The 57,503-nt window shown below is 66.1% G+C and carries 48 protein-coding genes and 1 pseudogene (2 of these 49 cut by a window edge); 20 read left to right on the top strand and 29 right to left on the bottom strand.

Going from position 1 to position 57,503, the window contains the following annotated elements; genetic code table 11:
• Nucleotides 1-867 carry the 3' portion of a LysR family transcriptional regulator gene (locus tag U5782_RS32015; protein WP_322047884.1) on the top strand. It extends 51 nt beyond the left edge of the window, so 867 of the gene's 918 nt are visible here — the last part of the coding sequence; its start codon lies off the left edge, out of view; its stop codon occupies nt 865-867.
• Between the two features lie 226 nt (nt 868-1,093).
• Nucleotides 1,094-1,480 carry a hypothetical protein gene (locus tag U5782_RS32010; RefSeq protein WP_322047883.1) on the top strand — a complete coding sequence of 129 codons (387 nt, stop codon included), beginning with the start codon at nt 1,094-1,096 and terminating at the stop codon, nt 1,478-1,480.
• A 115-nt stretch (nt 1,481-1,595) separates the two neighbouring features.
• Here U5782_RS32010 and U5782_RS32005 read toward each other — a convergent pair.
• Nucleotides 1,596-2,210: pseudogene (locus U5782_RS32005) on the bottom strand (ParB-like protein); the annotation flags it as partial.
• A 379-nt stretch (nt 2,211-2,589) separates the two neighbouring features.
• On the opposite strand from U5782_RS32005, the gene U5782_RS32000 reads away from it, so the two are divergent.
• On the top strand, nt 2,590-3,405 hold the full coding sequence (locus tag U5782_RS32000; RefSeq protein WP_322047882.1) for a mechanosensitive ion channel family protein: 816 nt from the start codon (nt 2,590-2,592) through the stop codon (nt 3,403-3,405).
• A 120-nt stretch (nt 3,406-3,525) separates the two neighbouring features.
• Here the strand turns inward: U5782_RS32000 and U5782_RS31995 are convergent, their stop codons facing one another.
• On the bottom strand, nt 3,526-4,212 hold the full coding sequence (locus tag U5782_RS31995) for a DedA family protein (RefSeq protein ID WP_322047881.1): 687 nt from the start codon (nt 4,210-4,212) through the stop codon (nt 3,526-3,528).
• A gap of 233 nt (nt 4,213-4,445) precedes the next feature.
• Here U5782_RS31995 and mutL point away from each other — a divergent pair, with 233 nt between their 5' ends.
• The 6 genes from mutL to U5782_RS31965 all read left to right on the top strand — a co-directional run bounded on the left by mutL (nt 4,446) and on the right by U5782_RS31965 (nt 12,294).
• Nucleotides 4,446-6,653, top strand: coding sequence for a DNA mismatch repair endonuclease MutL (gene mutL / locus U5782_RS31990; protein ID WP_322047880.1), 2,208 nt, complete (start codon nt 4,446-4,448; stop codon nt 6,651-6,653).
• 2 nt (nt 6,654-6,655) lie between these two features.
• A complete protein-coding gene (gene miaA, locus U5782_RS31985) occupies nt 6,656-7,624 on the top strand; it encodes a tRNA (adenosine(37)-N6)-dimethylallyltransferase MiaA (RefSeq protein WP_415914439.1) in 969 nt (322 codons plus the stop codon).
• Nucleotides 7,625-7,682: 58 nt separating this feature from the next.
• Entirely contained in the window at nt 7,683-7,949 is a 267-nt protein-coding gene (locus tag U5782_RS31980) for a YlcI/YnfO family protein (RefSeq protein WP_322047878.1), read from the top strand.
• A gap of 316 nt (nt 7,950-8,265) precedes the next feature.
• Complete coding sequence (dalD, locus tag U5782_RS31975; protein ID WP_322047877.1) at nt 8,266-9,672, top strand: D-arabinitol 4-dehydrogenase; 1,407 nt, start codon at nt 8,266-8,268, stop codon at nt 9,670-9,672.
• 119 nt (nt 9,673-9,791) lie between these two features.
• On the top strand, nt 9,792-11,273 hold the full coding sequence (xylB, locus tag U5782_RS31970; RefSeq protein WP_322047876.1) for a xylulokinase: 1,482 nt from the start codon (nt 9,792-9,794) through the stop codon (nt 11,271-11,273).
• Nucleotides 11,274-11,346: 73 nt separating this feature from the next.
• Nucleotides 11,347-12,294 carry a sugar-binding transcriptional regulator gene (locus U5782_RS31965; RefSeq protein WP_322047875.1) on the top strand — a complete coding sequence of 316 codons (948 nt, stop codon included), beginning with the start codon at nt 11,347-11,349 and terminating at the stop codon, nt 12,292-12,294.
• Nucleotides 12,295-12,465: 171 nt separating this feature from the next.
• Here U5782_RS31965 and U5782_RS31960 read toward each other — a convergent pair whose 3' ends face one another.
• The 6 genes from U5782_RS31960 to U5782_RS31935 all read right to left on the bottom strand — a co-directional run bounded on the left by U5782_RS31960 (nt 12,466) and on the right by U5782_RS31935 (nt 18,496).
• Complete coding sequence (locus U5782_RS31960) at nt 12,466-13,575, bottom strand: sn-glycerol-3-phosphate ABC transporter ATP-binding protein UgpC (RefSeq protein ID WP_322047874.1); 1,110 nt, start codon at nt 13,573-13,575, stop codon at nt 12,466-12,468.
• A 100-nt stretch (nt 13,576-13,675) separates the two neighbouring features.
• Nucleotides 13,676-14,371 carry an HAD family phosphatase gene (locus tag U5782_RS31955; protein WP_322047899.1) on the bottom strand — a complete coding sequence of 232 codons (696 nt, stop codon included), beginning with the start codon at nt 14,369-14,371 and terminating at the stop codon, nt 13,676-13,678.
• Nucleotides 14,371-15,243, bottom strand: a complete 873-nt coding sequence (locus tag U5782_RS31950) for a carbohydrate ABC transporter permease (RefSeq protein ID WP_322047873.1) — start codon at nt 15,241-15,243, stop codon at nt 14,371-14,373. The genes U5782_RS31955 and U5782_RS31950 overlap by 1 nt, the downstream gene beginning before the upstream one ends.
• Entirely contained in the window at nt 15,240-16,187 is a 948-nt protein-coding gene (locus U5782_RS31945; RefSeq protein WP_322047872.1) for a sugar ABC transporter permease, read from the bottom strand. Before U5782_RS31945 ends, U5782_RS31950 begins: the two co-directional genes overlap by 4 nt.
• A 111-nt stretch (nt 16,188-16,298) precedes the next feature.
• On the bottom strand, nt 16,299-17,621 hold the full coding sequence (locus tag U5782_RS31940) for a sugar ABC transporter substrate-binding protein (protein ID WP_322047871.1): 1,323 nt from the start codon (nt 17,619-17,621) through the stop codon (nt 16,299-16,301).
• Between the two features lie 71 nt (nt 17,622-17,692).
• Nucleotides 17,693-18,496, bottom strand: coding sequence for an L-iditol 2-dehydrogenase (locus U5782_RS31935; RefSeq protein WP_322047870.1), 804 nt, complete (start codon nt 18,494-18,496; stop codon nt 17,693-17,695).
• 333 nt (nt 18,497-18,829) lie between these two features.
• Here U5782_RS31935 and U5782_RS31930 point away from each other — a divergent pair, with 333 nt between their 5' ends.
• Genes U5782_RS31930 through U5782_RS31920 form a run of 3 tightly spaced genes read left to right on the top strand, consistent with a single transcriptional unit; the run spans nt 18,830 to nt 21,597 of the window.
• Complete coding sequence (locus U5782_RS31930; RefSeq protein ID WP_322047869.1) at nt 18,830-19,831, top strand: metal ABC transporter solute-binding protein; 1,002 nt, start codon at nt 18,830-18,832, stop codon at nt 19,829-19,831.
• A 37-nt stretch (nt 19,832-19,868) separates the two neighbouring features.
• On the top strand, nt 19,869-20,822 hold the full coding sequence (locus U5782_RS31925) for an ABC transporter ATP-binding protein (protein WP_322047868.1): 954 nt from the start codon (nt 19,869-19,871) through the stop codon (nt 20,820-20,822).
• Nucleotides 20,815-21,597 (top strand): metal ABC transporter permease, encoded by a 783-nt coding sequence (locus U5782_RS31920; RefSeq protein ID WP_322047867.1) that lies wholly within the window; start codon nt 20,815-20,817, stop codon nt 21,595-21,597. The genes U5782_RS31925 and U5782_RS31920 overlap by 8 nt, the downstream gene beginning before the upstream one ends.
• An 88-nt stretch (nt 21,598-21,685) precedes the next feature.
• Here U5782_RS31920 and U5782_RS31915 read toward each other — a convergent pair whose 3' ends face one another.
• From U5782_RS31915 to U5782_RS31895, 5 genes are all read right to left on the bottom strand, one after another.
• Complete coding sequence (locus tag U5782_RS31915; RefSeq protein ID WP_322047866.1) at nt 21,686-22,669, bottom strand: patatin-like phospholipase family protein; 984 nt, start codon at nt 22,667-22,669, stop codon at nt 21,686-21,688.
• Nucleotides 22,670-22,673: 4 nt separating this feature from the next.
• Nucleotides 22,674-23,117: a hypothetical protein gene (locus tag U5782_RS31910; RefSeq protein WP_322047865.1), complete on the bottom strand. Its 444-nt coding sequence runs from the start codon at nt 23,115-23,117 to the stop codon at nt 22,674-22,676.
• A gap of 35 nt (nt 23,118-23,152) precedes the next feature.
• Entirely contained in the window at nt 23,153-23,536 is a 384-nt protein-coding gene (locus tag U5782_RS31905; protein ID WP_322047864.1) for a hypothetical protein, read from the bottom strand.
• Between the two features lie 109 nt (nt 23,537-23,645).
• On the bottom strand, nt 23,646-24,491 hold the full coding sequence (gene fghA, locus U5782_RS31900; protein ID WP_322047863.1) for an S-formylglutathione hydrolase: 846 nt from the start codon (nt 24,489-24,491) through the stop codon (nt 23,646-23,648).
• Between the two features lie 51 nt (nt 24,492-24,542).
• The gene (locus U5782_RS31895) at nt 24,543-26,048 is read right to left on the bottom strand and encodes a xylulokinase (protein ID WP_322047862.1); all 1,506 of its coding nucleotides are present in this window, start codon (nt 26,046-26,048) and stop codon (nt 24,543-24,545) included.
• Between the two features lie 588 nt (nt 26,049-26,636).
• Here U5782_RS31895 and U5782_RS31890 point away from each other — a divergent pair.
• The 3 genes from U5782_RS31890 (at nt 26,637) to U5782_RS31880 (ending at nt 29,701) form a co-directional block, all read left to right on the top strand.
• Nucleotides 26,637-28,094, top strand: a complete 1,458-nt coding sequence (locus tag U5782_RS31890) for a nucleobase:cation symporter-2 family protein (protein ID WP_322047861.1) — start codon at nt 26,637-26,639, stop codon at nt 28,092-28,094.
• Nucleotides 28,095-28,385: 291 nt separating this feature from the next.
• Nucleotides 28,386-28,844, top strand: coding sequence for an inner membrane protein YiaA (gene yiaA / locus U5782_RS31885; protein ID WP_322047860.1), 459 nt, complete (start codon nt 28,386-28,388; stop codon nt 28,842-28,844).
• A 35-nt stretch (nt 28,845-28,879) separates the two neighbouring features.
• Entirely contained in the window at nt 28,880-29,701 is an 822-nt protein-coding gene (locus U5782_RS31880; RefSeq protein ID WP_322047859.1) for a prohibitin family protein, read from the top strand.
• Nucleotides 29,702-29,782: 81 nt separating this feature from the next.
• Here U5782_RS31880 and U5782_RS31875 read toward each other — a convergent pair whose 3' ends face one another.
• The 3 genes from U5782_RS31875 to U5782_RS31865 are packed head-to-tail and all read right to left on the bottom strand — an operon-like array spanning nt 29,783 to nt 35,828.
• Nucleotides 29,783-31,315, bottom strand: coding sequence for an efflux transporter outer membrane subunit (locus U5782_RS31875; protein ID WP_322047858.1), 1,533 nt, complete (start codon nt 31,313-31,315; stop codon nt 29,783-29,785).
• Between the two features lies 1 nt (nt 31,316).
• Nucleotides 31,317-34,544: an efflux RND transporter permease subunit gene (locus U5782_RS31870; protein WP_322047857.1), complete on the bottom strand. Its 3,228-nt coding sequence runs from the start codon at nt 34,542-34,544 to the stop codon at nt 31,317-31,319.
• 15 nt (nt 34,545-34,559) lie between these two features.
• Nucleotides 34,560-35,828, bottom strand: coding sequence for an efflux RND transporter periplasmic adaptor subunit (locus tag U5782_RS31865; protein ID WP_322047856.1), 1,269 nt, complete (start codon nt 35,826-35,828; stop codon nt 34,560-34,562).
• Nucleotides 35,829-36,262: 434 nt separating this feature from the next.
• On the opposite strand from U5782_RS31865, the gene U5782_RS31860 reads away from it, so the two are divergent.
• On the top strand, nt 36,263-36,913 hold the full coding sequence (locus U5782_RS31860) for a TetR family transcriptional regulator (RefSeq protein WP_322047855.1): 651 nt from the start codon (nt 36,263-36,265) through the stop codon (nt 36,911-36,913).
• A gap of 48 nt (nt 36,914-36,961) precedes the next feature.
• On the opposite strand, the gene U5782_RS31855 is transcribed toward U5782_RS31860, so the two are convergent.
• The 6 genes from U5782_RS31855 to U5782_RS31830 all read right to left on the bottom strand — a co-directional run bounded on the left by U5782_RS31855 (nt 36,962) and on the right by U5782_RS31830 (nt 43,044).
• Nucleotides 36,962-37,705 (bottom strand): CoxG family protein, encoded by a 744-nt coding sequence (locus U5782_RS31855; RefSeq protein ID WP_322047854.1) that lies wholly within the window; start codon nt 37,703-37,705, stop codon nt 36,962-36,964.
• A gap of 74 nt (nt 37,706-37,779) precedes the next feature.
• Complete coding sequence (locus U5782_RS31850; RefSeq protein ID WP_322047853.1) at nt 37,780-38,145, bottom strand: DUF427 domain-containing protein; 366 nt, start codon at nt 38,143-38,145, stop codon at nt 37,780-37,782.
• A 379-nt stretch (nt 38,146-38,524) separates the two neighbouring features.
• Nucleotides 38,525-39,067, bottom strand: coding sequence for a carboxypeptidase regulatory-like domain-containing protein (locus U5782_RS31845; protein ID WP_322047852.1), 543 nt, complete (start codon nt 39,065-39,067; stop codon nt 38,525-38,527).
• A 237-nt stretch (nt 39,068-39,304) separates the two neighbouring features.
• Complete coding sequence (locus tag U5782_RS31840; RefSeq protein ID WP_322047851.1) at nt 39,305-40,825, bottom strand: DegQ family serine endoprotease; 1,521 nt, start codon at nt 40,823-40,825, stop codon at nt 39,305-39,307.
• Nucleotides 40,826-41,063: 238 nt separating this feature from the next.
• A complete protein-coding gene (locus U5782_RS31835) occupies nt 41,064-42,365 on the bottom strand; it encodes an ATP-binding protein (protein ID WP_322047850.1) in 1,302 nt (433 codons plus the stop codon).
• A gap of 16 nt (nt 42,366-42,381) precedes the next feature.
• Nucleotides 42,382-43,044, bottom strand: a complete 663-nt coding sequence (locus tag U5782_RS31830; RefSeq protein WP_322047849.1) for a response regulator — start codon at nt 43,042-43,044, stop codon at nt 42,382-42,384.
• Between the two features lie 455 nt (nt 43,045-43,499).
• On the opposite strand from U5782_RS31830, the gene dacB reads away from it, so the two are divergent.
• From dacB to U5782_RS31815, 3 genes are all read left to right on the top strand, one after another.
• The gene (gene dacB / locus U5782_RS31825) at nt 43,500-45,206 is read left to right on the top strand and encodes a D-alanyl-D-alanine carboxypeptidase/D-alanyl-D-alanine-endopeptidase (RefSeq protein ID WP_322047848.1); all 1,707 of its coding nucleotides are present in this window, start codon (nt 43,500-43,502) and stop codon (nt 45,204-45,206) included.
• Between the two features lie 364 nt (nt 45,207-45,570).
• Nucleotides 45,571-46,494, top strand: a complete 924-nt coding sequence (locus U5782_RS31820; RefSeq protein ID WP_322047847.1) for a sterol desaturase family protein — start codon at nt 45,571-45,573, stop codon at nt 46,492-46,494.
• A 185-nt stretch (nt 46,495-46,679) separates the two neighbouring features.
• Entirely contained in the window at nt 46,680-48,062 is a 1,383-nt protein-coding gene (locus tag U5782_RS31815; RefSeq protein WP_322047846.1) for an SGNH/GDSL hydrolase family protein, read from the top strand.
• A 96-nt stretch (nt 48,063-48,158) separates the two neighbouring features.
• On the opposite strand, the gene U5782_RS31810 is transcribed toward U5782_RS31815, so the two are convergent.
• The 7 genes from U5782_RS31810 to U5782_RS31780 all read right to left on the bottom strand — a co-directional run bounded on the left by U5782_RS31810 (nt 48,159) and on the right by U5782_RS31780 (nt 56,869).
• Nucleotides 48,159-49,193, bottom strand: coding sequence for an L-threonylcarbamoyladenylate synthase (locus U5782_RS31810; protein ID WP_322047845.1), 1,035 nt, complete (start codon nt 49,191-49,193; stop codon nt 48,159-48,161).
• Between the two features lie 26 nt (nt 49,194-49,219).
• On the bottom strand, nt 49,220-50,437 hold the full coding sequence (locus U5782_RS31805) for a 5-(carboxyamino)imidazole ribonucleotide synthase (protein WP_322047844.1): 1,218 nt from the start codon (nt 50,435-50,437) through the stop codon (nt 49,220-49,222).
• A 122-nt stretch (nt 50,438-50,559) separates the two neighbouring features.
• Nucleotides 50,560-51,078 (bottom strand): 5-(carboxyamino)imidazole ribonucleotide mutase, encoded by a 519-nt coding sequence (gene purE / locus U5782_RS31800; RefSeq protein WP_028217826.1) that lies wholly within the window; start codon nt 51,076-51,078, stop codon nt 50,560-50,562.
• A 44-nt stretch (nt 51,079-51,122) separates the two neighbouring features.
• Nucleotides 51,123-52,013, bottom strand: coding sequence for a phosphoribosylaminoimidazolesuccinocarboxamide synthase (locus U5782_RS31795; protein WP_322047843.1), 891 nt, complete (start codon nt 52,011-52,013; stop codon nt 51,123-51,125).
• A 228-nt stretch (nt 52,014-52,241) separates the two neighbouring features.
• A complete protein-coding gene (gene fba / locus U5782_RS31790; RefSeq protein WP_322047842.1) occupies nt 52,242-53,306 on the bottom strand; it encodes a class II fructose-bisphosphate aldolase in 1,065 nt (354 codons plus the stop codon).
• A 443-nt stretch (nt 53,307-53,749) separates the two neighbouring features.
• The gene (gene pyk / locus U5782_RS31785) at nt 53,750-55,186 is read right to left on the bottom strand and encodes a pyruvate kinase (RefSeq protein WP_322047841.1); all 1,437 of its coding nucleotides are present in this window, start codon (nt 55,184-55,186) and stop codon (nt 53,750-53,752) included.
• Between the two features lie 483 nt (nt 55,187-55,669).
• Nucleotides 55,670-56,869 (bottom strand): phosphoglycerate kinase, encoded by a 1,200-nt coding sequence (locus tag U5782_RS31780; RefSeq protein WP_322047840.1) that lies wholly within the window; start codon nt 56,867-56,869, stop codon nt 55,670-55,672.
• 587 nt (nt 56,870-57,456) lie between these two features.
• On the opposite strand from U5782_RS31780, the gene U5782_RS31775 reads away from it, so the two are divergent.
• Nucleotides 57,457-57,503 carry the 5' portion of a branched-chain amino acid transaminase gene (locus U5782_RS31775; protein ID WP_322047839.1) on the top strand. The gene runs 874 nt beyond the window's last position, so the window shows 47 of its 921 coding nt (coding positions 1-47); it begins with the start codon at nt 57,457-57,459; its stop codon lies beyond the right edge, outside the window.

The raw sequence follows: 57,503 nt of genomic DNA, 5'->3' as shown, positions 1-57,503 counted from the left end.
GAAACCGGCAGTTTTTCGGCGGCGGCGCGCCAGCTCGACCGCGCGCAATCGGTGGTGAGCTATACGATCGCCAATCTGGAGGCGCTACTGGGCGTGGCGCTGTTCGAGCGCGGCAAGCGCAAGCCCGAACTGACCGCCGCGGGCCGCGCCATTCTCGCCGACGCGCGCCGTCTCGACCTGCTGATGGGTCAGCTTAACGCCAAGGCCGCGGGCTTGCAGCGCGGGCTGGAGGGCGAGGTCTCCGTGGCCGTCGACGTGATGTTTCCCTCGCAGCGGCTCGTAGAGGCGTTGCAGGCGTTCGCCGTGGCCTTTCCCACCGTGGCGCTCAACCTCACGATGGAAGCGCTCGGCGGCGTGCTCAAGCTGGTGCTCGACGGCGACTGCGCCATCGGCATCAGCGGGCCGAACCAGAACTGGCCGCACGTGATCGAGGCGCAGTCGATCGGCACGGTCGAACTGGTGCTGGTGGCCGCGCCCAGCCATCCGCTCGCGCAGATGCCGCAACCGGTGCGCATCTCGGACGCGCGCGAGCACACCCAGCTCGTGCTGACCGATCGCAGCCGCCTGACCGTCGGGCAGACCTTTGGCGTGTACAGCAACCGCGCATGGAAGCTTGGCGATCTGGGTGCGAAGCATCGGCTGCTGCTCGCCGGGCTCGGCTGGGGGTCGATGCCGCGTCATCTCGTCGAAGCCGATCTCGAGGCCGGACGCCTCGCGCGCATCGTGCTCGCCGATCGCGGATCGGTGAACTACAACGTCTCGCTGATCCACCGCACCGACGCCGCCACGGGCCCCGCCTGCGAGTGGCTCGGCCACTACCTCACGAGCGGCACGCCGCCCGACGCCCCGCTGCCCGACTCGCACTGACAGCGTGGCCGTGCAGTCGAGTTGTACGGATACAACCCTCGCGCCATCGCCTGACAAAGCTTCACAAAGCCGCCTCAGCCGCGCCGCGCGGCGCGCCGTCGCCCATGCAGGCGTCGACATGCGCGCAAACGCATTCAAGGGTGATTTTTCGAGATGACGAGGCGTGCCATGATCGCGCCGCTCCCCGGCCCTTCGTCCGGAAAGCTGCTCGACATCGACCCGCCTCATGTACAACTTCGTCTGCTGCCTGCTCTCGAATCTCGCCCTGCTTGCCGCCGTGCAACTGGCGAGCTGGTTCATCCGCGCGATGCGCCCAGACCTCACCGTCCACGGCACGCGCCTTTTCGTCGGCATGATCGCGATTGCGTTCGTGTTCGACGCCGCACTCACTTTCCTCGTGTTCGCCGATGCGGGCGGCGCATGGAAGGTCTATCACCCGGTCAACGCGTTTTACGCGCGCGCCGTGGCCTATGCGCTCGCGGTTGCCGTCGCGTTCGGCCTCGCGCGGCGCGCCGGGCGGGCGGCAGCCCGGCGCGATGCAGGGGCGCGCGCCAAGGACGGCGCGCTCGTGATCGAAACGTCGCCGTACAGCAAGTCCACGCTGCCGATGTGAGCGCATCGGCGCCAGCACTCAACCGTTACTTCTTCCCGGCCTTGCCCTTTGCTTTCGCCTTGTCCGTCGCGGCATCGGCGGACGCACCCTGAGCGCCGTTCGCCGCCGCCTGCGGCACCACACCCGACCATCCCGGCAGATAGCGCGCATCGACATCGTGTGCGTGCGCAAGCGCGTCGGCGAGCGCCTTGTCGAAATCCTTCTGCACACGCGTAGCGCTCACCTTCTGGCGCAGGAAGTCGGCCCAAAGGAATTCGCTGAAGGGCGTCGTGTCCTTCGCGTAGCCGCCCGCCACACGCAGTTCGCCCGCGAGGCTCCGATAAGGATCGTCGGCGAGACCGGAAAGCTGTTTGGGCAACGACTCATAACCGCAACGCTCGCCCTCCGCGTCGAACGGATGCACCCACTGGTTGTGCTCCATCATCCGCCAGAAGATCGTCGGTTCCAGCCACGACAGGTCCTTGATCACCGTGACGCGCACGCTCGGCACGCCCTCGTGCAGCCAGGCCAGACCCAGGTGATGATGATCGACCACGTAGTAGCGCCCCTTCGGGCCGAGCACGGCCGGGAACCAGTGGTTCTCGATCGCGGCGGCGCGGCCTTTCTTGTCGAGCGTCTTCCAGTGCGCGCGCTTCATCTCCACCTCACGGTAGCCGACCGTACGCTGCGTCGGCCGCAGCTCTTCGAGATTGACCGTGATGAGATGCAAATCGGAATTCGACAGGTTCATGAAGCCTCCTTGTAGGTGTCCTGATGGCCGAACGCGCTCGATACGGCGTTGAAACCGGCGTTCAAGGCAACCCGCAACGATACCGCCGAATGCGTATGCGATGCGGATGATCTGAAGGCCCGATGCCGATGCCCGGTCTTCGGATCACGGCGTCTTGCCTGGGGTCAACCCCAGCGCGCCTGGGCACGCAGGATGCACGCGATCGCCGCTTGGCCTATAAAGGCACAAGCGATGCGTTGACGGGCCCGCTACCTTGCCCGCCGGAATTCCCAGGCCTCGCCCCCACGGTTGCACAGTCGTCGTTTCAGTCGCTTCAACATGCAGTCTCCTGCAGTTCGCGCGTCTTTCCGGCTCAATCACCGAATCAAGCGAGGGCATCTTGGATCTCGAAACCATCCGCGTCTTTATCATGACCCGAGGCATCGACTTCGGGACCAAGGTCCTGGCGGCGATCGTCCTGTGGATCGTCGGGCGCTGGGCCATCAACCTGGTCGCCGGCTTCCTGCGCAAGATTCTCGCGCGTAACGAGCGCGTCGATCCCACCCTCGCCCATTACCTGAGTTCGATCCTCGCCGCGCTGCTGAACCTGATTCTGGTGCTGGCGATACTCCAGGTGTTCGGCGTGCAGACGACCTCGTTCGCGGCGCTGCTCGCGGGTCTGGGCCTCGCCATCGGCACGGCCTGGGGCGGCCTGCTCGCGCACTTCGCGGCAGGCGTGTTCATGCAGGTGCTGCGCCCCTTCAAGGTGGGCGACTTCGTGACGGCGGGCGGCGTGACGGGCACGGTGAAGGAACTGGGCATCTTCGGCACGACCATCATCTCGCCCGACAACGTCGTGAACATCATCGGCAACAACAAGATCTTTTCGGACACGATCTCGAACTACAGCGCCACGCCCGTGCGCCGGGTCGAGCTGACCGCGAAGATCGCCAATGGCGTCGATCCCGTCGATGCGGCCAACCGTCTGCGCGCGGCGCTCGCGAAGATCCCGAATGTGGCGCAGGACCCCGCGCCGGACGTCGAGATCCTCTCGTTCACGCCCGAAGGCCCGCTGCTCGCCGTGCGGCCCTACACGAACAACGATACCTACTGGCAGGTCTACTTCGACACGAACCGCACGATTGTCGAGACCTTCCGGGACGCGGGCTACCCGACACCGGAAACGCCATCGATCTTCCGCCGCGCCGCCTCATAGCGCTCGCGCGGCCGAATCCGGCCGTGCAAAGAAAAACGGCATCGCCCGCGAGGACGATGCCGTTTTTTCATGGGGGAAGCGCGTTGTCTAATCGCTTCCCTCGATTTCCTTCTGTTGCACTCAATTACCGTTAGGCCCGCGCACGGCATTGCCGCCCGCGTTCTTGCGCATCATCTTCCAGAGGCCGCCAAGGACCACCGGCACGATCGCCGCGCCGATCCCCACCAGCACGATCACGTTGAGGTACTGACGAATGAACGGGATGTTGCCGAAGAAGAAGCCGAGCAGCACGAGCAACAGCACCCAGAACAACGCGCCCGCGATATTGAAGAGCTGAAAGCGCTGCATGCTCATCTGCGAAACGCCCGCGACGAACGGCGCGAAGGTGCGCACGACCGGAATGAAACGCGCGAGCACGATGGTCTTGCCGCCGTGGCGCTCGTAGAAGTTGTGGGTCTTTTCCAGCGCGGCGCGGTCAAGGAAGCGTTCAAGCACAGGAATGCGCGAATTGAACACCTTCGGGCCGATAGCGCGGCCAATCAGATAGTTGAGCGTGTTGCCCGTGACCGCCGCCACGATCAGCAGCGTGAGCAGCAGCCCGAGATTCATTTCGTGCGTGGCCGCGAACGCGCCGCCGATGAACAGCAGCGAGTCGCCCGGCAGGAACGGCAGCACGACGAGGCCGGTCTCGCAGAACACGATCAGGAACAGGACCGCATAGACCCAGGCACCGTACTGGTGGATGAAGACTCCGAGAAACTTGTCGATGTGCAAGACAAGATTGACGAACTGCAGCAGCGTATCCAAAAGTGTCCCTTATTGGTCATGGCCCGGCAGGCCCATTGTGTTGATCGAGGCTTGCAGAACCGGTGTTGCGCGAGAAGCAAAATTGACCGCGCCATGATACCGAAAGTGCCCGTCGTCACGAAAAATTCCCACGAAAATCCGCAAAAATTCGCCAAAAGCGCCGCCAATGCGCAGCAACCGTGTCGAAACCAGGGCCGCAAGGCCGCCTGCCCCGACTCGCTATAATTGCGCGCATGTCTGCCCATCTCGATCCCGGCGTTGATCCCAGCGCCCAGCCCACCGGCGCCACCGCGCCCGACACGGCCACCGACGCCGCGCCCGCCATCGACAGGAGCGCGCACGAGTCGCGCGCCGCGCAACCCGCACGCGCGATCCAGGCGCTGCCGGACCAGCTCATCAGCCAGATCGCCGCGGGCGAAGTGGTCGAGCGTCCCGCCTCGGTGGTGAAGGAATTGCTCGAAAACGCCCTCGACGCGGGCGCGACCACGCTGCGCATCCTGCTCGACGAAGGCGGCGTAAAGCGCATCTCGATCGCCGACGACGGCTGCGGCATTCCCGAAGCCGAGCTGCCGCTCGCGCTGATGCGTCACGCCACCAGCAAGATCCGCTCGCTCGCGGAACTCGAAAGCGTCGCGACGCTCGGGTTTCGCGGCGAAGCGATCGCTTCGATCGCCTCGGTCTCCGACATGTCGATCACGAGCCGCCCCGCGAGCGCCGCGCATGCCGTGAAGATCGACGCGAACACGGGCGCGCTCTCGCCCGCCGCCGGCGGCCAGGGCACCACGATCGAAGTGCGCGAGCTGTACTTCAACACGCCCGCGCGCCGCAAGTTTCTCAAGAGCGAGCAGACGGAACTCGGCCATTGCCTCGAGATGATCCGCCGCAGCGCGCTCGCACGGCCCGACGTGGCGATCTCGGTGCTGCACAACGGCCGCGCGGTCGAGCACTGGAACGCGAGCGATCCGTCCACACGCGTTTCGAAGATTCTCGGCGAGACGTTTGCGACCGCCCACCTGCCGCTCGACGAACGCGCGGGCGCGCTCGCCGTCTACGGCTGTGCGGGGCTGCCCACGGCAAGCCGCAATCGAGCCGATCAGCAGTACTTCTTCGTCAACGGCCGCTACGTGCGCGACAAGCTGCTCACGCATGCGGTGCGCGCCGCCTATGAAGACGTGCTGCACGGCGATCGTTACCCGTCGTATGTGCTGTTCCTCGACCTGCCGCCCGAGGCGGTCGACGTGAACGTGCATCCGTCGAAGATCGAAGTGCGCTTCCGCGACTCGCGCTCGATTCACCAGTTCGTGTTCCACGCCGTGCAGCGCGCGCTTGCGCGGCACGCGGGTGCGTCGCCCGAAACCACCTCGGGTGGTCATTCGGCGATGATCGAACCGCGTGCGATTCCGGGCGCGGGCGTGCTGGGCGGATCGGTCGGCCTCAGCTCCGGCGCAACAGGCGCGACGAGCGGTGCGCCATCGGGTTTCAGCCCGGCGTCGGGCACGTTCGGCACGGCCAGCGTGGCGAGCAGCTTCGGCGGATCGGGTGGATCAGGCGGCAGCTTTCCGTCGGGCGGTTCGGGCTCGCGCGGGTCGGGCTTCAGCTTCGGCGGGGCGGGAAGTTCCGGCGGCTCGGGAGGATCGAGCGGTTCGGGCAGCGGCAACACGTGGCTGCGCCAGTCGCGCATGCAGCAAGGCAGCCTGCCCGTCGCGCAGCCGCTCGCGCTCTATGACGCGCTGTTCGGCCGCAAGGATGTCGGTGCAGGCACCGCGGACGGCTCGACCGTGCCGCAGGCCGCCGACGCCAGCGCCTCGTTCGACATGCCCACGGCACAACCCGCGCAACCCTTCGACGCCCGCGACGATCACCCGCTCGGCTTCGCGCTCGGCCAGGTGCATGGCATCTACGTGCTCGCGCAGAACACGCGCGGCCTCGTGATCGTCGATATGCACGCCGCGCACGAACGCATCCTGTACGAGCAGTTCAAGAACGCGCTGGCCGAGCGCTCGCTCGCGGTGCAACCCCTGCTCATCCCGATTTCGATGACGGCCGACCCGGTGGAAACCGGCACCGTCGAAGAGGAAAAGGCCACGCTCGAAGCGCTCGGCTTCGACCTCGCGGTGCTCTCACCCACCTCGATCGCGATCCGCGCGGTGCCCGCGCTGCTCAAGGACGCCGACCTGCAGGCGCTCGCGCGCGCGGTGCTCACCGACCTGCACGCCTACGGCGGCTCGCGCGTGCTGACCGAGCGCCAGCACGAGATGCTCGGCACCCTCGCCTGCCACCACGCGGTGCGGGCGAACCGCCGCCTCACCCTCGACGAGATGAACGCGCTCCTGCGCCAGATGGAAACCACCGAGCGCGCCGACCAGTGCAATCACGGCCGGCCGACGTGGTATCAGCTCACACTCGCCGATCTCGATCGTCTTTTCATGCGCGGTCAATGAGCATGACGGATCACGTACTACCGGTCGCGTGCCTGCTCGGCCCGACCGCTTCGGGCAAGACCGCTTCGGCGCTCGCTTTCGCCGCCCAGTCGAAGGCGCGCGGACGCGAGGTCGAGATCGTCAGCGTCGATTCGGCGCTGGTCTATCGCGGCATGGACATCGGCACGGCCAAACCCAACGCCGAAGAGCGCGCGGCGGCCGTGCATCACCTGATCGACATCGTCGACCCCGCCGACGCCTACTCCGCCGCCAACTTCCGCGCCGACGCGCTGCGCGTGACCGGCGAGATCGTCGCGCGCGGCAACGTGCCCTTGCTGGTGGGCGGCACGATGCTCTACTACAAGGCGCTCACGCAGGGCCTCAACGACCTGCCGACCGCCGACGCCGCCATGCGCGCGCAACTCGACGCGGACGCGGCCCGCGACGGCTGGCCCGCGCTGCACGCGCGTCTGGCCGAAGTCGATCCGCCCACGGCCGCGCGCCTCGCGCCCAACGACTCGCAGCGCATCCAGCGCGCGCTGGAAATCTTCATGCTGACCGGACAGCCGATGTCGACGCTGCTGGCCGCGCCGCGCCAGGCGGCGACGGACGATGAAGCGGCGCGCTACCGCTTCGTGCCGATCGCGCTCGAACCGTCGGATCGCGGCGTGCTGCACAAGCGCATCGAGCAGCGCTTCGACGCGATGCTCGCGGGCGGTCTGCTCGACGAGGTGAAGGCGCTGCGCGCGCGTGGCGATCTCGATGCGGATCTGCCATCGATGCGTTGTGTCGGGTATCGGCAGGCCTGGGAATATCTGGATGGCGAGATCGACTACGCGACCATGCGCGATAAAGGCGTTTTCGCAACGCGCCAGCTCTGCAAGCGCCAGCTCACATGGCTGCGCGCGATGCCGGAGCGTATCGTCATCGACTGCTGCGCAGCCGACCTGACGGCGCAGGCGGTGGCGGCGGTGGAGCGCGTTAGCGCTTAGTGGTAGTCGTCTTCGCGCTGACAACTACTGCAATCGCTTTGTGCTGCAAGGAGACAGGATGGAGACCGTCACGTTGCCCCAGTTGCTCGTCGATCCCGAATTGCGCCGGGCCGCCGAAGAGGTATTGCACGAGAACGAATCACTATCCGACTTCATGGTGTCCGCGCTGCGCGAGGGTATCGCGCGTCGGCGGCTACGCCGTGAGATCGATGCGAGCAAAGCCGATTCCCGCGCACGCTATGACGACGCATATATTGCCGCCGAAGACGTGCATGCCGAACTCCAGAGCATGCTGAACGCCGCTCGAAAGAACGCCTGCAGTTAGCGGTCGCGCCCGGCACGATTGCTCGTCATCTGAAAAATCCCAGCGCCTCGGCAGCTACACCGCTGTCGAGGCGAGGATCTTGTGCGCTACAACATCGCCGTCCGCCCGCACAACCAGAGCAGCACTCGCCCCTTCTCCCGCCCGCCCCCGCACCGCATCACCAAAATCCGCGCCGCTGCGTCTTGACTTTCGCTTGGTCGAATACGATCATTCGTTCATCAATCGAGCAAATGATCATTTCGAAAGCCGACGGGCACACCGAACTGCGCACGCCAAATGCGCGCAGCGCCCTGAAAGGCAAAAACAGGAGACAACAATGGACAACGCACGCAGCGACGCGAACGTGATCCTGCACATCGGCGCCGGGTCGTTCCACCGGGCGCATCAGGCGTGGTATCTGCATCGCGTGAACCTCACGCGCCAGCCCGACGAGCCGGCGTGGTCGCTGTCCGTCGGCAATATCCGCGCCGATATGAACCCCGTGATGGACGCCCTTGCCGCCCAGCACGGCGTCTACACGCTGGAAACCGTCACGCCGCAGGGCGAGCGCCACTACGAGTCGATCCACTCGATCACGCGCGTTCTACCGTGGTCGGCGGACCTCAAAAGCCTGATCGAAGCGGGCGCCGCGCCCGCCTGCAAGATCATCGCCTTCACGGTCACCGAAGGCGGCTATTACCTCGACGAGCACGACCGTCTCGACACCGCGAACCCCGATCTCGCCGCCGATCTGAACGGCGCGCGCTCCACCATCTACGGCGCGCTCGCCGCGATTCTCGAAGCGCGCATGGCGCACGGCGGCGGCCCCGTCACGCTGCAGACCTGCGATAACCTGCGCAGCAACGGCAAGCGCTTTCATGCGGGGATGCGCGAATTCCTCAGCCTGCGCGGCGCACTGGCGCTGCGTGAATGGTTCGACACGAACACGGCCTGTCCCGATTCGATGGTCGATCGCATCACGCCGCGCCCCACGCCCGACGTGCGCGAGCGCGTGAAGGCCGCGACCGGCGTCGACGACGCCTGCCCGGTGATGGGCGAAGCCTTTATCCAGTGGGTGATCGAGGATCACTTCTGCGCCGGGCGGCCCGCGTGGGAGCGCGCGGGCGCGGAGCTGGTCGAATCGGTGATGCCCTACGAGGAAGCCAAGATCCGCATCCTCAACGCCACGCATAGCTGTATCGCGTGGGCGGGCACGCTGGTGGGCCTCGACTACATCCACGAAGGGACGAACGACGCCGATATCCAGGCCTTCGCGCGCGCCTACGTCACCGAGGACGTGATCCCCTGCCTCACGCCCAGCCCGCTCGATCTGGCGAAGTACCGCGACGTGGTGCTCGAACGATTCAGCAATCCGTATATTCAGGACACCAATCAGCGCGTGGCCGCCGACGGCTTTTCGAAAATCCCCGGCTTTATCGCGCCTACCATCGCCCAACGCATTGCGGCCGGCGCGACGCCTGCGGCCACCGCCATCCTGCCTACGCTGTTCCTGCGCTTCCTGCAACGCTGGAACGCCGGCACGCTGCCATACCCGTACCAGGACGGCGTGATGGACGGCCCGGCCGTGGCGAAGCTGTTCGAGTCGCCCGACCCGCTCGCGGCTTTTTGCACCGACAAGCTGCTTTGGGGCAGCCTCGCAGGGAACGCATCGCTGACGAGTGCGCTGCGCGAAGCGCTCGCGCGCGTCGACGCCTGGCTCGCGCAACGCGGCTGCAGCGTTTGACGACGCATCGTTTCCACTCCTCGCTCGACGCGCCATGCGCCCTCGGGTCGGCGCGCATGGCGCCGCCCTGCGCGCGCGGCTAAAGTAGCGCCTCCCCCTCACGATTTCCGCGCGCGCCCATGTACCTCGGCATCGACCTCGGCACCTCCGAAGTGAAAGTTCTGCTGCTCGCGCCCGATGGCCGCGTGATCGGCACGGCGGGCTCGCCGTTCACCGTTTCGCGCCCGCATCCGCGCTGGGCGGAACAAAATCCCGCCGACTGGTGGAACGGCACGCGCCAGGCGCTTGCCGCGTTGCGCGAGAAGCACCCGGGCGAGTTCGCCCAGGTGCGCGGCATCGGCCTCTCGGGGCAGATGCACGGCGCGGTGCTGCTCGATCGTGAGGACAACGTCCTGCGTCCCGCGATCCTCTGGAACGACATGCGCGCCGTGGACGAATGCGCGGAACTGACCGCGCGCGCGCCGCAGTTGCATCGCGTGGCGGGTAATCTCGCGATGCCGGGCTTTACCGCGCCGAAGCTGCTGTGGGTCGCGCGTCACGAACCCGAATTGTTCCGCCAGACCGCCTGCGTGCTGCTGCCGAAAGACTGGCTGCGCCTGAAGCTCACGGGCGGCAAGGTCTCCGATCCTTCCGACGCGGCCGGCACGCTCTGGCTCGACGTCGCCAAACGCGACTGGTCGGACGCGCTGCTCGACGCCTGCAACATGACGCGCGCGCAGATGCCCGCGCTTGCCGAAGGCAGCGCGCCGTCCGGCACGCTGCTGCCCGCCGTCGCGCGCGAATTCGGACTGCGCGAGGACGTCGTCGTGGCAGCGGGCGGCGGCGACAACGCCACCAGTGCAATCGGCATCGGCGCGGTGCAGCCGGGCGATGGCTTCGTCTCGCTCGGCACCTCGGGCGTGCTGTGCGTGATCGGCGACCGCTTCGCGCCCAATCCCGCCTCGGCGGTGCATGCGTTCTGCCATGCGATTCCCGATCGCTGGCATCAGATGAGCGTGGTGCTCTCGGCCGCCAGTTGCCTGCGCTGGGTCTGCAAGCTCACCGGCACCGACGAGCCCACCCTGCTCGCCGAAGTCGAACGGCTCGACGCGCGCACGCTGGGCCAGGCGCCGCTGTTCCTGCCGTATCTCTCGGGCGAGCGCACGCCGCACAACGACCCCTACGCGCAAGGCGTGTTCTTCGGCATGACCCACGCGACCGACCGCGCGCTGCTCGGCTACGCCGTGCTCGAAGGCGTGACGCTTGCGCTCACCGATGGCCTCGACGCCCTGCGCGCCGCGGGCACCGCAGTCGGCCCGCTCTCGATGCTGGGCGGCGGCGCGCGCAGCGCGTACTGGGCGCAGCTCGTGGCCGACGCATTCGACACCCCCACGCGTCAGCACGGCGGCGGCGAAACGGGCGCGGCGCTCGGCGCGGCCCGGCTGGGTTGGCTCGCGGCGGGCGGCGAATTCGACGCGGTGCTCGCGAAAGCCCCCGTCACGGCCGAATACACGCCCGATGGCGCGCGCCACGCAGCGCTGCGCGAACGGCTCGAGGCCTACCGTGCGCTCTACCGGCACGTGCGGCCGCTGTTCGACCCCGCGCGCGAAAGGCTGGCGTAAGGACGACGACGGATCAAGTACACTTCGTCCCCCCCGTATCTCCTATTCAACCCAGGCCGCGCCGATCTCCACCGTGCCCAAGTCCACCGAAAAACTCGATCTCGCCACCCGCGCCGCGTGGCTCTACTACGTGGCTGGCAACACCCAGAACGAGATCGCCGAAAAGCTCCAGGTCTCGCGCCCCGTTGCGCAGCGCCTTGTCGCGTTCGCGGTCGAAAAGAACCTGATCCGCGTACGCGTCGATCATCAACTGGCGGATTGCCTCGCGCTCGCGGACCAGCTCTCGAAGCGTTACGGCCTCTCCATGTGCGAAGTGGTGCCCGTGGACGACGACAGCCAGGAAGCGATCGACCGCAAGCTCGCCGTGGCGGGCGCGCAGGTGATGGAGCGCTATCTGAACGAGGAGCGGCCGATGGTCGTCGCGGTGAGCAGCGGGCGCACGCTCAAGGCCGCCGTCGATCAGATCGCGCAGATCGAGCGGCCGCAGCATCGCCTCGTGTCGATGGTGGGCGCGATCGCCCAGGACGGCTCGTCCAACCGCTACGACGTCGCGCTGCACATCTCCGAGAAAACCGGCGGCAAGCACTTCCTGCTGCCCGCCCCGCTGATCGCCGATACCGAGGCCGAGCGCGCGCAGTGGTGCAATCACCGTCTCTATCGCATCGTCGAATCGCTTTCCAGCGAGGCCGACGTGGCCTTCGTCGGCATCGGCAATATCGGCGAGCACTGCCCGCTGCACGAGGACGGCTTCCTCACCACGGACGAGGTGCACGAGTTGATGGGGCTCGGCGCGATCGCCGAGATGCTGGGCCTGCCGATCGACGCGCGCGGCAAGCGCGTCGATTCGCCGACGGGACGGCGCGTGACCAGTCTCTATCTGGATTCGCCGCCGAAGCGCCCGACCATCGGTTTCGCGGGCGGCGCGCGCAAGCGTGAGGCGCTGATCGCGGTGCTCAAGGGCGGCTGGCTGTCGGGCCTCGTGACCGACGAGGCGTGCGCACGGGCGGCGCTGGAAGCCTGAAGCGCAGGCTAGCCGCGCGCGAAAAAAAGCCCGCTCGAAAGCGGGCGTCCCTTGATTGGGGCAAGGCAACCTCAGACAAGTACAACGACACTTCAACGACACCACCGGATCGCAGCGCGGCACCGCCTGCGCAGCACCGCGATCCCGCTCCTGCTCCTGCTCAATTCAAGCTCAAGCCGCCATTTCCTGCGCGAAGCGCCGCTCGAACGCCAGGCCTTGCGCGTCGAACAGATGGCAATGATCGGGCACGGCACCCAGCTTCATCGTCTCGCCGCGTTCGTGCTTTTCCAGCGGCGGAATGCGCGCGATCAGGCCATCGGGCGCGACCGCCGATTCAGCGTAGAGATACGCCGCGTCGCCGAGCGACTCCACCGTCATCGCTTTCGCGCTCACGCCGTATTCGCCTGCGTTCACGTGCAGATGCTCGGGACGGATGCCGACCGTCACCTTGTCGCCCTCGCGCGCGTTACGCGGTTCGACCGACACCTTCTGCGTCTCGCCGGTGGCGTAGCGCACGACGATGCCGTCGCTCGCCACCTGCTGGATCTCGCCTTCGAAGAAGTTCATCTTCGGCGAGCCGATGAAGCCCGCCACGAAACGATTCGCGGGCGCGTGATAAAGCGTGTTCGGACTCCCAACCTGTTCGACGTTACCGGCCGACAGCACGACGATCTTGTCCGCGAGCGTCATCGCCTCGACCTGGTCGTGCGTCACGTAGATCATCGTGGTCTTGAGTTCATCGTGCAGACGCGCGAATTCCAGCCGCATCTTCACGCGCAGCGCCGCATCGAGGTTCGAGAGCGGTTCGTCGAACAGGAACACCTTGGGCTTGCGCGTGATCGCGCGCCCGATCGCCACGCGCTGACGCTGGCCGCCCGAGAGTTGCTTGGGCTTGCGGTCGAGCAGATGGTCGATGTGCAGGATCTTCGCGGCGTTCTTCACAGCCGCGTCGATCTCGGGCTTCTTCGCGCCCGCGAGCTTCAAGCCGAACGCCATGTTGTCGTACAGCGTCATATGCGGATAGAGCGCGTACGACTGGAACACCATCGCGATGCCGCGCTTGGCGGGCGGCACGTCGTTCATGCGCGTGCCGTCGATCGTCAGATCGCCGCCGCTGATGTCCTCCAGCCCTGCGATCATCCGCATGAGGGTGGTCTTGCCGCAGCCGCTGGGGCCGACGAAGACGACGAACTCGCCGTCCGCGATATCGAGGTTCACGTCGCGCAGGACTTCGTTGTCGTCGTAGCGCTTGAGGACGTTTCTCAGGATCACGCTTGCCATGATGTGTGTCTCCATTCGTTGCGGTGTGTGCGCCGGTCTTTGACCGATTGCGCAAGTCACCGCGTTTTCAGCACGTTCAATCCAGTACGCCGCGCCGCGCTCACTGCGCGCGCGCCTGCGCTTTCTGTATCCAGTCCGCTACCAGCGCGGGCAGCATGCGCATGTCGTCGAAGACGGTCTGCGCCCCGACTTCGCGCAACTCCAGCGCGTGCGCGTCGCCGCCCACATGCGCGCCGCCCACGAAACCGAGCACCGTCATGCCCGCCGCGCGCGCCGCGCTCACGCCCGTCACGCTGTCCTCCACCACGACGCACGCCTGCGGCGCGACGCCAAGACCCTGCGCCGCGGCGAGATAGACGTCAGGCGCGGGCTTGGGCTTCGCGACCGTATCGGCGCAATAGATGCGTTCGCCGAAGAAGCGCGTGAGGCCGGTGCGCGCCAGCACGCGCCGCACCACGGCCGTATAGCTGTTGCTCGCGCAAGCCTTGTTGAGCGAGATGGCGTCGAGCGCCGCGCTCACGCCGGGAAAGAGCGGGGCTTCGGCGGCTTCGCGCTCGGCCACCGCGCGAATGGCCTCGACATCGGCGTCGGTGAGACGCCGACCCAGCGCTTCGCTCGTGCCGCCAAGCACGCGCTCGATACGCTGGCCAAGCAGCGGCATCAGCACGGGCGCGACCTCGGCGCCCGGCCAGCGCGCTTCGAGTTCGCGCACCAGCACGCTCGCCGCCACCGCTTCGCTGTCGATCAGCACGCCGTCGCAGTCGCAGATCAATGCGGCTCGATCCATCCCTTGCATCATTTGACCGCCCCGAACGTGAGGCCGCGCACGAGCTGCTTCTGCGACAGCCAGCCGACGATCAGCACCGGCGCGACCGCCAGCAGCGAGGCCGCCGAGAGCTTGGCCCAGAACAGGCCTTCAGGGCTCGAATACGAGGCGATGAACACCGTGAGCGGCGCCGCGTTCGAACTCGACAGGTTGATGCTCCAGAATGCTTCGTTCCACGAAAGAATGATCAAGAGAAGCGCGGTGGAAGCAAGACCCGGCACCGCCATCGGCATGAGCAGATAGATGATCTCCTGCCACGTGGCCGCGCCGTCCATGCGTCCGGCTTCCAGAATGTCGCGTGGAATCTCGTTGAAGTACGTGTAGGCCATCCACACCGCAATCGGCAGATTGATGAGCGTATAGACGATGATCAGCCCGCTCACCGTGTCGAGCAGGCCCGTGTTCTTCCACAGCAGATAGATCGGCACGAGTACGCCCACCGACGGCATCATCTTGGTGGAAAGCATCCACAGCAGGATCTTCTGCGTGCGATGGTTCGGGAAAAACGCCATCGCATAGGCGGCGGGCACGGCGAAGATCAGGCAGACGACGGTCACCCCCGCCGAGATCAGCACCGAATTCCACGCGAAGCCGAAGTAATTGCTGCGCGCAAACACCTCGCGGAAGCTGTCGAGCGTCGGCATGAAGAAGATCGTCGGCACGTAGGCCTGCTGCTCGGTCTTGAACGCCGTGATCGTCATCCAGAAGATCGGGAAGAACAGCGCAATGGCGATGATCCACGCGAGCAGCCCCGGCACCACGCGGCCGATGAACTGCAGCGGCGAGGAGCGATTGACGGCGTGCGGCGACTCGGGTACGTGCGTTGCAGTAACCTGGCTCATTTTTCGTACTCCCCTTTGAGGTTGCGCGCGAGCATGCGCACGAGGAAGAACGACACGATGTTCGCCAGCACGACAGCCAGAATGCCGCCCGCCGATGCGATACCCACGTCGAACTGTTGCAGGCCCATCGAGTAGATCAGATAAGTGAGGTTGGTGGTTGCGTTGCCGGGACCGCCGCCGGTGGTCGTATAGATCTCGGCGAAGATCGACAGCAGGAAGATGCTCTCCATCATCACGACGACGGCAATCGCGCGGCGCAGGTGCGGCAGCGTGATGTAGAAGAACAGCGCGATCGCGCCCGCGCCGTCGATCTTCGCGGCCTCCTTCTGCTCCTGGTCGAGCGACTGGATCGCCGTAAAGAGAATCAGGAACGCGAACGGCAGCCATTGCCACGCCACGATCAGGATGACCGCGAACAAGGGATAGTCGGCGAACCAGTCGATCGGCGTCATGCCGAGCCCGCGCATCGCGAGGGCCACGAGGCCGTAGACCGGATGCAGGATCATGTTCTTCCAGATCAGCGCGCTCACCGTGGGCATCACGAAGAACGGCGCGATGGCGAACAGGCGCGCGACGCCCATGCCGACGAACTTGCGATCGAACAGCACCGCCATCAGCACGCCGCCGATCACGGTGATCGCGAGCACGGCCACGATCAGCTCGATGGTGTGGACGATCGACGGCACGAACGAGGGATCGGTCGCGAGGAACTTGTAGTTATCGAGGCCCGCGAAACCCTTGAGGTCGGGGTTCAGCAGGTTGTAGCGCGTGAACGAATACCAGATCGTCATCGCGAGCGGAATCGTCATCCACAGCAGCAGGACGGCGACCGAAGGCGACACGAGCCAGCGCGAGGCCGAGCGGCGTGTTTCCACTTGCTGGACGTTCGGTTTGGGCGCTCGGGTTCGATGGAATAGAGGCATGTGGAGATGAAGATGACGCATGAGGACCACCCTTCTCTGTTGCGCGCCGCGCGGGGGCACGACGCCGCATCTTGCTTCGCGAGGCGCGCCGGGCTGGGCGCGTCTCGCGACAAGGACAAGGCTTGCTTCTGCTTATTTCTGATACCCGGCCTGCGCCACGGCGCGATCGGCGGCGGCGTTGCCCGCCGTGAGCGCCTGATCGACGCTCATCTGGCCAGCCACCGCACCCGCGATGCTCTGACCCACGACCGTGCCGAACGACTGGAATTCAGGAATCCCGACGAACTGCACACCCGTGTAGGGCACCGGCTTGGCGGTCGGATGATTCGGATCGGCGGTCTGGATCGCCTTGAGCACGAAGTCCGAGAACGGCGCGGCCTGCTTGTACTCGGGGCGCTGATAGGTCGAGATACGCGTACCCGACGGCACCGAGGCCCAGCCTTCGTCCTTCGCGACCATTTCGATGTACTGCTTCGAGGTGGCCCACTCGATGAACTTCTTCGCGGCGTCCTGCGACTTCGACGACTTCGGCACCGCCAGCGCCCATGACCACAGCCAGTGCGCGCCGTTGGGCGTTGCCTGCGTCGGCGCGGCGGCGAAGCCGATCTTGTCGGCCACTTGCGACTGCGACTTGTTGTAGAGAATGCCCGCCGCGACCGTAGCGTCGATCCACATCGCGCACTTGCCCGAGGACATGAGCGTGAGGTTTTCGTTGAAGCCGTTCGAGCTCGCTCCCGGAGGGCCGTCCTTCTTCAGCAGATCGACATAGAAGCCCACCGCCTTCTTCCACTCGGGCGTCGTAAGCTGCGCGTGCCATTTCTCGTCGAACCAGCGTCCGCCGAAGGTGTTCACCACCGTCGTCACGTAGGCCATGTTCTCGCCCCAGCCCGCCTTGCCGCGCAGACAGATGCCGTAGGTGCCCGCGGATTTATCTGTGAGCTTGTCGGCGAAGTCCTTGATCTGGTCGTAGGTCGGCTGGTCGGGCATCTTGAGGCCCTTCGCCGCGAACAGGTCCTTGCGGTAATAGGTCATCGAGCTTTCGACGTAGAACGGCAGCGCGTAGAGCGTGCCGTTGTACGAGAGACCGTCGCGCGCCGTCTTCACGACGTCGTCGAGATCGTATTCGGCGGGCAGGCCCGTCATCGGCGCGAGCCAGCCGCGCTTGCCCCACTGCGGCGCTTCATACGTGCCGATCATCATCACGTCGAACTGGCCGCTGTTGGTCGTGATGTCGGTCGTGGCGCGCTGGCGCAGCACGTTTTCTTCGAGGATCACCCAGTTCAGCCTGATGCCCGGATTGGCTTTCTCGAAGGCCGGCGAGAGCTTCTTCAGCTCGATCATGTCCGGGTTATTCAACATCGCGACCGTGACGGTCTGCGCCTGCGCGGCACCGGCCGCGGCGATCAGCGCGCCCGCGCTGAGCGTTCGCAGCACGGTCTGGAATGCGGGTTTCATGGCGTTGTCTCCTTTGTTTGTTACGTTATGTCGTGCTGCCTGGGTTGAAGTCGCCGAATGCTTCGGTGGACTCAGCTCATCCAGTTGCCGCCGTCCACGTTGAGCGTCTGTGCGGTGATGTAGTCGGCGTCGGCGGAAGCAAGAAAGAGCGCCGCGCCTGTGAGGTCGTCCGGCAAGCCCATGCGCCCGAGCGGCACCGCCTCGCCCACGAGCCGCTTCTTCTCGCCGAGCGGACGCTGTTCGTAGCGCGCGAAAAGCGCGTCCACGTGCTCCCACATCGGCGTATCCACCACGCCCGGCGCGATGCCGTTCACGTTGATCTGGTGCGGCGCGAGTGCAAGCGCCGCCGACTGCGTATAACTCAGCACCGCCGCCTTGGTTGCGCAGTAGTGCGAAACGAGTGCTTCGCCGCGCCGTCCCGCCTGCGAAGACATATTGATGATCTTGCCGCCGTGGCCCTGCTCGACCATGCGGCGCGCAACGGCCTGCATCAGGAAGAACATGCCCTTCACGTTCACCGCAAAGAGGCGGTCGTAGATCTCCCAGGATTCGTCTAGCAGCGGGCGCATGTCGAACAGCGCCGCGTTGTTGAAGAGGATGTCGATGCGGCCAAAGTGCTCGACCGCGCTGGCGACGATGCGCTCGATGTCCTCGCGGCGCGTGACGTCGGCGCTGAGTGCGAGCACGCGTTCGGGGAACGCTTCGATTAGCGCGGGCGCGATGGCGTCGGCCGGCTTCACGTCGACGAGCACGCAGCGCGCGCCCTCGTCCAGATAGCGGCGCGCGACCGCCTCGCCAATACCGCTTGCCGCGCCGGTCAGCACGGCCACCTTGTCCTGCAAACGTCCTGCCGCCGGGTACGCGGGATGTGCCACAGGGTTGTCTCCGTTGTCGTTCTTGACGATGGACCCATCAGGCTTGCCACCCGACGCCGCCCATCACATGAACATTTGCTCTCTTGGTGGTCGAATGATCGGATACGGATGCACACATGTCAAGGCGGACAAACGCCAGCGGCGCGGATTTCGATGGTGCGGCGCGCCAGGCGCCCGCCGAACGCCCGCTGAGGAGCATTTACCGCGCCTGCCCAGCGTTCCTCGCGCCGTCTCCCCTGACAGGCTAACTCGCCAAGCTTTGTGATACGTTATATCATCTCGCCTTCACGGATTTTTGCCTTCGCCGGGTGCTGTCGCGCCCAGACGCCCGGCATGCCGCCCTCGTTCTCGTGCCTCGCTCTCGTCAAGGATAGAACCATGCTCGCATTCCCCCGCGCCACGCTGCGCACGCGCGGCCGGCTGGCCAACGCCGCCGCTTCGCTAACGCCCGTCGTCCGCTCGGCTGCGCTCGCCATTGCGGCGCTCGGCGCGCTGTTCGGTCCCGTGGGCGCCGCACGTGCCGCGGACACGGCGATTCCCGTGGTGGCCGCGGAGAACTTCTACGGCGACGTGGTCAAGCAGATTGGCGGCGCCTATGTGAACGTCACGAGCATCCTGAGCAACCCCGATCAGGACCCGCATCTCTTCGAAGCCAGCCCCAAGACCGCGCGCGCGCTCCAGCACGCGCGCGTCGTGGTGTACAACGGCGCGGACTACGATCCGTGGATGACGAAGCTGCTGGGCGCGACCGCCGGCCAGAGCAGCCAGCGCGTGACCATCGTCGCGGCGGACCTCGTTGGCAAGAAGCCGGGCGACAATCCGCACCTCTGGTACGACCCGCAGACCATGCCCGCCGTGGCGCGCGCCGTGGGCGCGGCGCTCGACGCCGCAGACCCCGCGCACAAGAGCGTGTACGATGCCAACCTTGCGGCGTTTCTCGGCTCGCTCAAGCCGATCGACGCCAAGGTCGCGGCGCTGCGCGCGCAGTACAAGGGCCAGCCGGTCACGGCGACGGAACCGGTGTTCGGCTATATGTCGGATGCGATCGGCCTCGATATGCGCAACCTGCGCTTCCAGTTGGCGGCGATGAACGATACCGAGGCGAGCGCCTCCGATATCGCCGCCTTCGAGCGCGATCTGCGCGAGCGCCGCGTGCGCGTGCTGATCTACAACAGCCAGGCGACCGAGGCGCTCACGCGCCGCATGCTGGGCCTTGCGCAGCAGTCGAAGGTGCCGAGCGTCAGCGTGACCGAAACGCAGCCGGCGGGCGTGAACTTCCAGCAATGGATGCTTGCGCAACTCGATGCACTCGGCCATGCGCTGGCCACGAAGTAAGTCCAATACCTAACGCAGTCAGCACGGAAAAGAAGCAATGACAGAGGCCTCGCGAGCGGCTCAGCACTCGACCCCGCATGCCGCGCACCACGCGCACGCGCCGCAGCCGGTGCTCACGCTCGCGGGCGTGACGCTCACGCTCGGCGATCGCACGATCCTGCGCGACGCCAACTTCGCCGTGAACCAGGGTGAGTTCATCGGCGTGCTCGGGCCGAACGGCGCGGGCAAGACCACGCTGATGCGCTCGATCCTCGGCCTCGTACCCGCCTCGCGCGGCGCGATCCGCGTGCTCGGCGAGCCGGTGGCGCGCGGCAACGCGAAGATCGGCTATATGCCGCAGACGCGCACGGCGCTCGCAAGCCGCCGGGTGCGCGGGCGCGACTTCGTGGCGATGGCGGCCGACGGGCACCGCTGGGGCCTGCCGCGCGCCGACGCCGCCACGCGCGCCGACGTCTCGCGCGTGCTCGATCTGGTAGGCGCGACGAAGCTTGCGGATCGTCCGCTGTCCGAACTCTCGGGCGGCGAGCGCCAGCGCCTGCTGCTCGCGCAATGCCTGCTCGGCGACCCGAAGCTGCTGCTGCTCGACGAGCCGCTCATCAGCCTCGATCCGCATCATCAACGCGGCGTGGTCGAACTCGTGCGGCGCGTGCAGCGTGAACTCGGCATCGCGGTGCTGTTCTCGGCGCACGAACTCAATCCGCTGCTCAACTCGCTCGACCGCGTGCTGTATCTGGGCAATGGCGTGGCGGCGCTCGGCAGCGTCGACGAAGTCATCACCGCGCCGGTGCTCTCGCGCCTCTACGGCTCGCCCATCGAGGTGATGCGCATGAAGGGCCGCATCTTCGTGATGTCGGGCGACGTCGAGGTCGAAAAGCACGACCACGAACACGAGCACGATCACCAGCACGACCACGGTCATTCGCACGACCACGGCCATAGCGACACCCACGATCACAACAACAACGCCCACGGCCATTCGCACGATGCTTGATTACGATTTCATGGTGAACGCCTTCGCGGCGTCGGGCATCGTTGCGGTGCTCGCGGGCATCGTCGGCTACTTCCTGGTGATGCGCGGCCAGACCTTCGCGGGTCACGCGCTCTCGCACGTGGGCTTCACGGGCGCGACGGGCGCGGTGCTCCTCGGCATCTCGCCGATGTGGGGCATGGTGGGCTTCACGCTGGTGGCAGGCCTGTCGATGGGTGCGCTCGGCGAAAAGCTCGCGGGCCGCGACGTGGCCATCGGCGTGATCCTGTCGCTCGCGCTCGGCTTCGGGCTGCTGTTTCTGCACTTCTTCACCGCCTACGCGACCCAGGTCACGGCGCTCCTGTTCGGCAACGTGCTGGGCGTGAACCGCGACACCCTCGGCGCGCTCGCGGCGCTGGCCGTGGCGAGCCTCGTGGCGCTTGCGGCGATCATGCGGCCGCTGTTGTTCGCCTCGCTGCAACCGGAACTGGCCGAAGCCAAGGGCGTGTCGCTGCGCCTCGTCTCGGTGCTGTTCCTCGGCATCGCGGCGCTGGCTGTGGCGGCCTGCACGCAGATCGTGGGCGTGCTGCTGGTGTTCACGCTGATGGTCGGCCCCGCCGCCGCCGCGCAGAACCTCACGACGCGCCTGTCGACCGGACTCGTGCTCGCGGCGCTGCTCGCGCTCGCGCAGGCGTGGATCGGCGTCACGCTCGCCTTTTACACCGACTGGCCGACGAGCTTCTGGATCACCGCGCTCGCCGCGCTGGTGTATGGCGGGAGCCTGATCGGGCGGCGCTGAGCGGAGCCGCTTCCGCCAAGCAAAAACGGCGTTGCACCGCGAGGTGCAACGCCGTTTTTTATGCCGATGCCGTCTCGATCACACCGCGTCAGCCGTCGCCCATGATCGAGCGCAGACGGCGCGATTCGTCCGCATTCGCGAGCAGCGCCTCGAAGCGCTGATCCGCGAGATGCGTGAGCGCCGCGGTGGCGTCGGGCGTCGCGATGTCGAGGCCGCGCAGCACATCCTGATCGGCGCCCGCGTCGCTGTCCAGATGTAGATAGCGCTCGCCCAGCTCCCTTGTGCAGAGCGCCTGCGCCATGTGCTCCTGCGCCTCCATGCTCAGCGCGAGCGCGGGCCGCGCCCACGCGAGGCCGCGCAGCGGCAGGCGGCTTGGCACGCTGCGGTGGCGCACACCCGTGGTGCCGACGCCCAGCATCCTCACCGGCACGCCGCGCCGCTGCGCCTGGCTCAGCGCATGCGCGTCGGGACAGTTCGCGGCAAGACCGCCATCCACGTGCCAGTCGTCGTCGAGCAACATCGCCGGGAAATGCGCGGGTGCGGCCGAGGTGGCGCGCGCGGCTTCGAGCAGCGTGCAGGTATCGGCTTCGTCGCCCGCCAGACCGCGGCTGCGCAACAGCCGCAGTTCGCCGAGCGACCAGCTCACGGTCGTGAGCATGAGCGGCTTGTCGATCTCGGCGAGCCGCTTGCTGGCCCAGCCATCGAGACAGGCGACGATCGCACGTTCGAGCGGCTCGGCCGCATAGACCTTTTCGCTCAACAGCTTGCGCAGTGTGCGCAGCGAGAGCCGGGGGAAAATCGTCGGCCCCCACTGCGCGAGCATCGCGTAGAGTACGCGCGCGCTCACACCCGCGGCGAGGCCCGCCGCGAGAATGCCGCCCACGGAGGTGCCCGCAATCAGGTCGAAACGCGCGCCTATCGGCGTGCTGCCGAAGCGCTCGCTTTCCTCGATGCGCGCGAGCAGCCTTGCCGTGTAGAGACCGCGATAGCCGCCGCCCGAGAGACTTAGCACGCGCGTGCAGGCGGGCGCCGGAGTGAGCCGGCCGTCGGGCACCCGGAACTGGTCGTCCAACGGCCTATTCCTCGAGCAGGGACACGACTTCCACCTGGAGCTTGCGCAACTCGCGGTGGTAGGTTTCCTCGGGCTCGACCAGCGTGCAGCCGTTGGCAACCGCCGTGGCGATCACCATGCGCGTGTCCTGGCCTACCGGATGACGCGTGCCGCCCTTCTCGATGTCGAGCGGATGATGACCGCGCCACTGCTCCCACTCGGAAGCCTCGTTGCCGGCGAACGGCAGCACGACCGAGCCGTCGTCCACGAGCGCGGCGAGGCGCGCTTCGAGCGCCTTCCTGAACGCCGCGCGGCGCGGCTCGCTCATCTTGTGCTGGGCGATCACCTGGCGCGCGGCCGCCACGCTGATGACGCTCAGATTGATGTCGCGCGCCTTCACGCCGCCTTCGATCCATTTGCGCGAGGCGGTGTCTTCGATGCACATGTCGATGAGCGTATTGGTGCCCAAAAGGAATCTCGGCATGAACGGCCTATAAAGTCGTTTTATCGCGGCACGCGGTAGTGATCTTCGGCGTCGATGGAGACGTCGCGCGGTAGCTTGCCCGAGGCCGGCACCGACGGTAGCCCGGCGAATACTTCGGCAACGGTGCGATCGCTGACCGTGTTGGACATGAGCGCGACGGCCTGGTCGAGGCCGAGGATGATGAAGGGCTCCTGGCCCTGGTTGACGACTTCGACCGAGCCCGATTTGACGCGCTTGAGCACGCTCGAATAATTCGTCTTGAAGGCCGAGATAGGCGTGCCGGCGGCGTTGACGTCGGTGGCGCCCACGCGTGCGGCGATCGCCTTCACGGCCGCCTGGAAATCGACCATGCGTCGCTCGGCGGACTCCTTGCGGCCTTCGGCGTCAATCAGGGATGCGGACATGGACGTAGACTCCAGAAAAGATCAACCTGACCAGATTCTAGTACCAACCTGACCAGATATCAAAAATTCACACGGGGTCGGATTCCCTGTCCGCAAGCCCTTGCGCGCGTTACTTCAGCAGTACCCGCGCGTGATGCGCCAGATGATCCTCGATGAAGCTCTGGATGAAGAAGTAGCCGTGATCGTAGCCCTCGTGACGGCGCAGCGTGAGCGGCTGGCCCGCCGCCGCGCAGGCGGCTTCGAACACGTCCGGATTGAGCTGGTTCGCGAGGAAGTTATCGGCGAGACCCTGATCGACGAGGATGCCCTCCTCGAACTTGCGCGCCGCATGGCCAACGAGTTCGCTGGCGTCGTACTGCTTCCAGGCCTCGCGATCCTCGCCCAGATAACCCGAAAACGCTTTCTCGCCCCACGCGCAACGCGTGGGCGCGGCGATCGGCGCGAATGCCGAGACCGAGCGGTAGATCTGCGGATTGCTCAGCGCGAGCGTGAGCGCGCCGTGACCGCCCATCGAGTGACCGAAGATCCCCAGGCGAGCGCCGTCGATCGGCAGGTTGGTCGTGACCGCCTCGCGCAATTCGTCGCGCACGTAGGTCGCCATGCGCCAGTGCGTCGACCACGGCTCGCGCGTGGCGTCGAGATAGAAACCCGCGCCCACGCCGAAGTCCCAGGACTCGGCTTCGCCCGGCACGTTGGCGCCGCGCGGGCTGGTGTCGGGCGCGATCAGCGCGATGCCGTGCTGCGCGGCGAAGCGCTGCGCGCCCGCCTTGATCGGGAAGGTCTCTTCCGTGCAGGTGAGGCCCGCGAGATAGAACAGCCCCGGCACCTTGCGCGTGCGCGCCTGCGGCGGCAGATAGACCGAAAATCGCATCGGCAGGCCGATGGCTTCCGAGTCGTGCTTGTAGATGCGCTGCACGCCGTCGTAGCAAGCGTGTTCTTCAATCAGGATCAGCATGGTTGCTCCGTTTTCACCATTGTCTTTGCATTCAGTCGTGCGCTTTGGCACTCACGCTGCGGGGAACCACGTCCGCACACGACCATAGAGGTCGATGAAGCGCGCGTAGCGTTGCGCGAGCGCGGCGTCCTCACGCGGCTGCGCGACGCGTGTCGCCGCCGGTGCGAGCGCCATCAAATCATCCATTCGCCAATGTCCGCTGGCCACGCCGCCCAGCAAGGCCGCGCCGCGCGTCGCCGCGTTCGGACAATCGATGGCGTCGAGTTGCGCGCCCAGCACGTCGGCAAGCAGTTGCCGCCAGCGCGCATCGACGGAACCGCCGCCCGCTAGCTTGAGCGTCGCGATGGCTGCATCGCACGTATCGTGCGTGTCTGGCGCAGCGCCCGCATTCGCTTCGCGCAAGGCGTCGAGCCCCGCGCGCAAGGCGAACGCCACGCCTTCGAACGCCGCGCGCATCAGCATGCCGCGCGTATCGCCGAGTCCCGCGCCGAGCCAGCCGCCGCGCGCTGCCGGGTCGAGCCACGGCGAGCGCTCACCACTCAGATACGGCAGGAACGTGAGCGTGGGCGACGGCGGCGCGGCAAACGCTTCCTCATACGCGAGCGCCCAATCGTAAGCGAGCCAGCCGCGCGCCGCTTCGAGCGCGACACCCACGTTCTGCATCGCAGCCATCGCATACCAGCCGCCGCTCGCCGAACGATAGCGATGCAGACCGCGCCGCGCGGGCGGCATCGTACGCGCGGTGACGAGAATCTGGCCGCCCGTGCCGGTGGTGAGCAGCGCGTCGCCGTCCTCGCCCAGGCCACTGCCGAGCGCCGCGCATGGCGTATCGCCCGCGCCCGTCGCGAGCACGACGCCTGCGGGCAAACCGAGTGCGTGGGCGGCATCGGCGCAGAGCGTGCCACTTGCCGCGCCCGACGCCGCCAGCGGCGCAAACCAGCGCGCGGGCACACCGAGGCGCTCGATCAGCGCGAGATCCCACGCGCCATCGGGCGCGGCGAGCGCAGTCGCGCAGGCATCGGATGGGTCGGCCACAAAGGCGGCCGGCGCCCCACCCGCCAGACGTACGCGCAGCCAGTCCTTCGGTTGCAGCGCCCAGCGCGTGGCGTCGGCGGTCGTGGGTTCGTTTTGCAGCAGCCAACGCAGCAGAGGCCCGGCCATGCCGGGCGCGACTGGGTTCGACGCCGCGCCTTCGTTTGCGCCTTCATTCGCTTCCTGCCACGCATCGAGCAAAGCATGCGCGCGCGTATCGGGCCACAGCATCGCGGGACGCAACGCCTGCCCCACCGCATCGGTGAGCACGACGCCATGCATCTGCCCGGAAAAGCCGATCCCGCGCACCATCGCGCGCTCGTCTTCGGGCAATCGCGCGCAGGCCTCGACCAGCGCGCGCCACCAGCGCTCGACATCGATTTCGGCCCAACCGGGCTGCGGCGTATCGAGCGTATAGGCCACGCTCGATACGCCACGCTCGACGCCCGCCTCATCGACGAGCGCAACTTTGAGTGAGCCGGTGCCAAGATCGATGCCGAGAAAGCGCGTGAGCGATGCGTTCATGCGATGAATGGGAAAGAAGGATTGAGACCGCATCCAGACGAGGCGTAGAGGGCTGGATCGCGACGGCCAAAAGAGCCATCATAGCGGTGCGAAATCCACGTCGCGAGCGGTCCGCGCGAGGGGTTCGATTCGATGCAGATCGCACGCATTTTGAGGGCGTTCACGGGTTAACCCGGTGGCTTGCCAGGCGATGCCAAATCGCCCCTATGTGAAAAGCGAAATAGAGATCATAACCACCCGACCATGCGAAGCGCGATCCGGAACGCGCCCGCACCACTGCGACCACGCGCCAAACGTCACGTGGATGTCATCGCGACGCCGCTCTAGCGCAACACTCGCCATCCATTCGAGCACCTGAAAAACGGCCTGAACGCCGCCTGACAGCGCCTCGCGCAGTTTGTCGCGACGCGCGGCAGCCGCATCGCGAGCCCCAGCCGAAGCCCGATCGCGCCCCGATATGACGCGCCGCGCGACCCATCCGCATATCGCCCCCGGAAAGCACGGAATAGTCCCCAGTGGTCTTGTTGCTTATTTTCGTCCCGCATACCTTGGAGGCCATATTCCCAAACGAAGACGGAGAGAGACGACATGCATCCCCAGGGTATCGAAAGGGCGCAGATCCGACAGGGTCGCGACCAGGTTCACCCGTGCGACGAGCGCCTGCCGTTCGGCCAGCTCCTCACGCTCGGCATCCAGCACGTACTCGTGATGTACGCGGGTGCGGTCGCGGTGCCGCTCATCGTCGGCGGCGCCATCGGCCTGCCGAAAGACCAGGTCGCCTTCCTCATCAGCGCCGACCTGTTCGCCTGCGGCATCGCCACGCTGATCCAGACGCTCGGCCTGTGGATCTTCGGTATCCGCCTGCCCGTCATCATGGGCTGCACGTTCGCCTCCGTCGGCCCGATGATCGCCATCGGCACGAATCCGCAACTCGGCATTCTCGACATCTTCGGCTCGACCATCGCGGCGGGGGCGATCGGCATCGTCATCGCACCGATGATCGGCAAGTTACTGCGCTTTTTCCCGCCCGTCGTGGTGGGCACGGTGATCGCCGTGATCGGCCTTTCGCTGATGGAAGTGGGCATCAACTGGGCCGCGGGCGGCGTGGGCAATCCGCACTACGGCGACCCGGTTTATCTCGGCCTCTCACTGATGGTGCTGATGCTGATCCTGCTCATCAACAAGTTCGGCCGCGGCTTCGTCGCCAATATCTCGGTGCTGCTCGGCATCGTCGCGGGCTTCGCGATTGCGCTGGCGCTCGGCCGCGTGAGCCTCGACGGCGTCACGCATGCGCCGTGGGTCGGCTTCGTCCTGCCGTTCCACTTCGGCCTGCCGAAGTTCCACGTGCTGCCGATCGCCACCATGGTGATCGTGATGTTCGTGACCTTTATCGAATCGACCGGCATGTTCCTAGCCGTGGGCGATATGGTCGAACGTCCGGTGGACCAGCAGACGCTCGTGCGCGGCCTGCGTGTCGATGGTCTGGGCACCCTGATCGGCGGCATCTTCAACTCGTTCCCGCATACCTCGTTCTCGCAGAACGTCGGCCTGATCGGCGTGACCGGCGTGAAAAGCCGCTATGTCTGCGCGATGGGCGGCGTGATCCTCGTGCTGCTCGGCCTGTTCCCGAAGATGGCGCAGATGGTCGCCTCGGTGCCGCCCTTCGTGCTCGGCGGCGCGGGCCTCGTGATGTTCGGCATGGTGGCCGCCAACGGCATCAAGGTGCTCTCGAAGGTGGACTTCGTGAAGAACCAGCACAACCTGTTCATCGTCGCCGTGAGCGTGGGTTTCGGCCTCGTGCCGGTGGTCTCGCCGCACTTCTTCGCGCAACTGCCGCCCGCCCTTTCGCCGATCCTGCATAGCGGCATCCTGCTGGCCTCGGTGTCGGCGGTGATCCTCAACATCATCTTCAACGGCGTGAAGAGCGAGCGCGCCGCCGAGCGCGACATCCGCCGCGCCGGTCACGATCTCGAAGGCCGTCATGCGCACGATGCGCAGCACGAGCCGGAAGCCGGACAGGAAATGCCGCGCAGCGCGGCACACTGAGTCGACGCGAGAGGTGCTCCGGCCGCGCATCGGGCGCGAGCCGGGGCCTTTTGCTGGTTTGGCGTCACGGGAAACCGTGACGCCTTTTTTATTGGTCGGTGCTTTCCTGCCGGTGCTTGCGCGCGCAACCTCACGGTCGATCTACCAGTCATCGCGCATAAAGTTGCGCTAAATCCCCCCTACGTACGCTGTTTGCATACATCGGCGCGCTGCGCATTCGCGCGCTGCGCTATATTCGGCCTCACCATTGCTTACGGCTAGCTGGCTGCCACAAAAAACAGGGGGACTTCGATGATCGACCGCACCATTCAACAACCTTCGTTCGCCTTTATCGCCGCCTCGTGGGCCGCGCTGTTCGCGGGCTTCTGCGCCTATCTGATCGGGCTGTGGAATGCGGGCATGCAACTCAACGAAAAGGGCTACTACTTCACCGTGCTCGTGTTCGGCCTGTACGCGGCCATCTCGCTGCAAAAGAGCGTGCGCGACCGCGCCGAAGGCCTGCCCGTCACCGGCATCTACTACTTCCTGAGCTGGACCGCGCTCGTGCTGTCCATCGCGCTGCTCGCCGTAGGCCTCTTCAACGCCACGCTCGCCCCTAGCGAAAAGGGCTTCTATGCGATGTCCTTCGTGCTCGCGCTGTTCGGCGCGGTCACGGTGCAGAAGAACACGCGCGATGTGCAGGCCGCGCGCACGCAGAGCGGCGAGCCGGTCACGAGCTTCGTCGCACGAGACCCTGAGGGTTCGAATTGAACGAGCGTCGCGACACGAAACCCGGCCTGCCATCCATGTTCAAGCTCCCCTCGAACCCCAGGTCTCTTGCGATCGGCGGCGCGATTGCGGCGGTCCTGCTCCTGTTTTTCATGAGCGTGCATGTGGTGCCCGCCGGGCATCGCGGCGTCGTCAAGATTTTCGGCGACGTGCAGGACAAGCCGCTCGCCGAAGGCCTGCACATCCTCAATCCGCTTGCGCAGGTGGTCGACTTCAACGTGCGCTTCCAGAGCGCCACCGCGACCAAGGCCGAGGGCGGCACAGCCGACCTCCAGGAAGTGTATGAGGACATCACGCTCAACTACGAGTACGACCCGGAGCATGCGCCCTACGTCTACAACAACTTCGGCAACGATTCGGATATCGAAGCGAAATTCATCGTCCCGGCGCTCTATGAGTCGTTCAAGGCCGTGACCTCGCAGTACACGGCCGAGCAACTGGTGACGCGGCGCGCGCAGGTCTCGCAGGACATCGTCAAGGTACTGCAGGCCAAGCTCGCGAAGTACCGCATCATCGTGAGCGACATCAACGTGCAGAACTTCCACTTCGACGAGCAGTTCGCCGATGCCGTGCGGCAGAAGGTGGTCGCGGGCCAGAACCGGCTGACCGCCGAGCAGCAACTCGAAACGGCGAAGGTCACGGCGCAGCAGCGGATCGTAGAAGCCGAGGGTCAGGCGAAGTCCATCGCGATCCAGGCGCAGGCGATCCAGCAGCAAGGCGGTTCGGAATATGTGGCGCTGGAAGCCGTCAAGAAGTGGGACGGACACCTGCCGCAACAATGGTCGGGCGCGGCCATTCCATTCGTGAATTTTGCCTCGCCGCAGCAGGCTGCGCGCTAGCACGTCAGCAAAACGCACGCGCGTAAAAAAACGCCACGGTCACCCGTGGCGTTTTCGCTTTCAGACTAGCTGACGCGCCGATTAACCCGCCGACGCTGCCGGCGCCGAAGCCGCCGCCGGTGCGCTGGCCGCGCCGTAATCGACCGGTGCATCGGCCGGACGCGGCGTCTCGCCCGCGTGCTCGATCCAGCCGCCACCCAGCGCGCGATACAGATCGACGAGGTTGGTCAGCCGCGCGAGGCGCGCCGAAATGAGCGACTGCTGCGCCGTGTAGAGGCTCGTCTGCGCGGTCAGCACCGGCAGGTAGCTGTCCACGCCGTTCTTGTAGCGCAACTCCGACAGGTCGAGGCTGCGCTGGTTCGCGTAGGTGCTGCGCTCGAGCGCCCCGATCTGCTGATCGTAGGTGCCGCGCGCGGCGAGGCCATCGGCCACTTCGCGGAACGCCGACTGGATCGCCTTCTCGTAGTTGGCGATCTCGATACGCTTTTGCACGTTCGCGAGTTGCAGGTTCGCGATGTTCGAACCGCCCTCGAAGATCGGCAGCGTGACCTGCGGCACGAAACTCCATGCCGCCGTGCCCGCCTTGAAGAGCCCGCCGAGCGACAGGCTTTCGGTGCCGAACGCCGCCGTCAGCGAGATCTTCGGGAAGAACGCCGCACGCGCCGCGCCAATATTGGCGTTCGCCGCGAGCAGCGTTTCTTCGGCCTCCATGATGTCCGGACGCCGCGTGAGCAGGTCGGACGGCAGGCCCGCCGGAATATCGGCGACGAGGCTCTGGCCGTCGAGCGGCAGGCCTTGCGGCAGGTCCGCCGGCAGCGGCTCGCCGATCAGCAGCACGAGCGCGTTCTCGGCCTGCGCACGGGCGCGCAGTTGCGCCTGCAGGTTGGCCTGGGCGTTCTCGACCACGGTCTGCGCCTGGCGCAGATCGAGTTCGGTGCCGGTGCCCGTGTCGAACTGCGCCTTCGTGATGTTGTACGAGTCCTGCGCCGTCTTGAGCGTGTCCTGCGTGACCTTCACGAGGTCGTCGTCGGAGAGCATCGTCAGGTACTGGTCCGCGACCTGCGAGACGAGCGAGATTTCCGCCGCCTTGCGCGCCTGCGCCGTGGACAGGTACTGCGCCAACGCCTGGTCCTTCAGGCTGCGCACGCGCCCCCAGAAGTCGATTTCCCAGGACGCCTGCACGCCCACGTTGTAGACGCTGTACGGATTGTTCGCCGCCGTCTGCAAGGACTTGGGCACCCGCGTGCGGGTGTCCGTGCCCACGCCGTCGATGGTCGGGAACAGATCGGCGCGCGTGATCTGATACTGCGCGCGCGCCGCCTCGACGTTGAGCACCGAGACGCGCAGGTCGCGGTTGTTCTTCAGCGCGATCGCGACCAGTTGCTGCAGGCGCGCATCGACGAAGAAGTCGCGCCAGCCGATCTCGGTGGCGGCCGCGCCGTTGGCGCTGTGCGCGGCCTGACCATTCTCGCCCGTCGCGCCCGGCTGGGTCGCGTAGACGCCGCCTTGCGGGAAGGACTGCGAGACCGGCGCGTCGGGCCGGTGATACCACGGCGCCATCGTGCAGCCCGCGAGCAGCGCAGCGCCCGCTGCAATTACGGATAGTTTATGCATCTCAATGTCCTTCCTTGCCCGGGCCGTCGTTGCCACCCGTGCCACCCTCTCCGCCGTTGTCGGCGTCGTGGTCGTGCGCGTGGTGCTCTTCATAGTGCTGGAGCGCCGCATCCGGGTCTTCCTTCTCGCCGGCGAACTTCGCGCGGATCACCACGAAGAACATCGGGATCATGAAGATCGCGAGGAACGTCGCGGTCAGCATCCCGCCGATCACGCCAGTACCGATCGCGTGCTGCGAAGCCGAACCCGCGCCGTTACTGATGGCGAGCGGCAGCACGCCCAGAATGAACGCGAGCGAGGTCATCAGAATCGGCCGCAGACGCAGTCGGGCGGCTTCGAGCGCCGCTTCGATCGGGCCCATCGTGCCTTCCGCCTGGAGGTCGCGGGCGAATTCCACGATCAGAATCGCGTTCTTCGCCGACAGACCCACGGTGGTCAGCAGACCCACCTGGAAGAACACGTCGTTTTCCAGACCGCGCAGCGTCACCGCCAGCAGCGCGCCGAGCACGCCGAGCGGCACCACCATGATGACCGCGAACGGAATCGACCAGCTTTCGTACAGCGCCGCGAGACACAGGAACACGACGAGGATCGAGATGCCGTAGAGAATCGGCGCCTGCGAGCCCGACTGACGTTCCTGGAACGACAGGCCGGTCCACTCGTAGCCGATACCCGCGGGCAGCTTCGCCGCGATCTGCTCCATCGCCGTCATCGCCTGGCCGGTCGATTTGCCCGCGCTCGCCGCACCCTGGATTTCGACCGCCGAAATCCCGTTGTAACGCTCGAGCTTGGGCGAACCGTAGGTCCACTGGCCGCTTGCGAACGAGCTGAACGGCACCATCCCGCCCGCGCTGTTGCGCACGTACCAGATGTTCAGGTCGGTCGGCGTCATGCGGAACGGCGCGTCCGACATCACGTACACCTTCTTGATCCGGCCGTCGACGTCGAGGAAGTTGTTCACGTACGACGATGCCCAGCCGATCGAGAACGTGTTGTCGACCGACGCAGCCGTCACACCGAGCGCTTCAGCCTTCTCGCGGTCGATGTTGATCTTGTACTGCGGCGTATCGTTCAGGCCGTTCGGACGCACGAGGGCCAGCGACGGATCCTTCGCCGCCATGCCGAGCAGCATGTTGCGCGCTTCCATCAGCTTCTCGTGACCGAGGCCGCCGCGATCCTGGAGTTCGAAGTCGAAGCCCGAGGCCGTGCCGAGTTCAGGAATCGACGGCGGATTCACCGGAATCACCATCGCGTCCTTGTAGCCCGCGTAGTGACCGAACACGCGGCCCACCAGCGCCTGGACCTTCTGGTCCGCGTGCTGGCGTTCCTTGTAGTCCTTCAGGCGCACGAACACGAGACCCGAGTTCTGGCCGCGACCCGCGAAGCTGAAGCCGTTCACCGTGAACGTCGACTCGACGATCGACTTCTCGTCGTTGAGCAGATAGTTCTGGATGTTGGCCAGCGTGCGCGCCGTGGTTTCCTGGGTCGAGCCCGAAGGCGTCTGCACGATCACGAACATCGTGCCCTGGTCCTCATCGGGCAGGAACGACTTGGGCAGGCGCACGAACAGGAAGCCCACCGCGACGATCACGGCCAGATAGATGATGAGCCAGCGGCCCGAACGCTTGATGACGTGGTACACGCCGCTGTGATACTTGTCGCGGCTCTTGTCGAACGTGCGGTTGAACCAGCCGAAGAAGCCCTTCTTCTCTTCGTGATGGCCCTTCGGGATCGGCTTGAGGATGGTCGCGCACAGCGCCGGCGTCAGAATCAGCGCGACGAGCACGGACAGCACCATCGCCGCCACGATCGTCAGCGAGAACTGACGATAGATGGCGCCCACGGACCCGCCCGAGAACGCCACCGGCACGAACACCGCGGAGAGCACCAGCGCCACGCCCACGAGTGCGCCGGTGATCTGGCCCATCGCCTTGCGGGTCGCTTCCTTAGGCCCCAAGCCCTCCTCCACCATCACCCGCTCGACGTTCTCCACCACCACGATCGCATCGTCCACCAGCAGACCGATTGCGAGCACGAGGCCGAACATCGACAGCGTGTTGATCGAGAAGCCCACCGCCGCCATGATCGCGAACGTACCCAGCAGCACCACCGGCACCGCGATCGTCGGAATCAACGTCGCGCGCAGGTTCTGCAGGAACAGGTACATCACGAGGAACACCAGCACGATGCCTTCGAGCAGCGTCTTGATCACTTCCTCGATCGACAGGCGCACGAACGGCGTCGTGTCGTACGGGTACTTCACGACGAGACCGTGCGGGAAGTACTTCGAGAGGTCGTCGATCTTCTGGCGCACGAGCTTCGCGGTTTGCAGCGCGTTGGCGCCCGTCGCGAGCTGAATGCCGAGACCGGCGGTCGGCGCACCGTTGTACTTCGTGTCGAAGTTGTAGTTTTCGCCGCCCAGACCGATACGCGCCACGTCCTTCAGACGCACCTGTGAGCCGTCCTGATTCACCTTCAGCAGGATGTTGCCGAACTCTTCAGGCGTGTGCAGCAGCGTCGATTCGGTGATGGTCGCCTGGAACGACTGCCCCGCCACCGACGGCGTGCCGCCAAGCTGGCCGCCCGCGATCTGCACGTTCTGCGCGGTGATCGCGGCCGTCACGTCGCTTGGCGTGAGGCTGTAGTTGGTGAGCTTGTTCGGATCGAGCCAGACGCGCATCGCGTACTGCGAGCCGAACAGCGTGACCGTACCCACGCCGTCGATACGGCTGATCGGATCTTCGACGTTCGACGCGACGTAGTTCGCGAGGTCGTACTTCGTCATGCTGCCGTCTTCGGACACGAACGCCAGCACCAGCAGGAAGCTGCTGCTCGATTTCGTGACCTTGATGCCGAGCTGCTGCACCACCTGCGGCAGAATCGGCGTGGCGAGCTGCAGCTTGTTCTGCACCTGCACCTGCGCGATGTCCGGGTTGGTGCCCGCGGCGAAGGTCAGCGTAATCGTGGCCGTGCCCGAGTCATCGGACGTGGACGACAGATACAACAGATGGTCCAGACCGCTCATCTGCTGCTCGATCACCTGGGTGACCGTATCTTCCACCGTCTTCGCCGACGCGCCCGGGTAGGTCGCGCTGATCTGGATCGACGGCGGCGCGATGGTCGGATACTGCGCGACCGGCAGCGTGAACACCGACGCCACACCCGCCAGCATCAGAATGATGGCGATCACCCACGCAAAAATCGGGCGATCAATAAAGAACTTTGCCATGAAGCAGGCTCCCTGTTATTGCGCGGCGGAAGCAGCGGGTGCAGAAGCGGCAGCCGCGCCGGATGCGCCGGATGCGCCCGATGCAGCGCCCGCGTTGCCCGAAGCCGTCGCCTCGTCCGCCGACGGCGCGCCCGGTGCGGGCGGCGGCGGCAGATGGGCGTCGACGGCCTTGACCGAGGCGCCCGGCTTGACCTTCTCGGTGCCTTGCACGATCACGCGATCACCCGCGTTCAGGCCGCTTTCGACGATCCAGTCCTGACCCTGCGAGCCCGTCGTGACGATCGGGTGCAGTTCGACCTTGTTCTGCGGGTTGACGACGAGCACCGTCGCCTGACCCTTCTGGTCGTGCTGGACGCCCACTTGCGGCACGAGGAACGCGTGTTCGTTGGTGCCTTCGTCGATGCGCGCGCGCACGAACATGCCCGGCAGCAATACGCGGTCCGGGTTCGGGAACAGCGCGCGGATCGTGACCGACCCGGTGGTCTGGTCGACCGTGACGTCGGTGAACTGGAGCTTGCCCTGCTGCGAGTAGGTGCGGCCGTCTTCCAGCACGAGCGAGACCTTGGCCGCGTCCGGGCCGTTGGTCTTCAGGCGCCCTTCTTCGATCTCGCGGCGCAGCTTCAGGCCGTCGAGACTCGATTGCGTGAGGTCCACGTACATCGGGTCCATCTGCTGCACGGTCGACAGCAGCGTCGCCGCGCTCGCCTGCACATAGGCGCCCGGCGTGACCTGCGAGATGCCAACCTTGCCGGTGATCGGCGAGAGCACGTCGGTGTAGCCCAGGTTGATCTGGGCGGTGTCGACGGCGGCCTTGCCAGCGTCAACGTCGGCTTGCGCCTGGCCTTGTGCGGACACCGCGTTGTCGTAGTCCTGCTTGCTCACCGCGTTGGCGGAAACGAGCACCTTGTAGCGCGCGACGAGTGCGTTCTGCGTGACGAGATTCGCCTTCGCCTTCGCGAGCGTGGCCTTGGCGTTATCGAGCGTGGCGATGTACGGCGCCGGGTCGATCTTGTACAGACGCTGCCCCGCCTTCACGACCGAACCTTCGGTGAATTCGCGGCGCAGCACGATGCCATCGACCCGTGCGCGCACTTGCGCTACGAGGAAAGCATTGGTGCGGCCAGGCAGTTCGGTGACGACCGGCACGGGGCTCGGCTGGACGGTGACGATACCGACTTCGGGAGTTTGCGGCGGCGGCGCCGACTGCTTTTGCCCGCAGGCTGCGAGCACTACGGCAGCCGTCGCGAAGCTGATTAGGCGGAATGGAACCCGTTCGACGCGCATGGAGCGACCTCTGTCTATAACTGACAATTAAAAGCGTGCGGCGTCCTCTGGTTGAGAAAGAGGGCGACGACACACGCCAGCATCTGGCAATACCTGACGGATAACCCGGTACTTCAGGAAAGGCGCGATACCGGTCAGCAACATCCATCCGGGCGATTTTCTGGCGCGCCACACAAGGGCGTCGCGCATTGGGGTTTCTACGACCGCTTGGCCAGTGACGGATATTAACCGGACATCACTACTTGAGGTATCCAGGTGGTGGGGTGGTATTATAGATACATTCGCGAATGAATGTTTAAGAACGCTTCAACCCCATCTGGAAGCGCTCGGGAAGATTCCGCGCATGACATCGATATTACAAATCAAGACTTTGCGCGACTGGCCCTTTAGGGCCTGGTCATCGTATTCATCACCCGCAAGGCGCTCAATAAATCATGGCCCGACGTACGAAAGAGGAAGCGCTGGAGACGCGCAACCGGATCCTCGACGCCGCCGAACACGTCTTCTTCGAGAAGGGCGTCTCGCGCAGCTCGCTCGCCGATATCGCCCAGGCGGCAGGCGTGACGCGCGGCGCTATCTACTGGCATTTCGAGAACAAGGGCGACCTCTTCACGGCCATGTTCGACCGCGTGATCCTGCCGCTCGACGAGCTCAAGGCCGCCTCGGTCGATCCCAGCGAAGCCGACCCGCTCGGGCGTATCCGGGACCTCTGTGTACTCTGTCTGCGCGACACGGCCACGGACGCGCGACGCCGGCGCGTGTTCGAAATCCTGTTCCTGAAGTGCGAATTCGTGGAGGAGATGGGGCCCGTGATGGCGCGCCATCAGGACAACATCCGCGAAGGGCTGGTGCGGATCGAAGAAGGTCTGCGCAACGCGATGTCGAAAGGCCAGTTGCCCGCCGATCTCGACGCTGCGCGCGCCGCCCGCGTGCTGCACTCGTTCGTCACCGGCGCGCTGCACGATATGGCGATCCTGCCGGATATGTTCGACGTGGCGAAGAATGCGCAGCGTCACGTCGAGGCGATGCTCGACGCGCTGCGCCATAGCCCGGCGCTGCGCGTGGGACCGGACGAGGATCGTTGATCGCCGGTTGCAGATCGCTCTGGCCGGCAAAAACACCCCGACGCCGCTTCAGCTAGCCGTGTAGTGCCGCGCCACGTAGAACAGGATCGCGACGAAGAAGATCATGGCGGCCCAGGCCCAGCCAGGCATCGCATGCGGGGTGGGTTCGTGTTGCAGCATGCTCGCGGCGCGCCCCGAGAGCGTGCCGCCCGCGTGCTGCGGCAGCAGATGCGCGCGCCGCGCCACGGCCGCCAGATTGATCGGCCGCAGGAACACGTGCTGACGCCGCGCCTCCTTCCCGCGCGCGCGATTGGGCGCACGGCCATGCTTGGCCGCAAGCACGGCGCAGAACTCCGTGAAGAATTCATCCGCCAGTTCGTGCAGCGCGTTTTCGATCTGGCGCGGCGGCAACTCGCCGAGCGGCCCTGTGAGCGTCGCCCAGACGGAATAGTCGATCCGAGTGCTCATGCCGCGCTCTGGCGTGGGCGGCGTCGCCGCCCGCTCCTCTTCCCGCAATGCCACATCGATCTGGCCGCGTAGCGAGCCGATGCCGTCGGCGCGCGCGCGAAAGCTCAGCACGCGGCGTGGCGTGAGCGGCACTTCGGCGACGTCGTTGGCGATGTGAGCGCGCACTTCGTAACGTGCGCGCAGCGGCCCGAGCGGCACGGTGAGCGTGATCGCGTACTCGCCGGGGCCCAGCTTGCGGAACGACTCGCAATGCTCCAGGCTCGCGCGCACGAGCGCAGCGTCCTGCAACGCCTGCCAGACGGCGGACGGCTCGAGCGGAATCCTCAACGCGTCGTTCAGTTCCATGGCGGCTCCCCGGGAGCGGTTCGAGAAGGTCGGTTTATTGTCGAAGGAAATGTCTGGCTTGCGTTGCGCACGGCTCAGGAGGTCTGGTCGATGCGATCCACGCGGGCGGCGTCGAACGCCAGATAGCCGCTGATGCCGCGCACCGCCTCGTGGGGCGTCTCGTAGCTCCACGCGGCGTCCTCGATGTGGCCGCTCTCGGTGCGCAGGTGAAAGTACGCGGCCTCGCCCTTGTGCGGGCATGGCGTGGTGCGGGCGGAACGTTCGAGCCGCGCCATGTTCACGTCGGCGCGCGGGAAATAGAAGACTTCGGGGTAGCCGGTTTCGCACAGCGTGAGCGCAGCGTGCGTGTCGGCGATCGTGATGCCGCCGTGGATCACGCGCACGCGATGACGATTCACGATGATGTCGATACGATGGCCGGCATCTGGTTCGACCGCCATGGCCTGCTCCCTGATCGAGGTGCGCCGCCGTGGGCTGGCGCATCGCCGCGTGCTTGCCGGCATGCCGGCGTGTTGCCGGTCCTGGCTGATTCTTGCTGCTCCCTGACGGGCGCGTGGCCGGGCATTCTCGTGTGAGCGCATGTCACCGCGGTGAAGGCGGCGCAGGCAGCGAATGACGAAGGCACGAAAAAAGCCACGGCAGACCCGTGGCTTCATTATCGACCAAACTGCGCCAGCTTGCGCAACTTCGATGCAGGTGCGCAAGCCGCCTGGAAACGGCCAACTCCGGCCAAGCGGTGAGACGGGGCGGCAGCACGCGGCGCGCCGCCCTGTCCGCCATCAGCGAGAAGCGGGAATCACCCTGCTACTCACCCCGCCATCACCAGACGAACGACGCACGTGCGCTGCCGTTCGAGCCCACCGTTACCGCACTGGTCTTGTCGACGCCTGCGTGGCTCACGTGCACCGTGTAGCGGCCCGGGCGCACGCGCACGAGCATGTAAGGTCCGCGCGAGGTGGCGTCGAGCACATTGGCGCCGTGAGCGTCGGTGATCTGCACGCGCACGTCGGCGAGGAATTCGGACTTGGGGCCGGTGAAACGCAGCGCCAGCGGCCACGAATGTTGCGCCGCCTGCAACGCCTTCGACTCGTCCTGACCGACGCCGCCCGACACGTACGAGACATCGCCCTGCTTCTGGACCTGCGGCATGCCCTCGCCGTTGGCGTTGCCGGCGCTGGTGTCGTCCGTGCTCGAGCCGCCGACCGTGGCGTTGCCCTGGGTGCCCCGCATATCGTCGGTGCCGGCGTTGCCGCCGGGCGGCATGTTCTGCTGCGCCGCGGCACTGCCCGCAAAGCCGATTGCCAGGGCGGCCGCCAGCGCGGCAGCCGGGAGAACGGGACGCGTGTTTCGGAACATTTTCATCTTGACTGCTCCTTACAGGTTGCTCTGGTGACGTCAAAGCGCAAGCCGTATGCCCGGCGCGTTCTCCTCAGGTATAGGCAATCCGCTCACGTTGCGCCGTTGCGTCGCCCAAAACCAGGCGCACAAAAGAAAACTGCCGCTAGGGCACGAAGCCCCGGCGGCAGTGAAAAAGCGGCCCGACAATCCCGGTAAGTACAACGCAGCAGGCCGCCAGAGCGAACTGTTCCGTCAGCGCGCCTAGCCGAGATCGACCGGCACGAAGATCTGCGCGTCGTCGCGCTGGATCAGGAGTGCGATGCTATTGCCGGCCTGCGCGATCATCTGCTTGAGCTGGTCGGCGCTGGTGACGGGACGACCGTTCACCGCGAGAATCACGTCGCCCGACTGGATGCCAGCGCTTTGCGCCGCCCCGCCCGACTGTTCCACGAGCAGGCCATGATCGAGCGAGCTGTTGCTCTTCTCTTCCGGCGTGAGCGGGCGCACGGCCACACCCAGGCGCCCCTGCATCTCCGACTTCTGCGGGTCGTTCGAGGCGACCTTGCTGTCCGAGAGCGAGCCGATGGTCGCGTTGAGATCCTTGGTGCCCTTGTCGCGCCAGATCTGGATGTCGGCCTTGGTGCCCGGCTTCATGCCTGCGATCAGCGCGGGCAGATCGGACGAGTCGCCGATCTGCTCGCCGTTCACGGCCACGATCACGTCGCCCGGCTTCAGACCCGCCTTGGCGGCCGGCCCGTTGGCGTCCACCGAACTCACGAGCGCGCCATGCGGCTTGTCCATGCCGAACGAATTCGCCAGCGTCTGGTTCATCGACTGCACCGCGACGCCCAGGCGCCCACGGCTCACATGGCCGGTCTTGACGAGATCGTCCTTGACCTTGATCGCCTCGGTGATCGGGATCGCGAACGACAGGCCCTGGAAGCCGCCCGTCTGCGAGTAGATCATCGAGTTGATGCCGATCACTTCGCCCTGCAGGTTGAAGAGCGGGCCGCCCGAATTGCCGGGGTTCACCGGCACGTCGGTCTGGATGAACGGCGTGTAGTTCTCGTCGGGCAGCGAACGCGACTTCGCGCTGATGATGCCCGAGGTCACGGTGTTGTCGAAGCCATACGGCGAGCCGATCGCCACCACCCACTGGCCGACCTTGCTCTGGCGCGGATCGCCGATCTTCACGGTCGGCAGATCCTTCGCGTCGATCTTGAGTACGGCAACGTCGGACTGCTTGTCCGCGCCGACGACCTTGGCCTTGAATTCGCGCTTGTCGGTGAGCTTGACCGTCACGACGTTCGCGCCGTCCACGACGTGCGCGTTGGTGAGGATGTAGCCGTCAGCGCTGATGATGAAGCCGGAGCCGAGGCTCGCGCTCGGCGCGTCGGGCTGCATGCCGCCGCCGCTGCCATCGTCGCCGCCCGCACCGGGCATGCCGCCGTAGAAGTGCTTGAAGAACTGATAGAACGGGTCGCTCGGATCGATCGGCAATTGCTGCGGGCCGCCGTTACCGCCATTGCCGCCGCGCATGGCGGTCTGCTTCACCACGTGCTTCGCACTGATGTTGACGACCGCCGGGCCATAGGTTTCCACGAGGCCCGAGAAGTCGGGAATGCCGGTCTTGGCCGCGGCTTCGGCGGGCATCATCGCGGCCTGGGCCGGCGTGATGACCTGCGGCGGCGGCACATCGCGGCGCCCGGCCACATAGCCCGCCGACAACGCGACGGCAACAGCGATGGCCACGGCACTGCGGGTAAGGACTTTGGTATTCATAGTGGATGGACTCCTTGCGCGGGATACTGTCACGACGTAACGAAGGTTAAGCCGTGTCACTTAAAGGAGTCTTAATTCAGGAACGAATCCGCGAAAGCCCGCGTGGCGGGCGTTTGCGCGATAGAGGGATCGATGCGCGCGCATCGATCTCAAGCATTTAAACTGAAAGCAATCCGGAAGGTCGGGAGTCGCATTTAAAACGAACCGGACCCGGAATACGACCCGGTTCCCAGCATTCTCAAAACCGCACTTCGACCTGCAAGCCCCCGGAAGGCGAATCGTCGAGCGAGATCGCCGCGTTGTGTTGATCGGCAATGCGCCGCACGATCGCAAGGCCAAGACCCGTGCCCGCCACATCCGTGCGCGCGCGATTTGCACCCGAGCCCACGCGGTAAAAGCGGTCGAACACGCGGGCGCGTTCCTCCACCGGAATTCCCGGCCCGCTATCCGCGATACGCACGAGCGGATGCCCTTCCTGCACGATCAGGCTCACATCCACGCGGCCGCCCGCGGGCGTGTACTTGGTCGCGTTATCGAGCAGATTGTTGAACATCACGCGCAAGGCGTCGGCGTCGCCGTGGACCTGCGCAGCCACGCTTTCCTCGATGCCCAGATCCACGCCGCGTTGCTGCGCGAGCGGCGCGTACTTGCGCACGCAATCATCGAGCAGCGCATGCAGATCGACGCCCAACGCGCGCGCATGGCCGTCGGGTTCCGAGCGCGCGAGCGCGAGCAACTGTTCGGCGAGCCGCGTCGCGCGCGTCACGCCCGCCTGCAGATCGCCGATCGCTTCGCGGCGCGTCTCGTCATCCCTTGCGCGCGCAACGAGTTGCGCCTGGATCTGCACGGCCGCGAGCGGCGTGCGCAATTCATGCGCGGCATCGGCGACAAAGGCCTTTTGTGTATCGAGCGCCTGGGCGAGCCGTTCTAGCAGCGCATTCAGTGCATGCACGAGCGGCATCACTTCGCGCGGCAAACGCTCTTCGGGCAGCGGGTCGAGCGCTTCGGGGTGACGCGTGTCGAGCGCGCGCGCCACGCGCGAAAGCGGCTTGAGGCCGCGCCCGACCACCATCCACACGGCGAGGCCGAGAAACGGTAGCAGCACGATCAGCGGCCAGAGCGTGCGCAGCGCGACGTTGGCGGCCAGACGGTTGCGCACCGACACCGGCTGCGCGAGCTGCACGACGTTGTCGCCGACGATCGCACCATAGACACGCCAGTCGCCGCGATCGGTCTTTTCGGTCGAGAAGCCCAGTTCGGCGCGCGGCGCGAGAGGCGCACGCGGATGCGAGTAGTACATCAGCACGCCATTGCGATTCCAGATCTGCAGCACGATGCCCTCGTCGCCGGTATCGCGCGAACTGAGGATCTCGTTGAACGGCTCCGAGGGCAGCGCCTCGGCAATCTCCTGCAACTGGTAATCGAACAGCTCGTTGGCTTCCGCGAGCGCCTGGCGGTAAATCAGCCAGCCCGCGAGGCTCACGCCCGCGACCACGATCGCGAGCAGCCAGAACAGCAGTTGTCGTCGAATCGAACTCATCAGGTTGGGGGCGTCCTCATGCGTCCTTCGCGATCATGTAGCCGAGGCCGCGCACATTGCGGATCAGGTCGGCGCCGAGCTTTTTGCGCAGCGCATGGATATAGACCTCGACCGTATTGCTGCCGATCTCCTCGCCCCAGCCGTACATCTTTTCTTCGAGCTGGGTCTTGGAGAGCACCGCGCCCGGACGCGCGAGCAGCGCTTCGAGCAACGCGAATTCGCGCGCTGAGAGCGCAACCGGCGTGCCGTCCTGGGTCACCTGATGCGAGGCCGGATCGAGCGTGATCGAGCCGTGACGGATGGTGGAATCGCTGCGGCCCGACTGGCGGCGGATCAGCGCGCGCATGCGCGCGCCGAGTTCGTCGAGATCGAACGGTTTGATGAGGTAATCGTCGGCGCCCGCATCGAGACCTTTCACGCGATCCGCGATCGCGTCGCGGGCCGTGAGGATCAGCACGGGCAAAGCGATGCCCCGCGCGCGCAGCGTGCGCAGCACTTCGAGGCCGTCGCGTTTGGGCAATCCGAGATCGAGCAGCATCAGATCGTAGGTCTCGCCGCTCGCGGCCGAGAGCGCGGCTTCGCCGTCCTCGACCCAATCGACCGCAAAACCCTCGCCGCGCAGCGCCTTGCGCACGCCCTCGGCGATCATGCGGTCATCTTCGACTAGCAGTATGCGCATCGTAGTGAAATGGCAGAGCGGCGCTAAACACGCCGCACTTCGTTGATGACGATGGCTGCATTCTAGCGCCTCGCCGTGGCGTTCCTGCCCGATGCGCATCCGACGCACACCCGACGCGCCGCACGTTCAAGGGTGCGAACCTTGCAGCAACCCTGCGCTCGCGTAACGTTTTCCCACCTTTTTCCGCGCTTTTTCCACATTTCGCGCCGCAGACACGCGCGCACCGCGCGAGGTCTTTACAATGGGCGCTTTTGCGGCGCGCAACGCCGCGATGCGTACGCGCCCTTTCATTTTCATGTGGCTGCGCAGGCATCGCGAACGCAGTGCGCCCGCGAGTTTTCGTTTCCCGTTTGCGTTATCCGCGTCCGCGCGCGACGTCGCGAAGCCCCCTTCCGGGCGCTTGCGCCGTGCGCGGTCCCCCGGTCCCCTACGCCCGCCCACGCCCGACGTTTTTCATGCTGCCCGTGCCGCCCGTTTCGCTGTCCCGACTTCGTCCTCTCCGTACCCTGCGCGCCGTCCTTACCCCGCTGCGCGCGCCGCGTCCCCTCGCGCTCGCCCTGGCCTGCGCCGCGCTCGCCACGGCCTTCGCCGGCATGCCCGTCGCCCAGGCCCAGCCCGACGGCGCGCCGCGCCTGCCTTCGGTCAACGTCAGCACGAATCTGCCGCCCAGCGTCACGGCAGCGCTCGAGCGCGCGCACGTGCCGCTCTCGTCGGTGAGCGTGGTGATCGAGAAGGTGGGCGACCGCCAGCCGAGCGTCGCCGTCAACGCGGGGCAGCCGATGATGCCCGCCTCGACGATGAAGCTCGTCACCACCTGGAGCGGCCTCGCGATGCTCGGCGCCGACTACCGCTGGAAGACGACCGCCTACACCGACGGCGAAGTCGATGCGAGCGGCACGCTGCACGGCAATCTCTACATCAAGGGCACGGGCGACCCCAAGCTCGTCCCTGAAGAGCTGATCGACCTCGTGCAGAAGATCCGTCAGTCCGGCGTCACGCGTATCGAAGGCTCGCTCGTGCTCGACAAGAGCGAATTCGATCCGTCCACGCGCGACCTGCCCTCGTTCGACGGCGACGAAAGCGCGCCGTACAACGTCGGCCCCGATCCGCTCATGTACGCGTTCAAGGCCGTGTCGTTCACGTTCTCGCCGTCGCGCGAAGGCGTTTCGATCGACGTGGTGCCGCCCGTCGCGCAATGGCAGATCGACAACCAGATCCACGCGCGCGCGGGTTCATGCGGCGGCATGCTGCCGAGCCCGCAGGTCACGCCGGGCGCGAACGGTCTCGTCACGGCGAGCTTCGCGGGCAACTACGCGATGCGCTGTGGCGAGCGCACGCTCAACATGGCCGCGCCGGTCGATCACTCGACCTTCTTCGCCGACGGCTTCCTCGCGCTCTGGCAACAGGCCGGCGGCACCTTCGCGGGCACCACGCGCGAAGGCGTCGTGCCGCCGCGCGCACGCGTGCTGGGCGTGCATCAAAGCCCGCCACTCGCGGACGTCGTGCACGACATCAACAAGTTCAGCAATAACGTGATGGCGCGCAATCTGTTCCTCACGCTCGGCGCCGTCGAGAACAAGCCGCCTGCGACCACGACCAAGGCCGCCGCGGCCGTCACCACCTTCCTGCACAAGAACGGCCTGGCCATGCCCGAACTCGTGCTCGACAACGGCTGCGGCCTCTCGCGCGAGGAGCACGTGAGCGCCCTGTCGCTCGCGAACCTGCTGCAAACCGCGAACGCGAGCCCGGTCGCGCAGGTGTTCATCGATTCGCTGCCGATCGTCGGCGTCGATGGCACGATGCGCAACCGCCTCACCAACGCGGGCGTGGGCGGCAACGCGCACATCAAGACCGGCACGCTGCGCGACGTGCGCGCGATCGCGGGCTACGTGGCCGCCGAGAACGGTTCGAGCTGGATCGTCGTGAGTCTGATCAACGACCCGCGCGCCGAAGGCGCACGCGCCGCACACGACTCGCTGCTCGAATGGGTCTACAAGGGCATGCCCGAAGAAGCGCCGGTCTATGTCGATCCGCATCCGAAGCGTTCGACCAAGGCGTCGCGTGCGGGACACGCATCGAAGGCCGTTGGACACGTGGAACGCGTCGACTACAAGGCCCCGACGAAGAAGGCGGCGACAAAGAAGAAACACGCCGCGCATTGAAGGCGCGTTGAGGACATTGAATGCGGGCGGGCACGGGCTCGGCCGCATTCAGGCGCGCTCAAGCACACTGCCGCACCGGTCTTTCGCAAGCCGCTGCGCACCGGCACTCGACGCCTCTCCAGGCGCTCAAAAGCCGCGTAAAACCACCGCGAACGTTCTGCTCGCGGTCGCTCCCCTCGAAGTTTTCCTCTAGCAAAGCCCCGAGCGTCACGCGTGCGGGGCGTGTACCCTGACGGGCACAGTCCGTGCAGCGCGACTCATTACACCTACGCGCGCCGGCGTCCGCATCAGACGGACACGAGACAGAGACAACACCGCCGCACTGCCACGCCAGTGCCGCCCACGGGACAGGAGGACGACGTTCGTGCAGTTCGACGCTGAATGGCTGCTGCTCGCGCTCGCGCCCGTGTTTCTCGCCTGCATCGGCTGGGAGGCCTGGCACCTCGCCCGCACCCGCGCAGGCGCCGCGCTCTACAGTTGGCCCGACACGCTCTGCAACGCCGCGCTCGCCCTCATGCATCAAGGCGCCGACAAGCTCGCCTGGCTCGTCGCCATTCCCGTCTACGCATGGGTCTACCAGCACTGGCGTCTCGTCGACTGGCATCCGGGGCTGCTCGCGTGGCTCGCGCTCTTCCTCGCCCAGGACCTGCTCTACTACGTGTTCCACCGCGCAAGCCATCGCGTGCGCTGGCTCTGGGCCGCGCACGTCGTCCATCATTCGTCGGGACGCCTGAATCTTTCGACGGCGTTTCGCCAGAGCCTCATGTATCCCGTCGCGGGCATGTGGATCTTCTGGATTCCGCTCGCCGTGCTCGGTTTCACGCCCACGCAGATCGTGGCCATCGTGCTCGTCAATCTCGCGTTCCAGTTCTTCGTGCATACCCAGGCCATCGGCAAGCTCGGCTGGCTCGAATACGTCTTCAATACGCCCTCGATGCATCGCGTCCATCACGCGCGCAACGACCGCTATATCGACCGCAACTATGCGGGCGTGCTCGCGATCTGGGATCGCCTGTTCGGCAGCTATGTCGAGGAAGACGCGCACGAGCCGCCCGTGTACGGCATCGTCAAGCCGCTCGATACCTATAACCCGCTCAAGGCGAGCTTTCACGAATGGATCGCGATGGCGCGCGACTTTGCCCGCATGCCCGACTCGCGCACGCGGCTTGCTGCGTTGTTCGCACCACCCGACTGGTGTGCGCGCCACGACGCGAAATATGCGCAAGACACGAAATCAGCGGTGACGGAAAACAACACCGAGGGTGACTTCGGGTCGCGCAAGACCTGAGAGATTGCGTAGGCTGTTGGCCACAGCCCCGGGGATGTACGCAAACCACAACGAGCGATGCGCGGCCTGGCATCGCGAGGCAGTCGAAGCGGTGCTTTTGCGCCGCCCGAAGACTTACAGACGTATCAGAAGCTGGCATCAAGGCAATGGCAACACAGGCCACATACAGAGGAGATGAAGTGAATATGAAGCATCAAGGACCGAGACACCGTACGCTGCTGCGCGCCACCCAGATCGCCCTCGCGAGCGCGGCCTTCGCGCTCCTCGCCGCCTGTGGTGGCGGCGGTAGCGGCGACAACAACTCGTCGAGCGCCACGCCGCCCTCGGGCACGAAGTTGCAGGTGGTGGCATTCGGCACCAGCCTGTCGGACGCCGGCACCTATTCCGAGCAGATCGCGCCGGGCTTCGGCGGCGGCCGCTTCACGACCAACCCGGGCGAAGTCTGGACGCAGAAAGTCTCCGAGTATTTCGGCAACACGCTCAGCCCGGCCTTCGAAGGCGGCTTCGGCCTGCCGCTGACGGCCACGGGCGGCCTCGACTACGCACAGGGCGGCGCACTGGTCGCCACCGGCGGCGTGAGCAACACCAGCGCCGCGATTCCGCAGGCGAGCCAGCAGCCCGTCACGTGGCAGCTCCAGCAATATCTGGCGCAGCACGGCAGCTTCAACGCGAGCCAGCTCGTGCTCGTCGAAGGCGGCGCGAATGAAATCCTCGGCCTCGTGAGCAACAGCGCCGCGGGCCTGACGAGCTTCGGCACGGCGCTGGCATCGAGCAGCTACGCCTCGCTCGTGAGCAACACGACGGTTCAGCAGAACACGGCCGCAGCACTGGTCGCGAAGGGCTTCACGGCTGCACAGGCACAGGCGCTCGTGCCGGCCGCGGTGCTGCTCCAGGTGATCCAGGCGGACACCAACGCGAGCACCGACTTCGCCTCGGTCCTGCCGATCCTCACCGCCGCGGGTACGCTGGCCAACCTCGTCAACACGCAGATCGCCGGTACGCCGAAGGTCGCCGTGGTGACCGTGCCCGACATCGGCAAGACGCCGGCCGCGCTCGCCGTCGATGCGGCCGCGAAGGTCACGCCCGGCTCTTCCGGCGCACCCGACCAGGCGCTCTCGCTGATCACGGCGGCGTACAACCTCACGCTCATCGAAGGCCTGTCGAGCTCGATCGCCGCCAAGCAGGTCGTGCTCGTCGATACGTTCTCGTGGCTCGACCAGTCGATCACGAACGCCGCGAGCCTGGGCTTCACCGTGACGAACACCGCAACGGCGTGCAACCTGACGCAGATGGAAACCAACGCGACCAACTTCGCGCTGGCGCATCCGTCGGTGCTGGGCCTGCCGGCCGGCACGTCGCAGGACGTGATCAATGCCGCAGCCGCCGTGTATGGCTCGAACTTCGGCTCGTCGCTGTTCTGCTCGCCGCAAACGCTGGTCGCCGCCAACGCGCCCACGACCTATATGTTCGCGGATCTGGTGCACCCGACGACGGAACTGCACGCGCAGTTCGCCTCGTACGTCGAGACGCAACTGGCTGCGGCTGGCATCGGCAAGGCGCCGCAGTAAGCGTGAACGCGCAGGTTCGCCCTGCGCAAAACAAAACACCCCACGCGCCTTGCGGCCGTGGGGTGTTTTTTCATCCGATTCGAATGCAGCGGAACGTCAGTCCTGCTGTTGCTCGAATGCCGCCGCCGCGCGACCGAGCCGATCGTTCACGGCGATCCACTCAATGGTTTCCGGCAGCTTTTCGATCAGGATGCGCGAGACGTTCGCACGGTCGAGCGCACGCAGCAAGCTGTAAAGCTCGCGCGCGTAGACCTGCGGCTCTTCCGGCGCAGCCACGAAATGCACGTTTGCCGCTTGCGCCCACTCGCCCGCGCGCGAGACACGCGCCACCAGCGCCACGGTCTCGCCCGCGTCGCGTGCGGCGTCGAGCATCGGTGCAAGCGCGTCGAACGGCAGCAGCGCGAGCGGCGTGCGCGGCGCGTAGTGCGCCTTGAGCGTGCCGGAAGCGCGCGGCGCCGTGGCGTCCGAGCCGTCGGGCAAACGCGGCGCTTCGCCCAGCACGCGCGCGATGTCTTGCGGGCTCACGTGACCGGGTCGCAGCAAGGCCGGAAAGCCGCGCGAGAGATCGAGAATCGTCGATTCAATACCGACGTCGCACGCGCCGCCATCGAGCACATGCACCGCCGCGCCGAACTCGTCGCGCACGTGTTGCGCCGTGGTCGGGCTGACGTGGCCGAAGCGGTTCGCCGACGGCGCCGCAACGCCGCCATGACCGCCCCGCCGCTGCGAGAACGCCGCCAGCAGGCGCTGCGCCACCGGATGCGACGGGCAGCGCAGGCCTACCGAGTCCTGACCGCCGCTCACCGCATCGGGAATGCGCGCGTGGCGCTTGACGATCAGCGTGAGCGGACCGGGCCAGAAGGCCTCGACGAGCTTCTGCGCCGCTTCCGGCCATTCGGCTGCCCAGTAGGTCGGATCGCCGCCCGGCGGCAGATGCACGATCACCGGATGGTTGGCCGGACGGCCCTTGGCCGCGTAGATACGCGCGACCGCCTCGGGCGAGGCCGCATCGCCGCCGAGGCCGTAGACGGTCTCGGTGGGGAACGCGACCAGCTCACCGGCGTCGAGCAGCGCGGCGGCTTGCTCGATCTCGGCGTCGGTCGGATGCGGTGAGTTCTGCTGATCGGACATGGAGTGACTCAACTTCAGGTCCAAACTCAGCTCGTGACGATGTGCAGCAAGCGCGCGCAATCGCGTGCGGCCGTGCGTGCTTCGTCGAGCGTCGGCGCGGTGAAGTTCACGTGACCCATCTTGCGGCCCGGACGCGCTTCTTCCTTGCCGTACAGATGCACGCGCGCAGCGGGCATCGCCGCGACCTGATCCCACGGCGGCGTGACGGGCGCGGCGCCCTTTTGCGCCTTGGCCTCACCAGCGCCTGCCGGGAACCACACGTCGCCGAGGATGTTGAGCATCACAGCCGGCGAATGCTGGCGCGTGTCGCCGAGCGGCATGGCCGTCATCGCACGCACCTGCTGCTCGAACTGGCTCGTTGCGCACGCATCGGTCGTGTAGTGACCCGAGTTGTGCGGGCGCGGCGCCATTTCGTTGGCGACCATCGAACCGTCTTCGAGAATGAAGAACTCCACGCACAGCACGCCCACATAGCCGAGCTTCGCGGCGATCTGCAACGCGGCCTGCTGGGCCTGTTGCACGAGCGCTTCGCTCGCGTCCGGCGCGGGCACGATGGTGTGCGACAGCACGCCGTTGCGGTGCGTGTTCTGCGCGAGCGGATAGACCGCGGCCGCGCCGTTCGCGCCGCGCGCGATCAGCGCGCTCACTTCGAACTTGAGCGGCAGGCGCTTTTCCAGCACGCAGGGCACGCCGCCAAGCGACGCATGCGCTTCGCGCACTTCGTCGGCGTTGGTCACGCGAATCTGGCCTTTGCCGTCGTAACCCATGCGCGCGGTCTTGAGGATGCCGGGCAGCACGTCGGCGAGCGTCTGGTCGTCGATGGCGGCGAGCGCCTGCGACGATTCGATCACCACGTGCGGCGCGACCGGCACGCCCGACGATGCGATAAAGCGCTTTTCGGCGATGCGGTCCTGCGCGATGGCCACGCAGCGGCCGGCGGGACTCACGAAGGTCGATTTGGCGAGCGCGTCGAGGCTCGCGGCGGGCACGTTCTCGAATTCGGTCGAGATGGCCGCGCACAGGCGCGCGAGTTCGGTCAGCGCGGCTTCGTCGTCGTAGGCGGCGCAGATGTGGCGGTCGGCCACGGTGCCTGCGGGGCTCGTCGCGTCGGGATCGAGCACGGCGACGCGGTAGCCCATCGCCTGGGCGGCAAAGCAGAACATGCGGCCGAGTTGGCCGCCACCCACCATGCCCAGCCAGGCGCCAGGCAGGATCGGTGAAACCGGAGAATTGTCAGGAGTCATCTTCGTGGTCGGTCGCGGCTGGCCGCGGCGCGTGGGGGGTGCGTCGCGCGGACAGACCGGGGGTTTAACGTCGGCGGGGGGCACACGTCTCACGACGCGCCACCCACGCCGACGACAGGCGCTTACAGCGCCGGCAACACCATCGCATGCGCCGCTTCATTCTGGCGCACGCGGAAAGCAGCAAGCTTGTTCGCGTATTCGGGGTCGGTCACGCTCAGCATCGAGACCGCGAAGAGCGCCGCATTGGCCGCACCCGCCTCGCCGATGGCGAAGGTCGCGACCGGCACGCCCTTAGGCATCTGCACGATCGAGTGGAGCGAGTCCACGCCCTTGAGGTACTTGCTGACCGCCGGCACGCCGAGCACGGGCACCGTGGTCTTGGCCGCCAGCATGCCCGGCAGGTGCGCCGCGCCGCCCGCGCCCGCGATGATCGCGCGCAGGCCGCGCTCGCGCGCTTTTTCCGCGTACTCGAACATCTCGTCGGGCATGCGGTGCGCCGACACGACCTTGGCCTCGTAGGCGACGCCGAACTCCTGCAGGATCGCGACCGCGTGCTTCATCGTGTCCCAGTCGGAGCTGGAACCCATCAACACGCCGACGAGTGGCGCCGCGTGCTGGTGAGCCGTCTGAACTTCGCTCATTGTGCTTCCTTCTTCCCTCTATTACGTACTGTAGACAGGCGGCTTTACGCCAGCTTCTGGCCGGTCAGGCGCTCGAGCGCTTCCTGATACTTGGCCGAGGTCTTCTCGACGACTTCGTCGGGCAGCTTCGGCGCCGGCGGCTCTTTCTTCCAGTCCTGGGTTTCGAGCCAGTCGCGCACGAACTGCTTGTCGAACGACGGCGGGTTCGAGCCCACCTGGTACTGGTCGGCCGGCCAGAAGCGCGACGAGTCGGCGGTGAGCGCCTCGTCCATCAGGAACAGCTGGCCGTTGTTGTCCAGACCGAATTCGAACTTGGTGTCGGCGATGATGATGCCGCGCGTGGCCGCGTAGTCAGCCGCTTCCTTGTACAGCTTGATCGAGATTTCCTTGATCGTGCGCGAGAGTTCGGTGCCGATGCGGCGCTCCATCTCGTCGTACGTGATGTTCTCGTCGTGATGGCCCATTTCGGCCTTCGCTGCCGGCGTGAAGATCGGCTCGGGCAGCTTTTGCGCGTTTTGCAGGCCTTCGGGCAGTTGCACGCCGCACACGGCGCCGGTCGCCTGATAGTCCTTCCAGCCGCTGCCGGCCAGATAACCGCGCACCACGGCTTCGACGAGGATCGGCTCGAGGCGCTTCACCACGACAGCGCGGCCCTTGACCTGCTCGACTTCGTCGGCGGCCACGACGGTTTCCGGCGCCACGCCCGTGAGGTGGTTCGGCACGACGTGCTTGAGCTTCTCGAACCAGAAGTCGGCCATCTGGTTGAGCACCTCGCCCTTGCGCGGAATCGGCTCACCCATGATGACGTCGAACGCCGACAGGCGGTCGGTCGTGACGATCAGCAGCTTGTCGGCGCCGACGGCATAGTTGTCGCGGACCTTGCCGCGGCCCAGAAGCGGCAGCGAGCGGAGCGTGGATTCGTAGAGGGTAGACATCGTCGTGATTCGCTAAAAAGACAGTACGAGGACTATCGGACTATCGGAACAGAGGCGGAACCCCGGCCTGCGAGGCAAGCTGAAGGCGGAATTCTGAAGGTATTGCGAGGGTAAACCAAAAAGCACGTCGCCGTCCCCCAAAACAGGCGGAAACGGCGACGTTTTGTCTCGCCACGGACGCGGGGCCAAGGCCGCGCGCGTCCGCAGATGACGTCGGCTGGCGTGAGCTTAGCGGACGATCTGTGCGAGTTCGCCCGACTTGTACTTGTCGGCGATCTTGTCGAGCGAGATCGGCTTGATCTTGCCCGCCTGGCCTTCGCAGCCAAACGCGAGGAAGCGGTCCACGCACACCTTCTTCGCGGCTTCGCGGGCCGGCTTCAGGTAATCGCGCGGGTCGAACTTCGACGGGTTTTCAAACATATAGCGACGGATCGCGCCGGTGATCGCCAGACGCAGGTCGGTGTCGATATTGATCTTGCGCACGCCGTGACGAATGCCTTCCTGGATCTCCTCCACCGGCACGCCGTACGTTTCCTTCATATCGCCGCCGAATTCGCGGATTTCAGCCAGCAGTTCCTGCGGCACCGACGACGAACCGTGCATGACCAGGTGCGTGTTCGGGATGCGTGCGTGGATTTCCTTGATGCGCTGGATCGACAGGATGTCGCCCGTGGGCTTCTTGGAGAACTTGTACGCGCCGTGCGAGGTGCCGATCGCGATCGCCAGTGCGTCGCACTGGGTCAGCTTGACGAAGTCGGCGGCCTGCTCCGGGTCCGTCAGGAGCTGTTCGCGCGTCATGGTGCCTTCGGCGCCGTGACCGTCTTCCTTGTCGCCCATCAGCGTTTCCAGCGAACCGAGCACGCCCAGTTCCGCTTCGACCGTGACGCCGATCGAGTGCGCCATTTCCACGACCTTGCGCGACACATCGACGTTGTACTCGTACGAAGCGACCGTCTTGCCGTCGGCTTCGAGCGAACCGTCCATCATCACGCTGGTGAAACCGCTGCGGATCGCGGCCATGCAGACTGCCGGCGATTGGCCGTGGTCCTGGTGCATCACGACGGGGATATGCGGATACGACTCGACCGCCGCTTCGATCAGGTGGCGCAGGAACGGCTCGCCCGCGTACTTACGCGCGCCGGCCGAGGCCTGCATGATCACGGGCGAACCGACCTGGCTGGCCGCTTCCATGATCGCCTGAACCTGTTCGAGGTTGTTCACGTTGAACGCGGGCAGACCGTAGCCGTTTTCGGCCGCATGGTCGAGCAGTTGACGCATTGAAACGAGAGGCATTGTTGCTACTCCTTTGATTTGAAACGAATTGCTTCGTGCCGCCGGCCGTCTTGCGCAGCCGGTCGAGGGCGGCCTGGCAGCCGCCTCCCGCGTGCTCGTCGCGGGCTCAATGACGTGATTTTATCGCGAAGCGACTGCAATTCCCGCGCCGAAACGCGTAACTGGCATGAAATTGGCGTATCGGAACGTCAGATCGGCGAGAAGATGCAAAAAGGATTGACAGCGCGCGTCTAGACCCACCTGCGCGATGACCGAAATTGCGGGGATTTGCCTCGATTTCACTGCGATTTAGCAGACAACTAGCACCGATCTGGCGCCGGTCTGATACCAATGTGATACCAGTCGACGCCAGCGGTGCGTTACTTCTTCAGCCGATTATTTTTCGCGTTTTGGGCACACTTTTCGATGCGTCCCGAAAATAAAGCGAAAAAAATCCCGCCGATTTACAGCACGTCGCCCACACGCACGATCTTCAGCGTGTTGGTGCCGCCGGGCTGACCCATCGGCTCGCCCACGGTCAGCACGATCATGTCGCCGCGCGACGCGTAGCCCTTGCTCACCACCACTTCGATCGCCTGCTGCAGCGCCGTGTCGCGGTCGCTGCTGGTGTCCAGATGCAGCGGCGTGACATTGCGGTAGAGCGACATCGCGCGCTCGCTGGCCTCACGCGGCGTGAGCGCGAAGATCGGCACGTGGGTCCAGTGACGCGACATCCACAGTGCGGTCGAGCCCGATTCCGTCAGCGCGACAATCGCCTTCGCGCCCAGGTGGTAGGCCGTAAACAGCGCGCCCATGGCGATCGACTGGTCGATGCGCGTGAAGGTGCGGTCGAGGAAATCCTTGTCCAGCTCGGATTGCTCCGACTTTTCGGCTTCCAGGCAGATCGCGGCCATCGTCTCGATGGTTTGCACCGGGTACTTGCCCGCCGCCGATTCGGCCGAGAGCATCACCGCGTCGGTGCCGTCGAGCACGGCGTTGGCGACGTCCGAGACTTCCGCGCGGGTGGGCACCGGCGCGTAGATCATCGACTCCATCATCTGCGTGGCCGTGATGACGAGCTTGTTCGACTCGCGCGCCATGCGGATCATGCGCTTTTGCAGCGCGGGCACCGCCGCGTTGCCGACTTCGACGGCCAGGTCGCCGCGAGCGACCATGATGCCGTCCGACGAATCGAGAATTTCCTGCAACGCGGGGATCGCCTCCGCGCGCTCGATCTTGGCGATCATCTTCGGCTTGATGCCGTGAGGTGCGCCCGCGATGTTGGCGAGCTGGCGCGCCATTTCCATGTCGGTGGCGTTCTTCGGGAACGACACGGCCACGAAGTCCACGCCGATCGACATCGCCGTGCGGATGTCCTCCATGTCCTTCGCGGTGAGCGCCGGCGCCGTGAGGCCGCCGCCCTGGCGGTTGATGCCCTTGTTGTTGGACAGTTCGCCGCCGACCTTCACGACCGTATGAATCTCGCTGCCGATCACGCGCGAGACGTCGAGCACGATCAGGCCGTCGTTGAGCAGCAGCACGTCGCCGGGCTTGAGGTCGCGCGGCAGGTCTTTGTAGTCGAGGCCGACGCGCTCGTCGTTACCGAGTTCGCACTCGGCGTCGAGAATGAAGGGCTGGCCCGGTTCGAGCGTCGTCTTGCCGTTCTCGAACTTGCCGACGCGAATCTTCGGGCCTTGCAGGTCGGCCATGATCGCGACTTCGCGACCGGCCTGACGGGCGCATTGCCGCACGTTCTCCGCACGCTGACGATGATCGTCGGCGGTGCCGTGCGAGAAGTTGAGGCGCACCACGTCCAACCCTGCGCGGATCATTTTCAGCAGGATGTCCGGCGTGCTGGAAGCCGGACCGATGGTGGCGACAATCTTGGTGGCGCGATGCATGAGTCTCCTCGTCTGGAAAGGATCGCTGGGAAAACCGTTACTGCGAGAAGTGCTGGACGGCTGCGCCTGCGCGGGTGTGGCTTGCGCGGCGTGGCCGTTACGCGCACCGGTCAGACCCGGCGTCGCTTTCTTGGAGGGCGCCGCGGCGGTCGGAGTGACCGGGGCGGCGTTTCTTGTATGCGGTAGCGTCGTCGTCGCACGCGATTCAGCGGTCGCGGCGCCAGACGGCGTCAGTTCATGTTCGGCTACAGGTGCGGCTACAGGTGCGGCTGCTGGCACGGCTGCTGGTACGACTACAGGCTCGGACGCCGGCACGGCTGCGGGTGTCGCGCCCGCGCGCGTCGTGCCTGACTTTCCTGGCGTGCCAGGCAAGGGCGCTGCGCGCCCCTGCTGTTTCGCGGCGGCCCCGGCTGCGACGCGCTTTTGCGCATTCGCACGGGGAAGTTTCACATTGGCCTTCCCGGCCGGGGCGCGCGGCGCCACTTAGGAAGCCGCCCGGGTTTCGAGCACTTCGACTGCCGGCAGCTTCTTGCCTTCGAGGAACTCGAGGAAAGCGCCGCCGCCGGTCGAGATGTAGCTCACCTTGTCAGCGATGTTGTACTTGGCGATGGCTGCGAGCGTGTCGCCGCCGCCAGCGATCGAGAACGCGCCCGAATTGGCGATGGCGTCCGCGAGCGTCTTGGTGCCGTTGCCGAACTGGTCGAACTCGAACACGCCGACCGGGCCGTTCCACACGATCGTGCCGGCCTGCGAGAGCTGCGCGGCGAGCGCGTTGGCCGTGACCGGGCCGATGTCGAGGATCATGTCGTCGTCGGCGACGTCAGCGACATTCTTCGTCTCGGCCTTGGCCGTCGGCGAGAATTCCTTGGCCGTCACCACGTCGGTCGGGATCGGCACCGAGGCGCCACGTGCACGCGCCGCGTCGATAATCGCCTTGGCGTCGTCCACCAGATCGGCTTCGGCAAGCGACTTGCCGATCTTCAGGCCGGCCGCCAGCATGAACGTGTTGGCGATGCCGCCGCCGACGATCAGCTGATCGACCTTTTCGGCCAGCGACTTGAGAATGGTGAGCTTGGTCGAGACCTTGGAACCGGCGACGATCGCCACCAGCGGACGCTTGGGTGCGCCGAGCGCCTTGCCGAGCGCGTCGAGTTCAGCGGCCAGCAGCGGGCCTGCGCAGGCGATGCCCGCGTACTTCGCGATGCCGTAGGTGGTGGCTTCGGCGCGGTGCGCCGTGCCGAAGGCGTCGTTGACGTAGATGTCGCAGAGCGCGGCCATCTTTTGCGCCAGCTCGTCCGAGTTCTTCTTCTCGCCCTTGTTGACACGGCAGTTTTCGAGCAGGACGACGTTGCCCGGCTCGACGTTCACGCCGTTTTCAACCCAGTTCGCGACCAGCGGCACGTCGCGGCCGAGCAACTCGGCCAGACGCTTCGCGACCGGCGCGAGCGAGTCTTCGGGTTTGAATTCACCTTCGGTCGGGCGGCCCAGGTGGGACGTGACCATGACGGCCGCGCCCGCATCCAGCGCGGCCTTGATGGCCGGCACGGACGCGCGCACGCGGGTGTCTTCGGTGATGTTGCCGTGGTCGTCCTGCGGCACGTTCAGGTCGGCGCGGATGAACACCCGCTTGCCCTTGAGCTTGCCTTCGGAGATCAGATCGGATAGACGCAGAACCTTGTTCATGGACATGTCATCTTGATGGTGGGAAGGCGGTGACAAGACGATGCAGGTCCGCTGAACCAGCGGGTGAAGGCTGGTCAAGGCGGCGAAGGCGCGACGGGCGCGGCGCGGGATCCACGCAGCAGCCGTCTCCAGGCGCTGGCGCGGGTCGCTTGCTCGGCGCTCGGCACGAGCCGGCATCGAATTGCGAGATCGGTATTTTAGCCGATAGCCAGGATGATCTGAGGCGTGCTTCGGCGAATCTCCCGTATTTGGGAGAACGCTGAGTGCGAGGCTTACATTTTCGCAACGCAACATGAGAACCGGGGGCAGCTCGCATGGCAATGGCGCCGGGAAACCCCTCAGGCCTGCCCGAATCGGCCAGGCAGACGCCGCGAAAGTGCCCCGAAGCCCCGCCGCGCGCGCCCGCGAGCGCGCTCGCGGTGCATAAATGACGTTAGAATGGTCCTCTTTGCCAAACGCAAGCGTGGCGTGCCGGCGCACCGGGGCGCGCAGCGTGGCGAAGGGCCGTCAAGAACGGTTTTCGCCGGGTTTTTGCCGGTTTTGGCACCGTTATTCACCGCTTTTACTGCACTCGCCTGGAGAATCGTATGTCAATGGCCGACCGTGACGGCAAGATCTGGATGGACGGCAAGCT

Source organism: Paraburkholderia sp. J67 (genome assembly GCF_905220265.1).
In the GTDB taxonomy this organism is placed as follows: domain Bacteria; phylum Pseudomonadota; class Gammaproteobacteria; order Burkholderiales; family Burkholderiaceae; genus Paraburkholderia.
This window is presented reverse-complemented; position numbering and strand designations above follow the sequence as displayed.

Coding starts and splice junctions, on each gene's coding strand:
- U5782_RS31855 (WP_322047854.1), bottom strand. CDS start 37,705: ATGGAACTGAACGACGCGTTGAGGATTCCGCTCGAGCCGTCCGCCGTC.
- U5782_RS31850 (WP_322047853.1), bottom strand. CDS start 38,145: ATGGCGGTCGAACCAGATGCCGGCCATCGTATCGACATCATCGTGAAT.
- U5782_RS31890 (WP_322047861.1), top strand. CDS start 26,637: ATGCATCCCCAGGGTATCGAAAGGGCGCAGATCCGACAGGGTCGCGAC.
- U5782_RS31880 (WP_322047859.1), top strand. CDS start 28,880: ATGTTCAAGCTCCCCTCGAACCCCAGGTCTCTTGCGATCGGCGGCGCG.
- U5782_RS31835 (WP_322047850.1), bottom strand. CDS start 42,365: ATGAGTTCGATTCGACGACAACTGCTGTTCTGGCTGCTCGCGATCGTG.
- U5782_RS31830 (WP_322047849.1), bottom strand. CDS start 43,044: ATGCGCATACTGCTAGTCGAAGATGACCGCATGATCGCCGAGGGCGTG.
- yiaA (WP_322047860.1), top strand. CDS start 28,386: ATGATCGACCGCACCATTCAACAACCTTCGTTCGCCTTTATCGCCGCC.
- U5782_RS31940 (WP_322047871.1), bottom strand. CDS start 17,621: ATGAAACCCGCATTCCAGACCGTGCTGCGAACGCTCAGCGCGGGCGCG.
- U5782_RS31905 (WP_322047864.1), bottom strand. CDS start 23,536: ATGTCCGCATCCCTGATTGACGCCGAAGGCCGCAAGGAGTCCGCCGAG.
- U5782_RS32010 (WP_322047883.1), top strand. CDS start 1,094: ATGTACAACTTCGTCTGCTGCCTGCTCTCGAATCTCGCCCTGCTTGCC.
- U5782_RS31950 (WP_322047873.1), bottom strand. CDS start 15,243: ATGAGCCAGGTTACTGCAACGCACGTACCCGAGTCGCCGCACGCCGTC.
- U5782_RS31980 (WP_322047878.1), top strand. CDS start 7,683: ATGGAGACCGTCACGTTGCCCCAGTTGCTCGTCGATCCCGAATTGCGC.
- dacB (WP_322047848.1), top strand. CDS start 43,500: ATGCTGCCCGTGCCGCCCGTTTCGCTGTCCCGACTTCGTCCTCTCCGT.
- U5782_RS31865 (WP_322047856.1), bottom strand. CDS start 35,828: ATGCGCGTCGAACGGGTTCCATTCCGCCTAATCAGCTTCGCGACGGCT.
- U5782_RS31930 (WP_322047869.1), top strand. CDS start 18,830: ATGCCGCCCTCGTTCTCGTGCCTCGCTCTCGTCAAGGATAGAACCATG.
- U5782_RS31960 (WP_322047874.1), bottom strand. CDS start 13,575: ATGGCAAGCGTGATCCTGAGAAACGTCCTCAAGCGCTACGACGACAAC.
- mutL (WP_322047880.1), top strand. CDS start 4,446: ATGTCTGCCCATCTCGATCCCGGCGTTGATCCCAGCGCCCAGCCCACC.
- U5782_RS31895 (WP_322047862.1), bottom strand. CDS start 26,048: ATGAACGCATCGCTCACGCGCTTTCTCGGCATCGATCTTGGCACCGGC.
- U5782_RS31860 (WP_322047855.1), top strand. CDS start 36,263: ATGGCCCGACGTACGAAAGAGGAAGCGCTGGAGACGCGCAACCGGATC.
- purE (WP_028217826.1), bottom strand. CDS start 51,078: ATGAGCGAAGTTCAGACGGCTCACCAGCACGCGGCGCCACTCGTCGGC.
- miaA (WP_415914439.1), top strand. CDS start 6,656: ATGACGGATCACGTACTACCGGTCGCGTGCCTGCTCGGCCCGACCGCT.
- U5782_RS31875 (WP_322047858.1), bottom strand. CDS start 31,315: ATGCATAAACTATCCGTAATTGCAGCGGGCGCTGCGCTGCTCGCGGGC.
- fba (WP_322047842.1), bottom strand. CDS start 53,306: ATGCCTCTCGTTTCAATGCGTCAACTGCTCGACCATGCGGCCGAAAAC.
- U5782_RS31840 (WP_322047851.1), bottom strand. CDS start 40,825: ATGAATACCAAAGTCCTTACCCGCAGTGCCGTGGCCATCGCTGTTGCC.
- xylB (WP_322047876.1), top strand. CDS start 9,792: ATGTACCTCGGCATCGACCTCGGCACCTCCGAAGTGAAAGTTCTGCTG.
- U5782_RS31945 (WP_322047872.1), bottom strand. CDS start 16,187: ATGCGTCATCTTCATCTCCACATGCCTCTATTCCATCGAACCCGAGCG.
- U5782_RS31805 (WP_322047844.1), bottom strand. CDS start 50,437: ATGACTCCTGACAATTCTCCGGTTTCACCGATCCTGCCTGGCGCCTGG.
- dalD (WP_322047877.1), top strand. CDS start 8,266: ATGGACAACGCACGCAGCGACGCGAACGTGATCCTGCACATCGGCGCC.
- U5782_RS31925 (WP_322047868.1), top strand. CDS start 19,869: ATGACAGAGGCCTCGCGAGCGGCTCAGCACTCGACCCCGCATGCCGCG.
- U5782_RS31795 (WP_322047843.1), bottom strand. CDS start 52,013: ATGTCTACCCTCTACGAATCCACGCTCCGCTCGCTGCCGCTTCTGGGC.
- U5782_RS31955 (WP_322047899.1), bottom strand. CDS start 14,371: ATGCAAGGGATGGATCGAGCCGCATTGATCTGCGACTGCGACGGCGTG.
- U5782_RS31845 (WP_322047852.1), bottom strand. CDS start 39,067: ATGAAAATGTTCCGAAACACGCGTCCCGTTCTCCCGGCTGCCGCGCTG.
- pyk (WP_322047841.1), bottom strand. CDS start 55,186: ATGCATCGCGCCACCAAGATTGTCGCCACCATCGGTCCGGCTTCCAGC.
- fghA (WP_322047863.1), bottom strand. CDS start 24,491: ATGCTGATCCTGATTGAAGAACACGCTTGCTACGACGGCGTGCAGCGC.
- U5782_RS31815 (WP_322047846.1), top strand. CDS start 46,680: ATGAAGCATCAAGGACCGAGACACCGTACGCTGCTGCGCGCCACCCAG.
- U5782_RS31780 (WP_322047840.1), bottom strand. CDS start 56,869: ATGAACAAGGTTCTGCGTCTATCCGATCTGATCTCCGAAGGCAAGCTC.
- U5782_RS31810 (WP_322047845.1), bottom strand. CDS start 49,193: ATGTCCGATCAGCAGAACTCACCGCATCCGACCGACGCCGAGATCGAG.
- U5782_RS31870 (WP_322047857.1), bottom strand. CDS start 34,544: ATGGCAAAGTTCTTTATTGATCGCCCGATTTTTGCGTGGGTGATCGCC.
- U5782_RS31920 (WP_322047867.1), top strand. CDS start 20,815: ATGCTTGATTACGATTTCATGGTGAACGCCTTCGCGGCGTCGGGCATC.